Source organism: Hydrogenovibrio sp. SC-1, assembly GCF_002848135.1.
Taxonomy (GTDB): Bacteria; Pseudomonadota; Gammaproteobacteria; order Thiomicrospirales; family Thiomicrospiraceae; genus Hydrogenovibrio.
In genome coordinates, this window is sequence record NZ_PKGB01000010.1 from 1 (window position 1) to 57671 (window position 57671).

General features: G+C 44.3%; 51 protein-coding genes and 1 tRNA gene. 35 read left to right on the forward strand and 17 right to left on the reverse strand.

Annotated features, from left to right (window positions below):
- The 5 genes from CYQ88_RS06795 to fabB form a co-directional block, all read left to right on the forward strand.
- The coding region (locus tag CYQ88_RS06795) for a biotin--[acetyl-CoA-carboxylase] ligase (RefSeq protein ID WP_158236022.1) at nt 1-703 on the forward strand (703 nt) is incomplete at its 5' end.
- 20 nt (nt 704-723) lie between these two features.
- Nucleotides 724-1476: a type III pantothenate kinase gene (locus CYQ88_RS06800; RefSeq protein ID WP_101840607.1), complete on the forward strand. Its 753-nt coding sequence runs from the start codon at nt 724-726 to the stop codon at nt 1474-1476.
- A gap of 47 nt (nt 1477-1523) precedes the next feature.
- Nucleotides 1524-1599 (forward strand) — tRNA-Thr (locus tag CYQ88_RS06805).
- 116 nt (nt 1600-1715) lie between these two features.
- A complete protein-coding gene (fabA, locus tag CYQ88_RS06810) occupies nt 1716-2231 on the forward strand; it encodes a bifunctional 3-hydroxydecanoyl-ACP dehydratase/trans-2-decenoyl-ACP isomerase (RefSeq protein WP_101840608.1) in 516 nt (171 codons plus the stop codon).
- The gene (gene fabB, locus CYQ88_RS06815) at nt 2232-3452 is read left to right on the forward strand and encodes a beta-ketoacyl-ACP synthase I (protein ID WP_101840609.1); all 1221 of its coding nucleotides are present in this window, start codon (nt 2232-2234) and stop codon (nt 3450-3452) included.
- A 99-nt stretch (nt 3453-3551) separates the two neighbouring features.
- Here fabB and CYQ88_RS06820 read toward each other — a convergent pair whose 3' ends face one another.
- From CYQ88_RS06820 to ftsY, 3 genes are read right to left on the reverse strand one after another with little or no spacing between them, the layout of a single operon-like run.
- On the reverse strand, nt 3552-4205 hold the full coding sequence (locus tag CYQ88_RS06820) for a hypothetical protein (RefSeq protein WP_101840610.1): 654 nt from the start codon (nt 4203-4205) through the stop codon (nt 3552-3554).
- A 29-nt stretch (nt 4206-4234) separates the two neighbouring features.
- Nucleotides 4235-5164, reverse strand: coding sequence for a DUF2914 domain-containing protein (locus CYQ88_RS06825; protein ID WP_101840611.1), 930 nt, complete (start codon nt 5162-5164; stop codon nt 4235-4237).
- A gap of 9 nt (nt 5165-5173) precedes the next feature.
- Nucleotides 5174-6253 (reverse strand): signal recognition particle-docking protein FtsY, encoded by a 1080-nt coding sequence (gene ftsY, locus CYQ88_RS06830; RefSeq protein WP_101840612.1) that lies wholly within the window; start codon nt 6251-6253, stop codon nt 5174-5176.
- Nucleotides 6254-6412: 159 nt separating this feature from the next.
- Here ftsY and CYQ88_RS06835 point away from each other — a divergent pair, with 159 nt between their 5' ends.
- From CYQ88_RS06835 to coaD, 5 genes are all read left to right on the forward strand, one after another.
- On the forward strand, nt 6413-7783 hold the full coding sequence (locus CYQ88_RS06835) for a pitrilysin family protein (protein WP_101840613.1): 1371 nt from the start codon (nt 6413-6415) through the stop codon (nt 7781-7783).
- A complete protein-coding gene (locus CYQ88_RS06840) occupies nt 7780-9117 on the forward strand; it encodes a pitrilysin family protein (protein WP_101840614.1) in 1338 nt (445 codons plus the stop codon). The genes CYQ88_RS06835 and CYQ88_RS06840 overlap by 4 nt, the downstream gene beginning before the upstream one ends.
- A gap of 80 nt (nt 9118-9197) precedes the next feature.
- A complete protein-coding gene (locus tag CYQ88_RS06845; RefSeq protein WP_101840615.1) occupies nt 9198-11534 on the forward strand; it encodes a diguanylate cyclase in 2337 nt (778 codons plus the stop codon).
- On the forward strand, nt 11524-12114 hold the full coding sequence (rsmD, locus tag CYQ88_RS06850; protein ID WP_101840616.1) for a 16S rRNA (guanine(966)-N(2))-methyltransferase RsmD: 591 nt from the start codon (nt 11524-11526) through the stop codon (nt 12112-12114). The genes CYQ88_RS06845 and rsmD overlap by 11 nt, the downstream gene beginning before the upstream one ends.
- A 15-nt stretch (nt 12115-12129) precedes the next feature.
- Nucleotides 12130-12618, forward strand: coding sequence for a pantetheine-phosphate adenylyltransferase (gene coaD / locus CYQ88_RS06855; RefSeq protein ID WP_101840617.1), 489 nt, complete (start codon nt 12130-12132; stop codon nt 12616-12618).
- A gap of 8 nt (nt 12619-12626) precedes the next feature.
- Here the strand turns inward: coaD and CYQ88_RS06860 are convergent, their stop codons facing one another.
- Nucleotides 12627-13577: an HPP family protein gene (locus CYQ88_RS06860; protein WP_101840618.1), complete on the reverse strand. Its 951-nt coding sequence runs from the start codon at nt 13575-13577 to the stop codon at nt 12627-12629.
- A gap of 139 nt (nt 13578-13716) precedes the next feature.
- Here CYQ88_RS06860 and CYQ88_RS06865 point away from each other — a divergent pair, with 139 nt between their 5' ends.
- The 4 genes from CYQ88_RS06865 to modC are packed head-to-tail and all read left to right on the forward strand — an operon-like array spanning nt 13717 to nt 17119.
- Nucleotides 13717-14517: a TOBE domain-containing protein gene (locus CYQ88_RS06865; protein WP_101840619.1), complete on the forward strand. Its 801-nt coding sequence runs from the start codon at nt 13717-13719 to the stop codon at nt 14515-14517.
- A gap of 40 nt (nt 14518-14557) precedes the next feature.
- Complete coding sequence (gene modA, locus CYQ88_RS06870) at nt 14558-15340, forward strand: molybdate ABC transporter substrate-binding protein (protein WP_101840620.1); 783 nt, start codon at nt 14558-14560, stop codon at nt 15338-15340.
- Between the two features lie 6 nt (nt 15341-15346).
- Nucleotides 15347-16039, forward strand: a complete 693-nt coding sequence (gene modB, locus CYQ88_RS06875) for a molybdate ABC transporter permease subunit (RefSeq protein WP_101840621.1) — start codon at nt 15347-15349, stop codon at nt 16037-16039.
- Nucleotides 16040-16042: 3 nt separating this feature from the next.
- On the forward strand, nt 16043-17119 hold the full coding sequence (modC, locus tag CYQ88_RS06880) for a molybdenum ABC transporter ATP-binding protein (RefSeq protein ID WP_101840622.1): 1077 nt from the start codon (nt 16043-16045) through the stop codon (nt 17117-17119).
- A gap of 2 nt (nt 17120-17121) precedes the next feature.
- On the opposite strand, the gene CYQ88_RS06885 is transcribed toward modC, so the two are convergent.
- The 3 genes from CYQ88_RS06885 to mutM are packed head-to-tail and all read right to left on the reverse strand — an operon-like array spanning nt 17122 to nt 21276.
- The gene (locus CYQ88_RS06885) at nt 17122-19824 is read right to left on the reverse strand and encodes a cation-translocating P-type ATPase (RefSeq protein ID WP_101840623.1); all 2703 of its coding nucleotides are present in this window, start codon (nt 19822-19824) and stop codon (nt 17122-17124) included.
- A gap of 44 nt (nt 19825-19868) precedes the next feature.
- Nucleotides 19869-20387, reverse strand: a complete 519-nt coding sequence (locus CYQ88_RS06890; protein WP_143483771.1) for a hypothetical protein — start codon at nt 20385-20387, stop codon at nt 19869-19871.
- 58 nt (nt 20388-20445) lie between these two features.
- The gene (mutM, locus tag CYQ88_RS06895; RefSeq protein WP_101840625.1) at nt 20446-21276 is read right to left on the reverse strand and encodes a bifunctional DNA-formamidopyrimidine glycosylase/DNA-(apurinic or apyrimidinic site) lyase; all 831 of its coding nucleotides are present in this window, start codon (nt 21274-21276) and stop codon (nt 20446-20448) included.
- A gap of 154 nt (nt 21277-21430) precedes the next feature.
- On the opposite strand from mutM, the gene CYQ88_RS06900 reads away from it, so the two are divergent.
- Both CYQ88_RS06900 and CYQ88_RS06905 read left to right on the forward strand, forming a co-directional pair.
- Nucleotides 21431-21637 (forward strand): hypothetical protein, encoded by a 207-nt coding sequence (locus tag CYQ88_RS06900; protein ID WP_101840626.1) that lies wholly within the window; start codon nt 21431-21433, stop codon nt 21635-21637.
- A gap of 235 nt (nt 21638-21872) precedes the next feature.
- Nucleotides 21873-24497, forward strand: coding sequence for a transporter substrate-binding domain-containing protein (locus tag CYQ88_RS06905; RefSeq protein WP_158236023.1), 2625 nt, complete (start codon nt 21873-21875; stop codon nt 24495-24497).
- A gap of 108 nt (nt 24498-24605) precedes the next feature.
- On the opposite strand, the gene rpmG is transcribed toward CYQ88_RS06905, so the two are convergent.
- The 4 genes from rpmG to radC all read right to left on the reverse strand — a co-directional run bounded on the left by rpmG (nt 24606) and on the right by radC (nt 26579).
- On the reverse strand, nt 24606-24758 hold the full coding sequence (rpmG, locus tag CYQ88_RS06910) for a 50S ribosomal protein L33 (protein WP_011371336.1): 153 nt from the start codon (nt 24756-24758) through the stop codon (nt 24606-24608).
- 11 nt (nt 24759-24769) lie between these two features.
- Nucleotides 24770-25006, reverse strand: coding sequence for a 50S ribosomal protein L28 (gene rpmB / locus CYQ88_RS06915; RefSeq protein WP_101840628.1), 237 nt, complete (start codon nt 25004-25006; stop codon nt 24770-24772).
- Between the two features lie 182 nt (nt 25007-25188).
- The gene (locus CYQ88_RS06920; protein WP_101840629.1) at nt 25189-25899 is read right to left on the reverse strand and encodes a DUF1461 domain-containing protein; all 711 of its coding nucleotides are present in this window, start codon (nt 25897-25899) and stop codon (nt 25189-25191) included.
- Nucleotides 25899-26579 carry a DNA repair protein RadC gene (radC, locus tag CYQ88_RS06925; protein ID WP_101840630.1) on the reverse strand — a complete coding sequence of 227 codons (681 nt, stop codon included), beginning with the start codon at nt 26577-26579 and terminating at the stop codon, nt 25899-25901. Before radC ends, CYQ88_RS06920 begins: the two co-directional genes overlap by 1 nt.
- 59 nt (nt 26580-26638) lie before the next feature.
- On the opposite strand from radC, the gene CYQ88_RS06930 reads away from it, so the two are divergent.
- The 12 genes from CYQ88_RS06930 (at nt 26639) to CYQ88_RS06985 (ending at nt 39016) form a co-directional block, all read left to right on the forward strand.
- Entirely contained in the window at nt 26639-27025 is a 387-nt protein-coding gene (locus tag CYQ88_RS06930; RefSeq protein ID WP_101840631.1) for a thioesterase family protein, read from the forward strand.
- A complete protein-coding gene (gene coaBC, locus CYQ88_RS06935; protein WP_101840632.1) occupies nt 27022-28233 on the forward strand; it encodes a bifunctional phosphopantothenoylcysteine decarboxylase/phosphopantothenate--cysteine ligase CoaBC in 1212 nt (403 codons plus the stop codon). Before CYQ88_RS06930 ends, coaBC begins: the two co-directional genes overlap by 4 nt.
- Before the next feature lie 226 nt (nt 28234-28459).
- On the forward strand, nt 28460-29644 hold the full coding sequence (locus tag CYQ88_RS06940) for a glycine betaine/L-proline ABC transporter ATP-binding protein (protein ID WP_101840633.1): 1185 nt from the start codon (nt 28460-28462) through the stop codon (nt 29642-29644).
- An 87-nt stretch (nt 29645-29731) separates the two neighbouring features.
- Nucleotides 29732-30847 carry a glycine betaine/L-proline ABC transporter permease ProW gene (gene proW, locus CYQ88_RS06945; protein ID WP_101840634.1) on the forward strand — a complete coding sequence of 372 codons (1116 nt, stop codon included), beginning with the start codon at nt 29732-29734 and terminating at the stop codon, nt 30845-30847.
- 3 nt (nt 30848-30850) lie between these two features.
- Nucleotides 30851-31858, forward strand: coding sequence for a glycine betaine/L-proline ABC transporter substrate-binding protein ProX (gene proX, locus CYQ88_RS06950; RefSeq protein ID WP_101840635.1), 1008 nt, complete (start codon nt 30851-30853; stop codon nt 31856-31858).
- A gap of 40 nt (nt 31859-31898) precedes the next feature.
- Nucleotides 31899-33884, forward strand: coding sequence for a choline BCCT transporter BetT (locus tag CYQ88_RS06955; protein WP_101840636.1), 1986 nt, complete (start codon nt 31899-31901; stop codon nt 33882-33884).
- Between the two features lie 46 nt (nt 33885-33930).
- Nucleotides 33931-34392 carry a dUTP diphosphatase gene (gene dut / locus CYQ88_RS06960; RefSeq protein ID WP_101840637.1) on the forward strand — a complete coding sequence of 154 codons (462 nt, stop codon included), beginning with the start codon at nt 33931-33933 and terminating at the stop codon, nt 34390-34392.
- A gap of 63 nt (nt 34393-34455) precedes the next feature.
- The gene (locus CYQ88_RS06965) at nt 34456-35844 is read left to right on the forward strand and encodes a phosphomannomutase/phosphoglucomutase (protein ID WP_101840638.1); all 1389 of its coding nucleotides are present in this window, start codon (nt 34456-34458) and stop codon (nt 35842-35844) included.
- A 92-nt stretch (nt 35845-35936) separates the two neighbouring features.
- Complete coding sequence (locus CYQ88_RS06970; protein WP_101840639.1) at nt 35937-36755, forward strand: HDOD domain-containing protein; 819 nt, start codon at nt 35937-35939, stop codon at nt 36753-36755.
- A 62-nt stretch (nt 36756-36817) separates the two neighbouring features.
- Nucleotides 36818-37303, forward strand: a complete 486-nt coding sequence (locus CYQ88_RS06975) for a YajQ family cyclic di-GMP-binding protein (protein WP_101840640.1) — start codon at nt 36818-36820, stop codon at nt 37301-37303.
- 34 nt (nt 37304-37337) lie between these two features.
- Nucleotides 37338-38234, forward strand: coding sequence for an acetylglutamate kinase (gene argB, locus CYQ88_RS06980; RefSeq protein ID WP_304441603.1), 897 nt, complete (start codon nt 37338-37340; stop codon nt 38232-38234).
- Nucleotides 38235-38248: 14 nt separating this feature from the next.
- Entirely contained in the window at nt 38249-39016 is a 768-nt protein-coding gene (locus CYQ88_RS06985; RefSeq protein WP_101840641.1) for a sulfite exporter TauE/SafE family protein, read from the forward strand.
- An 81-nt stretch (nt 39017-39097) separates the two neighbouring features.
- Here CYQ88_RS06985 and CYQ88_RS06990 read toward each other — a convergent pair whose 3' ends face one another.
- The 3 genes from CYQ88_RS06990 to pyrE all read right to left on the reverse strand — a co-directional run bounded on the left by CYQ88_RS06990 (nt 39098) and on the right by pyrE (nt 43062).
- On the reverse strand, nt 39098-41737 hold the full coding sequence (locus CYQ88_RS06990; protein ID WP_101840642.1) for a methyl-accepting chemotaxis protein: 2640 nt from the start codon (nt 41735-41737) through the stop codon (nt 39098-39100).
- Nucleotides 41738-41862: 125 nt separating this feature from the next.
- Nucleotides 41863-42399, reverse strand: coding sequence for a histidine phosphatase family protein (locus CYQ88_RS06995; protein WP_101840643.1), 537 nt, complete (start codon nt 42397-42399; stop codon nt 41863-41865).
- A gap of 18 nt (nt 42400-42417) precedes the next feature.
- Nucleotides 42418-43062: an orotate phosphoribosyltransferase gene (gene pyrE, locus CYQ88_RS07000; RefSeq protein ID WP_101840644.1), complete on the reverse strand. Its 645-nt coding sequence runs from the start codon at nt 43060-43062 to the stop codon at nt 42418-42420.
- Between the two features lie 237 nt (nt 43063-43299).
- Between pyrE and CYQ88_RS07005 the strand changes: the two genes are divergently transcribed.
- Nucleotides 43300-43791 (forward strand): hypothetical protein, encoded by a 492-nt coding sequence (locus tag CYQ88_RS07005; RefSeq protein WP_101840645.1) that lies wholly within the window; start codon nt 43300-43302, stop codon nt 43789-43791.
- Between the two features lie 33 nt (nt 43792-43824).
- Nucleotides 43825-44913 carry an NADP oxidoreductase gene (locus tag CYQ88_RS07010; protein WP_101840646.1) on the forward strand — a complete coding sequence of 363 codons (1089 nt, stop codon included), beginning with the start codon at nt 43825-43827 and terminating at the stop codon, nt 44911-44913.
- Between the two features lie 6 nt (nt 44914-44919).
- Here CYQ88_RS07010 and ppx read toward each other — a convergent pair whose 3' ends face one another.
- The 3 genes from ppx to yidD all read right to left on the reverse strand — a co-directional run bounded on the left by ppx (nt 44920) and on the right by yidD (nt 49031).
- Entirely contained in the window at nt 44920-46440 is a 1521-nt protein-coding gene (gene ppx / locus CYQ88_RS07015) for an exopolyphosphatase (RefSeq protein WP_101840647.1), read from the reverse strand.
- A gap of 103 nt (nt 46441-46543) precedes the next feature.
- Nucleotides 46544-48667, reverse strand: coding sequence for a polyphosphate kinase 1 (gene ppk1 / locus CYQ88_RS07020; protein WP_101840648.1), 2124 nt, complete (start codon nt 48665-48667; stop codon nt 46544-46546).
- Nucleotides 48668-48761: 94 nt separating this feature from the next.
- Nucleotides 48762-49031 carry a membrane protein insertion efficiency factor YidD gene (gene yidD, locus CYQ88_RS07025; RefSeq protein WP_369827537.1) on the reverse strand — a complete coding sequence of 90 codons (270 nt, stop codon included), beginning with the start codon at nt 49029-49031 and terminating at the stop codon, nt 48762-48764.
- A gap of 182 nt (nt 49032-49213) precedes the next feature.
- On the opposite strand from yidD, the gene CYQ88_RS07030 reads away from it, so the two are divergent.
- The 5 genes from CYQ88_RS07030 to CYQ88_RS07050 all read left to right on the forward strand — a co-directional run bounded on the left by CYQ88_RS07030 (nt 49214) and on the right by CYQ88_RS07050 (nt 57553).
- Nucleotides 49214-50548 carry a dihydroorotase gene (locus CYQ88_RS07030; protein ID WP_101840649.1) on the forward strand — a complete coding sequence of 445 codons (1335 nt, stop codon included), beginning with the start codon at nt 49214-49216 and terminating at the stop codon, nt 50546-50548.
- 156 nt (nt 50549-50704) lie between these two features.
- A complete protein-coding gene (locus CYQ88_RS07035) occupies nt 50705-51907 on the forward strand; it encodes an EAL and HDOD domain-containing protein (RefSeq protein ID WP_101840650.1) in 1203 nt (400 codons plus the stop codon).
- Nucleotides 51908-51975: 68 nt separating this feature from the next.
- Nucleotides 51976-53346 carry an NAD-dependent succinate-semialdehyde dehydrogenase gene (locus CYQ88_RS07040; protein WP_101840651.1) on the forward strand — a complete coding sequence of 457 codons (1371 nt, stop codon included), beginning with the start codon at nt 51976-51978 and terminating at the stop codon, nt 53344-53346.
- The gene (locus CYQ88_RS07045) at nt 53346-54128 is read left to right on the forward strand and encodes an EI24 domain-containing protein (protein ID WP_233188836.1); all 783 of its coding nucleotides are present in this window, start codon (nt 53346-53348) and stop codon (nt 54126-54128) included. Before CYQ88_RS07040 ends, CYQ88_RS07045 begins: the two co-directional genes overlap by 1 nt.
- Nucleotides 54125-57553, forward strand: a complete 3429-nt coding sequence (locus CYQ88_RS07050; RefSeq protein ID WP_101840652.1) for an ATP-binding protein — start codon at nt 54125-54127, stop codon at nt 57551-57553. The genes CYQ88_RS07045 and CYQ88_RS07050 overlap by 4 nt, the downstream gene beginning before the upstream one ends.
- Nucleotides 57554-57671 lie beyond the last annotated feature (118 nt).

A 57671-nucleotide genomic window follows, 5' to 3' on the forward strand; every position in this document is an offset into this window, starting at 1 on the left:
TTTGCATTTATCACAAGTTGACTCTACAAGTGCTTATCTCAAAAGATTGATTCGTGCGGGTACTTTGACGAGTAATACTCTATGTATAACAGATCATCAAACCCATGGCTATGGTCAAAGAGAACGTTCCTGGCAACATGATCATGGCAATTTGGCAATATCTTATGCCGTTGTTTTAAATTCACCAGTCTCTGGCATGATGAGTGCACAGGTCGCATTACTATTACAAAAATCTCTAACAGCATTTTCTACCGATAAAATACGCTTGAAATGGCCAAATGATTTATTTAATAGATCAGGTAAGGTTGCAGGTATTTTATTAGAAGTGGCTAGAAATTCATCAACCAACCAGACCTTTTTGGTGATCGGCATTGGCATTAACTTGGTTACCGTTCCTAGCCTTGTTGATAAGAATTATCCTGTTGGGCAAGTTGAACAGTTGGATCGTGATTTATTTTTATCAGAATTCAGCCAAGCTTTATACGAACATTTTTCGGATGCTACTGCATTAGGCTCTTTTTCAGGTGAAGAATGGTCACTTTATGATTATTTTTATCCTAATCAACCAGTGATTGTGTATGATACCGATCACAGTATCGAGGCCCGGTATATTGGTGTGAATGACCAAGCAGAATTGGTTCTACAAGCAGGAAATGATTTACTAACTTACCAATCTAGCCGTGTTTCAATCAGAGCGAATTAGGGATAATGAATTAATTATTTATGAACATTTTTATAGAATTAGGTAATACCAGTCTGAAGTTAGCGACCTCACTAAAAGACCGTTATCAATATATCGGTACTCTTAAATACGGTTCTGATGTCGAAGACACGCTAAGTAACATTTTAGAACTCGACTTGGATGTTGTTGATAATGTTTATGTTTGCTCTGTAGCGAAGCCAGAGTTAAATGCTAGAGTAACTCAGTATATTCAGACAAGCTTTCAAGTTTATCCCACTTTTTTAACAACTCAACCAGAGAGTTGTGGGATTGTTTGTGGTTATGAACAGTTTGATACCTTAGGTGTTGATCGTTGGATGGCCATTATTGGTAGTTGTGCTCATTCTAATCAGCCGACCATTATCGTAGATGCTGGGACCGCTTTAACGGTTGATATGGTCATTGATAAAAAGCATTATGGTGGTTTTATCGTTCCAGGCTTAGGCTTGATGAAGGGATCTTTATTCAAAAATACAGCAATCCCTGAAATGAAGAATGAAAACCTCGAATCGGTAGCCCAAATGGGCTTATTAGCAAAGGACACTGAAAGTGCTATTTCAGGAGGGACTTTGTTTATGGTGAGTGCTTTTTTAAATAGTTTAATTGAAAACCTTGAATCAGAAACTGGACGTCGATTTAAGTGCATTGGTACAGGAGGCGATTTTGAGACTATATTGCCAATGTTAGACAAGCCATTTGAAGTAATAAATGACCTGACTTTGCTTGGTATGGTAGAAATGATAGAAAGTTGTTAAAAAAATATTGACATCATCTCTTAACGCCTTATAATACGCCGCATTCAGCCGAAATAGCACAACTGGTAGTGCAACTGATTTGTAATCAGTAGGTTGGGGGTTCAAGTCCCTCTTTCGGCACCATATTTAGAGCCCGCGTTCCTTGGAACAGTGGGCTTTTTTGTATTTACGAATAGAATTGTCATCCAAAACCCTCTACTGTTATAATACAGTCAAATTTTAATAAACCTGGAAAATACATGGAAAAGCAGTCTAGCTATACTAAAGAAGAATTACTCTCTTGTGGTCGAGGCGAACTTTTTGGACCTGGCAATGCCCAACTTCCGTTGCCGCCAATGTTAATGTTTGATCGTATCACGCACATATCAGAAGAAGGCGGCGCTTACGGTAAAGGCGAAATTCGAGCGGAACTAGACGTCCATAAAGATCTATGGTTTTTTGATTGTCATTTTAATGAAGATCCGGTTATGCCTGGTTGTTTAGGGTTAGATGCCATGTGGCAATTAATCGGTTTTTTCCTAGGCTGGACAGGCGGTCCTGGCCGTGGTCGTGCCTTAGGATCTAAAGATGTTAAATTTTATGGACAGGTTCTACCGACCGCAAAGAATGTCGAGTATGTCATTGATATGAAGCGCGTTATCAAGCGAAAACTTTATATGGGAATCGGTGATGCTAAGCTTTACGTTGACGGTAGAGAGATTTATTCAGCTGAAGACCTGAAAGTTGGTTTATTCACAAATACGGATAGTTTTTAAATGAAAAGAGTCGTGATTACAGGGGTAGGAATCGTTTCCAGTCTTGGAAATAATAAGGATGAAGTGACGGCTTCGTTACGCACTGGAAAGTCGGGGATTGTTTTTGCACCAGAGTATGCTGAAAATGGCCTTAGATCACAAGTCCATGGTGCAGTCAAAAATCTAGACTTTGCTGAATTAATTAACCGTAAAACATTACGTTTTATGGGTGATGCGGCTGCATATAGTTATATCGCGATGGATCAAGCCGTCAAGGATTCTGGATTAACTGAAGATCAAATCTCTAACCCAAGAACTGGCCTTGTCGCTGGTTCTGGTGGTGGATCAAACAGCAATTCTGTGGGAGCCGTTCTGACCGCGCAGGATCGTGGTGTGAAACGGGTTGGGCCTTATATGGTCACACGTACCATGGGATCAACGGTTTCGGCCTGTTTAGCGACCCCCTTTAAAATTAAAGGACTTAACTACTCTATCAGTTCAGCTTGTTCTACCTCTGCGCATTGTATTGGCACAGCAGTTGAACAAATTCAATTGGGTAAACAAGATGTTGTGTTTGCCGGTGGTGGTGAAGAGCTTCATTGGACCATGTCGGTGTTATTTGATGCGATGGGTGCGCTTTCTACAAAATATAATGATACCCCTGAAAAAGCTTCTCGTGCTTATGATGCAAATCGTGATGGATTTGTTATTGCTGGCGGTGGCGGGATGGTCGTCGTTGAAGAGCTAGAACATGCTTTGGCACGAGGTGCTAAAATTTATGCTGAAATTACGGGATATGGCGCTAACTCAGATGGCTATGATATGGTCGCTCCTTCAGGTGAAGGAGCTGTTCGTTGTATGAATATGGCGTTATCGACCGTTGAAGGGAAAGTCGATTATATTAACCCGCACGGCACTTCTACTCCAGTAGGGGATGTAAAAGAAGCCGCAGCCATCCGTGAAGTATTTGGTGAAAGCATCCCTAAAATCAGTTCGACAAAGTCTTTATCTGGACATTCACTGGGTGCAGCAGGGGTGCACGAGTTTATTTATAGTTTGATGATGCTCGAAAATGACTTTATTGCACCTTCGGTTAATATCGAAAACCTAGATGAAGAGTGTATCGGGATGCCGATTGTACGCGAGTTACAAGAAAATGCTGGCCTTAATCGGATGATGAGTAACAGCTTTGGATTTGGTGGAACCAATGCCTCCTTGGTGTTCGAGAAGTACCAAGGATAATTAACATCGCTTCAAGAAGAAAATGTTAAAACAAGATAGCCACCTCTGAGTGGCTATTTTTTTATTTAAATTTTATGAACAATCTAGACTTGCTGGACCCTAGCAAAACGGCCAAGGTGCATTGCAATTACCAGGTTGATTAGATTTCGACTTAGTGGGGGTATAGTGGCTGTTGCCACACTGACGAAGTTGTTTTTTATAACGAATTGACCGCTGAGTGACTTTGTAAGCCACTTTCTTTAGCCAGGGTTTATTGTTGTAAGTTTTTCTAGCAAAGCCACCCTGGCCTTCATGGTAGGCAAGATAAAGGTTAAAGGTATCATGGCGTGAGATGCCATTGCGTTTATAAGATTGATAGTTATACCACCCAATAAAGTCGACAGAATCATCAATGTTGCTTCGTCGCGCAGACCAGTTCCCAGTATCTTTTTGATAATCGTACCAAACCGGATCCTGAGCCTGACTATAACCGTAGGACGATGAGCGTCTGGGCAAAGGAATAATGCCTAAAAAATAGTCTCTCTCAGGTTTGGCATCATGGCTAAATCGAGACTCTTGGTGGATAAATGCCATACTAATATAGGCCGGTGTTCCCCATTTTTTTTCTGCATCATAGGCGGCATCCTCCCAATCTGAATCATGTTCAAATAAGTAGCAGATATTATCATGCGTATCTTTGGGAGGCGTGCTGGAGCAGCCACCTAAAAAACCAATAAAAATGAATATCCACTTTGAGTATCTTGGTAAAACCATATTAATTCCGTACATAAATTAAACTAGTATTATTGAATATAGCGAAAATGATGCCTAAAAATCACATTTTTATTTTCGTCTAATACATCGATATGCCAATTACCTTCCCAGGCACTGGTTAATTGTTTCGTTGACCAGGTGCGATACACAGGGCTTTCGATTTTAAGTGCAACGGTCGCCATGGTTTGGTTCTGATAAACCCACCGATGATAAATGGTTGTATTTTGAGCATTTTCAATTTCGGTAAAAAAGGCAAGCTTTCGAATATATTTCGGAACAACCGTTTCAACCGGCTCCACTAATTGACGGTTGCTTACGGATTGACCGAGTTGAGCCTGTCTGATTTTGATCGAACTTGACATAACAGGCGATAACTTGACCTGAGTCTCATTCAGCTGTTTTTGCTTTTGGGAACGTGTAAGTTGTAAATCCTGTCGCTGTTGATCACTTAGCAGCTCCAAGCTTTGCTGTGGTTTGACTGGCTGTTGTTGTCTGACGTCTGGTTGTGATTCTGTTGCTGGATTGACCAACGCCTTATCGGTGGCGACCTGAGTCTCATGGCTTTTTAAACTAAGGGATTCGGGGGTAATTCCCGGGGTAGAAGTGACCAGGCCTGGTTCTTTTTCAACCTGTGTCTGGGGTTGATCAATTTTTTGCTGTTGCTGTTGTTGCGCATCTTGTTTTTGAGTGATCATTAAAGAGGCCGTACCAATCCCGGCTAAAATCATCATTAAATACCACGCAAACCGTTGACGCCAAGGAGTGCGTTGTTGATCTTCTTCGCCATTCTTTAATTCTTCTTGGAGTTGTTCCCAGCCCATTTGAAAATAGGTGCGCATTTCACGGTCTTGGCGGATTTGGCTGGGCATATGTGATTGTGGTTTGCCTTCCAGTGCCAGTCGATAGCCTTTTTTAAACGCATAGTGATAGTGTGCATTGTCCGTTTCAGGCAATTTCATAACTTTGGATTATGAGGTTTCAGAGTCATCAAATAAAGCTTCAGTAAACTGTTCCGCATCAAACGGTCTTAAGTCTTCGATGGCTTCGCCAACACCGATAAAACGAACCGGGATGACCAATTTTTCGGCAAGGGCAAATAAAATCCCACCCTTAGCCGTTCCATCCAACTTGGTGAGTGTGAGTCCAGTCACGCCAACCGCTTTGTGAAATTGTTGCGCTTGGTTAATCGCATTTTGTCCGGTACTGGCATCTAATACCAACATCACCTCATGCGGCGCGTCTCCATCCACCTTTTGGATAACCCGTTTTACCTTCTTTAATTCTTCCATTAGGTTATCTTGTGTGTGTAGTCTACCGGCGGTGTCCGCAATCACTACATCGATGTTCTTAGCGGTGGCAGATTGTACCGCATCAAAAATGACAGCCGCTGAATCGGCTCCCGTTTTCTGAGCGATAACGGGAATTTGATTGCGTTCGCCCCAGGTTTGTAATTGCTCAACCGCGGCTGCTCGAAACGTATCTCCAGCCGCCAACATGACTGATTTACCTTCATTTTGCAACTGTTTGGCAAGCTTACCTATGGTGGTGGTTTTGCCCACGCCATTGACGCCCACCATTAAAATCACATAAGGATTTGACTGAGCGGGGATATCTAACGAAACCGATACAGGGGTTAACAGTTGGTTAAGTTGTTGTTTGAGCGCGTTCATCAACGCCTCTGGGTGCTTTAACTCTTTTCTGGAAACCTGCTCGGTCAATTGCTGAATGATTTTATCGGTTGCATCAATACCAATGTCAGCACTGAGTAATAACATTTCCAACTCTTCCAGCAGGTCATCATCAATTTCCTTACGACCTAACACCAAGCGGCTCAAACCATCCGTTAGCCCAGAACGGGTCTTGGTTAAACTGTTTTTGAGCTTGGAAAACCAACCAGGCCTGGAGGGTTTGGCCTGACTATCGGTAGACGAGTCAACCGCTTGAGGTGACGCAGCTTCAGTTGAAGAGGCCTCCAAAGAATCGATTTCTGAGCTTTTGTCTGCAGCTTCTGAAGGCTGATTTTTTGAACGTTTTAAAAAACTAAGCATAAAGATTGGTTGATATCCCTGTAGCATTCTTTCAAGTTTCGTTCATACTTGAACACTTGATTTGCGTTATATTATGGAGCCTGAACACGTTATTAGCCAACCATTATAAATCAAAACTAACAGATTTGAGAGGATTCCCACCGGATGAGGAATAGAAAGATGATAAAACAATTCAACCAAATCATACTGTTTGCCACGATGACGCTTGGAGCCTTGCCGGCCCAGGCGACGCTGTCGAAATTTGAGTTAGCCAATGGCATGCAAGTTTTGGTTAAAGAAGATCACCGTGCGCCAGTTGCAGTGCAACAAGTTTGGTATCGCGTTGGTTCAACCTATGAGCATGGCGGCATTACCGGTTTGTCTCACATGTTAGAACACATGATGTTTAAAGGCACAAAAAGCTATGCAGCGGGAGAGTTCTCAAAACAGGTCTCCAAGCTGGGGGGGCAAGAAAATGCGTTTACCTCTTACGATTATACGGCCTATTATCAAGTGGTTGGGCGTCAGCACCTAGAAAAGGTCATGGAGCTGGAAGCCGATAGAATGCGTCATCTGGTGTTAAAAGAAGCCGATTTTCAAACGGAACGGGATGTGATTGCCGAAGAACGTCGAATGCGTACCGAAGATAATCCGCGTTCGAAATTGTATGAATTGTTTCGAGCCACAGCCTTTATCAACAGTCCATCCCACCATCCGGTAATTGGGTGGATGTCGGATATTCAAAACTATGAATTGCAGGACTTACAGGCTTGGTATCGACAATGGTATGCGCCCAATAATGCCACCTTAGTGGTGGTGGGGGACGTTGATCCGCAACAGGTGTTTCAATGGGCCAAACGCTATTATGGTAAGCACTCACCAGAAATGATTGCGCCGCCTAAGCCACAAGCAGAAGTGCCACAAAGTGGTCAGCGTCGAGTCGAACTCAAGGCGGCGGTGCAATCCCCCAGCTTGATGATGGGGTTTCATGCGCCATCCTTGGTGACGGCGGCCGACCCGCAAGAGGTCTATGCATTATCCGTGTTGGCCAGTGTTCTTGCCGGAGATGACAGTGCTCGATTCAATAAACATCTGATTCGAGAGCAAAAAGTGTTGGCAGGGGCATCAGCACGCTATGATGAAACCAGTCGAGCCACCAGCTTATTTACCATCAGTGCTACGCCAGCTCAAGGCAAAACCTTAGCGCAAGCGGAAGCGGCTTTGTGGCATGAAATCGAAGCTTTGCAAGCCCAGCAAATTGAAAAGTCCGATTTGCAGAAAATTTTGGCGCAGGCGGAAGCGCAATATGTCTTTCATCAAGACTCAATCGAAGCCCAAGCGATGATACTCGGTTCTTTAACCAGTATTGGGTTGCCCATCGAAACCTATGACCAGTGGATTGAACGGTTAAGGCGTGTTACTCCAGAACAGGTTCAGGCAGTGGCACAAAAGTACTTCACAAAAGATAAGGTGACAGTGGCGAGCCTAAAACCCAATGGTGAGATAGCCCAACCGAAACCCCACAAATCATTTCATGGAGGTCAAAGATGAAGCAGTCAATCTATCGGTCATTATGGTTGAGCATTTTAATGGGGTTGTTCAGTCTTCAGGCGCAGGCGACTGTCGATATTCAAACTTGGCAAACGGCAAACGGAGCCAAAGTACTGTATGTGCATGCGCCAGAATTGCCGATGGTCGATATTGAATTGCGGTTTGATGCTGGCTCAGCACGTGATGGCAATCAACATGGACTTGCCTCGATGACTGCCAATATGATTGGTACTCAAACGCCAAATTGGGCGGAAAATGCACTGGCCGAAAAATTCAGTGCGTTGGGGGTTCAGTTTGGACAATCGGTTGGAAAGGATTCGGCCAGCTTGTCGTTTAGAAGCCTAACGCGTTCCGATATTTTAAATCCCGGGTTTGATTTATTTGTTGAGGTAGCGACGCAAGCGCAGTTTAATCCAATGATTGTTGAGCGTGAAAAGGCACGTTTAACAGTGGCATTAAAACAAAAGCAATCTCGACCTAGAGCCTTAATTCAGGATGCACTTTGGGCAGAGATCTACGGCGACCATCCTTATAGCCACCCTGTTTCAGGTCAGGTTGAAACGGTGGATAAGATCACTGCAAAGCAACTGAAAGACTTTTACCACCAATATTATGTGGCTGAGAATGCACAAGTTACCTTGGTTGGCGCGGTCAGTCGAGAAGAAGCTCAACAAATGGCTGAACAATTAACCCGCCCGCTGGCAAGCGGCAAGGCTCCCGAACCGTTACCACAACCCAGTGGTTTGACAGTAGCCACCCAAAAACATATCCCGTTTAAGGCAACGCAAACACAATATCGCCTAGCCCAATTAGGTGTTAAAAGAGGGGATCCAGATTACTATGCGCTATTTTTGGGTAATCATTTGCTGGGCGGCAGTGGTTTTGGCTCTTTATTGATGGAAGAGGTTCGTGAAAAGCGAGGTTTGGTATATGGTGTTTCCAGTGGATTTTATCCGATGAAGGTTCCAGGCCCATTTTTGATCGGGTTATCGACTAAAAATGCCTCACTTGCTAAAGCGGATCAAGTGGTTAAAGCCACCTTGGGTGACTTTATCAAAGGCTTCTCAGACGAGAAATTGGCTGCCATTAAAAGCAATTTAGTCGGAGGGTTTCCATTACGGATTGATAGTAATGCGAAAATTCTAGGCTATGTGTCGATGATTGGCTTCTATGATTTACCTTTGGACTATTTAGAACAATTTCCAGCTAAAATGGCGTCTTTAGATAAAGGCACGGTGTTAGCTGCTTGGCAAAAAAGAATCCATCCTGACGCCATGCTAACGTTAACACTCGGCATGTCACAAGCGCTTGACGCTAGCGGTGATACAAACTAATGCTTTGATCTGTCTAAACTCTTTCCCTAAATGAAAATGGATGGTTTAAAATAAAGGCCTTTTTTGGGGATAGAGGCTCTATGCTAAAACGTTACTTGCACGTCTGTGTGCTCGCGTCGTTATGGTTGACGATGGCTAGCGTTTCGATGGGCGCTTATGCTGCCCATCCAGCCCCGTCAGTTCAGTCCCTCGAAAAGGTTACCCTCAAACTCAAGTGGTTTCACCAGTTTCAGTTTGCAGGCTACTATGCGGCCAAAAAACAAGGCTATTTTCTGGAAGAAGGTTTGGATGTTGATATCCGAGAACGCGACTTTCATGAAAATACCATTCAAGAAGTGATCAGCGGACAGGTTGACTATAGTATTGCCGATTCGGTTTTATTGTTATACCAAGCGAAAGGGCATCCGGTTGTTATTGTCGCGCCGATTTTTCAGCATTCCCCTCAAGTGTTATACACCTTAGCCAGCTCTGGCATTAGTAGTCCTTATGCTTTAAAAAACAAGAAAATGGGCTTTTATAAAAAAGATACCGATGGTTTTTCAGTCTTGGCCATGTTAGAGCAGGCTGGCATTAATCCGACGGTTCAACGTACCTTGAAAACGGATAAACGTATGTTGATTCGAGGCGAGGTGGATGCGATTGCGGGTTATTCAACTAATGAAGCCTATTTTTTCCGTCAGCAAGGCATCGATATTAATATTATCAATCCGATGCACTATGGTATTGATACCTATGGCGATATGTTATTTACTAGCCAATCTGAGCAGGAAAATCACCCTGAAAGAGTGGCAAAAATGCGCCGAGCAACTATTCGAGGCTGGCAGTATGCCATGGAGCATAAGGCTGAAATAGCACGTCATATTATCGAATACTATTCGGCAACGAAAAGTTTTGAGCATCTCATGTTTGAAGCCAATGCGATTGAAGAAGTAATGTCGTTGAAGACCACACCCATTGGTACTTTGGATGAAGGGCGACTCCAATTTATTTCTGACTTATTTCGAACCCAAGGACTCATCGAAAACCCGATTGATTTATCAAAGGGTATTTATCGTCCAATTCGGAGTGCAATCGCATTTACCCCACAAGAAAAAGCCTGGTTGAAAGCACATCCAGTTATTCGAGTTGGGGTTGATCGAGCCTATGCCCCTTTAGAGTTTGTCGATGAGCAAGGCCAATATCAAGGTATGGCAAATGATTTGTTTAAATTTATTGAGCAACAAACTGGGAGTGAGTTCCAACCTGCACTTAATCTTAACTGGTCGGAGACTATGGAAGCCATTCAAGCAAAACAGTTGGATGTCTTATCCGCAGTCATTTCTTCTGAGGCTAGACAGGGCTACTTAGAATTTACTTTGCCTTACTTTAAAGCACCGATGGTGATTGCCGCGCGGGAAGGCTCACCTTATATTGCCGATATGTCACAAATTGATGGCAAACGCATTGCTGTGGTCAAAGATTATGCGGCGCATGATAAAATGCGAAACCTCTTCCCAAATCAACCTCTGTTATTGGTTTCTTCTGTCCACACTGGGCTAGATGCAGTTGCTTCTGGGGAGGCCTATGGCTATGTTGATAATGTTGCGGTGATTGGTCACAGTATCAAGTCATTGGGCTTGACTAATTTGCAAATAGTGAGCGAACTACCTTTTAGCGCCGATATTGCCATTGCTATCCGTAAGGATTGGCCGATTTTACATTCCATTTTACAAAAAACCTTGCAGCAGATGCCCGCAAGGCAAAAAGCAGAAATGACTAATCAATGGTTACAGGTGACATATCAAAAGCGCTATAACTGGGAACAGCTCTTTGCCATTTTTACGCCGATTTTACTGATTTTGGTCGTGGTGATATTTTATAACCGTAAGCTGAGGCAATCGCAGCAAGATTTGCAAAAAGCCAATATGGCGCTGTCCCGCTTATCGGTAACTGATTATTTGACCGGGGTCTATAATCGCCAATACTTGGACCAACGCTTGGAAGAGGAATTATCTCGTATCCAACGTCACCCGGCACCTTTAAGTTTGGTGATGATGGATTTGGATCACTTTAAGCACGTTAATGACGACTATGGTCATTTAATCGGCGACAAAATTTTAATCCAAGCGACCCAAGTGATTCAGAATCGCGTGCGTAAGACCGATGTATTTGGCCGCTGGGGCGGCGAGGAATTTATTTTAATATGCCCTGATACCAACCTATTACAGGCGCAGCAATTATCGGAAAAGATTCGGAAGGCAATCGAAGCAGAAACCTATCCTGAGCAAATTCAACAGACCATTAGTTTAGGGGTCGCTGAATATCAATCTAAGGAATTAATGAGCCAATTGGTGAATCGGGCAGATGAAAATATGTATCATGCCAAGCAACAAGGTCGAAATCAAGTTTATGCTGGAGTCGTGACGGATGGCGGTTAGGCGTAACCCTTCGCAAGGCCAAATTCGTATCATTGGCGGCGACTTTCGTGGTCGGAAATTACCGGTGCGCTCAGCAGAAGGGCTGAGACCTACCAGTGACCGCATGCGGGAGACCCTATTTAATTGGTTGCAGTTTGACATTGCCGGCATGACCTGTTTGGATGTGTTTGCGGGTACGGGTGCTTTGGGGTTGGAAGCGTTGTCGCGAGGTGCATCACGGGTTGATTTTTTAGAGCTGGATGCGGACAATGTCAAACAGCTTCAGCAAAATATCCAAACCTTAAATATCAACCATGCTACGCTCACTCAAACCGATAGCTTGCAGTGGCTACAACAAGCCTGCACACAGCCTTATGATTTGATTTTTTTAGACCCACCTTTTGGGAAAGGTTTGATGCAACCGGTTTTAGATACCATTTTCCAGCAAAAATGGATTCAAAATAACCAGGCCTGGCTTTATTTAGAGCAAGAAAAATCGCTGAATTGGCCGTTATTGCCAAGCAATTGGCAGCTTTATCGAGAGAAAACGACGTCACAAGTTAAAATGTCGCTTTGGCATTCATCCGGCAACCCTGTTTAAGCGAAGAGAGAGTTTATGCACATTACCGCTGTTTATCCTGGAACCTTTGATCCGATTACCTGTGGTCATTACGACCTCATTGAACGGGCGGCTCGTTTCTATGATCGCCTCATTATTGCGGTCGCCGATAATCGCAATAAAACCTCTTTGTTCAGTTTGCAACAGCGGGTCGAACTTGCGCAACAAGTTACCCAACATTTACCGCATGTTGACGTCATCAGTTTTAGTGGGTTGTTGGTGGATTTTGTCCGTGAAGTGGAAGGCCAAGTGCTCTTAAGAGGATTGCGCGCGGTGTCTGACTTTGAATATGAATTTCAGCTCGCGTCCATGAATCGTAAATTGGCGCCGGATGTTGAAACCATGTTTATGACACCCGCTGAACAATACGCATTTATTTCATCCAGTCTGGTTCGGGAAATTTCGGCGCTAGGTGGCGACGTTTCAGAGTTTGTCCACCCTGTCGTAGCGCAAGCCTTGTCTCAAAAACAGGCATTAAATCAGTAACTGTCTCTTTAGGAAGGCGTTAGTGGGTCTTGGCGGTGCCATAAACCGTTTTCCATCACCATCGCATGTTTGGCCCAATGAGCAAATTCGGTACGGGTGACACAGTCGGTGGTTTTGCGTTCATTGCCTGCAATTTGTTTAAAAATCACAAAATCCTGATTTGGATCATCACTTCTGGATTCATCCACAATGCGACGCATTGACCATTCTCTTCCTAATTTACCGTTGCTGTAAACTCCCCCTAACTGAATTTGATCCGGTGTAAGAGTGTCGGATTGACGGTGCGCCAAGGCCAATCCTAAAATGCGCTTGAGGTCAGCTTCATGAATATCGACAAATGAATCAACCGATTTTAATGCCGCCAGAAAATCTTCATGGGAAAAACTGTCGGTCATATCGATTGTCGGTGTTTTCGGTTTTTGCAGAAATGTCGGGTAATGCCGCCAATAAAATAAACGATTAAAACTAACGGCAACCGCCAGAATCAATACTAAATTTAATAGGACTGGTGTGACTAAGAATTGGTAGCCAAGTTGATGGATGGGCTCACTGCCGAGTACGGTTAATAAAGCGGTTGCCCCAGCCGGTGGATGAAGACAATTTAAATAATACATACTGATAATGGCTAAGCCGACCGCCAGACTGGCCGCCAACCATGTCGGCTCGATATATAAGGCACAGGTAATACCGATAGTTCCCGATATCAAGTTGCCGCCTATCACTGGCCAGGGTTGAGACAGTGGACTATGGGGAACGGCAAACAGCAGTACTGCTGTGGCTCCCATTGAGGCCATCACCGCAAGGCTGCTGTCCAAGTCGAGAAATTGATGTGTGACCCACACCATGAGTGCGATGGCTAGAAAGCCCCCGAATGCGGACACCCATTTTTCAGTATGACTGACAGGTGATGTTAAAACCCCCAACCAGTTTGATAGTTTTTTGATATAAAGTTGAATCATGCCAAAAGTGTACCTGAAATTATCTCATCTGCCTATCGTCAGTTTGATTTTGAATAATCATATAATTATTTTCTAATGATTGACAATCGAAATAAACTTAAGTATATTTTGAATTCGATATTTACTTAGGTATAACTTGATGTCTCAGTCAGATTCGATGCCCGCTTTCTATGCGCCTTGGCATCTTCACTTTGATGGTGGCGATATTAGTCCCCGTCGTTTGCACCTATTACAAGCAATCGAATCCACTGGCAGTGTTTCGCAAGCGGCTAAGCAGGTTGGCATGAGCTATAAGGCGGCTTGGGATGCGGTGGAAATTATCAATAATCTGGCGGATGTGCCTTTAGTTCATCGGCAGCATGGGGGTAAAGGCGGTGGTGGTGCGACCTTAACCCAGAAAGGGCTTCAAATTGTATCGCTTTATGAGCGATTGTCCGCCATGCAAGCGCAGTGGATGGCGTCATTGGAAGCCGCTGATGCAGATGTCTTGCCTTTAATGCGGAGAATGAAAATGCAAACCAGCGCACGTAATACCTTTTATGGGTCGGTAGAAGCCATCAAAACAGGTGCGGTTAATGCGGAGGTAACCTTAAAGTTACAGGGTGATGACCGAATTGTAGCGACGGTAACGACCGACAGTATTGAGCGTATGAATTTAACAAAGGGGAAGGTCGCTTGGGCACTCGTTAAAGCCAGTTGGGTGATTTTGGCAAGCCCTATGGCGTCAGGCCAAACCAGTGCCCGCAATACCCTATGCGGTGAAGTCTCTCGGATAACCGAAGGGCCGGTGAATGTCGAAGTGATTGTGGCATTGAAGGGGGGGAATACGCTGGCGGCAATTATTACTCGGAGTGCGCTTGAAGAAATGCAGCTGTCGGTTGGAAAGCCGGTCTGTGCATTGATTAAGGCGTCGCATGTGCTAATGGGCGTAGACGCCTAATGATAGACGTAACAGAATTGAAATGATTTGAAGGGAACCGATGAAAATAAAGTCAATATTACCAGGCCTGGTCATTTTTTTGACCTCAATGAGCGGTTATGCTGCTGAAACGACCATTGCCGTGGCATCCAACTTTACCAAGACAATAGAAATCATTGGGCAGGCCTTTGAAAAAGAGACGGGGCATCAAGTGAAATTTGCTTTTGGACCGACCGGAAAACTGTATGCACAAATCAAAAATGGTGCACCGTTTGATGCCTTTTTTGGTGCCGATGAGCGTCGCCCGCAATTAACCATTAAGGACGGTATTGGGTTGCAGCAAAGTTATTTTGTGTATGCGCAAGGTCAATTGGCGCTATACAGCCGTGATCATCGAGTGGATCAAAATCCCATTGCGATTTTAAAAGCGGCGGCCTTCAATAAATTGGCAATCGCCAACCCGAGAACGGCGCCTTATGGCGAAAGGGCACAGACATTTTTGAAACAGCAAGGACTGTATGAAGGCGTTCAATCAAACATTGTTAATGGCGAAAGTATTGCGCATGCCTTCCAGTATGTAGCGACAGGCAATGCGGAATTAGGGTTTGTCGCCCTCTCACAAGTGGTGGACCCGCAAAGTCCCATTTACCAAAAAGGCTATTATTGGGTGCTGCCACAAAGTGATTACAAGCCAATTAATCAAGGAGCGGTGATAACGCAGCGTGGTGCAAAGAATCCAGTAACACAAGCGTTTATGGCCTTTATGAAGCGTCCTCAAGCCAGCGAGATCATTCGTCGTTTCGGCTATCACCTGCCGCAATCAGCTCAGTCAAATGAGCAGTGATTTGTCATGATGCTATTTGGCTCAGAGATTAATTTGCAACCCGTGTGGTTAACGCTTGAGGTTGCCACCTATACCATGGTTATTTTGATGCTTATCGGTACGCCTTTGGCATGGAAAATGGCAAAGATGGATTCTTCGACAAAGGTGCTGCTAGAAGCCTTAGTGGCATTGCCCTTGGTTTTGCCGCCGACAGTGCTGGGGTTTTACTTGTTAATTGTGATGAATCCCAATGGCCCCATCACGGAGTTTTTACGACTATTCGGGTTTGAAGGTCAGCTGACCTTTAGCAAAACCGGCTTGGTGATTGGCTCGGTGTTTTATTCCTTACCCTTTGCCGTGCAACCGCTGATGCATGCTTTTGAATCTATTCCTTCCCGATTGTTGGATGCGGCCGCGACCTTAAGAGCCAATGCGCTGGATCGATTTTTCACCATCGTGGTACCGTTATCGCAACGCGGTTTTCTAGTGGCGGCAACTCTGACCTTTGCGCATACCGTCGGCGAATTTGGCGTCGTATTAATGGTTGGGGGCAATATTCCGGGGGAAACTCGAATGGTATCGATTGATATTTTTGATCATGTCGAGTCTTTGGAATATACCCAAGCGCATATCCTATCAGCCTTGATGTTGATGTTTTCATTTCTCGTGCTATTGTTGGTCTATAGTCTCAATCGCCGTTTTGGCGTAAAGGTAGGCTAGCCAATGACCGCGTTACATTTAAGAGGCAATTTGCAACTTAAGCGAGGGCAATTTGAACTCAATACGGGGGCGTTTGATATTCCTTTAGTGGGCATTACCGTCTTGTTTGGGCGGTCGGGCAGTGGCAAAAGTAGCTTGTTACGAGCCATGTCTGGGTTAGATCAGCATACGCGTGGCCAATTGCAAATGAATCAACAAATTTGGCAAAAAGGGGCTAAGTCACTCGCAACCTCAAAGCGCGATATTGGCTTTGTATTTCAAGATGCGGCACTCTTCCCACATATGACCGTTCGACAAAATTTACGGTACGGTGTTAAGCGCCTTCCTAATCAATTGGTCAAAGGCCATTTTAACGAGACGGTTGATCAGGTGGGTGTTGCCAATCTATTAGATCGGAGTGTCGAGACCCTATCAGGGGGTGAAAAGCAACGAGTCGCGATTGCGCGTGCACTGCTGATGCAACCGAAGTTGTTAATGATGGATGAACCTTTGTCGGCATTAGATTGGCGTGCAAAAGCGGAAATTTTAACGCTTATCGAATCCGTGGTGAAGGTGACCCAAATTCCTGTTTTGTATATTACCCATGCCCCTGCTGAGGTGGAACGGTTAGCCGACCGAATTATATTTATGGATCAAGGTCGCATTGATCGAATTGAAACTTTGAAGCAGGCTTTATCCAACCCAGATTCTCCGTTATTTGACGATCAGGGTGTCGTTTCAGTGCTGGAAGGGCAGTTGGGATCATCCGAAAATGGACTTCAGAGGTTACAACTGGGAACTCAGACATTATGGATCTCACCTTTGCAAACGCTGCCTAAACAAACCGTACGGATTCGAGTACTCGCGCGTGATGTCAGTTTGGCTTTATCGGATCCAACCGATTTAAGTATCGTGAATCACCTTGAAGTGACGATTGCTGAGCTGATTCCACAGCCGGATTTTCGTGTATTGGTACGGTTAAACTTGCCTTGTGGTCAATTTTTATTTGCCGAAGTCACCGAGCATTCAGCTAAACGACTGAAATTATGCCCAGGCCTGCGGGTTTTTGCTCTGATCAAGTCGGTTGTGTTAGCGGAATAAGCTTATAGCCAAGACCAATTAAAGAGTTCTTTCAATGCCGACAGAATAAACGTTGGCAAGGCAGAAATAAAACACACCATTATGAGATGTTCCAATGATAAGGGCGTTGTCCCTAAGATGAGATTGCCGAAAGGGGTATAGATCATCAATAATGACAAGAGCGCAGATCCTAAAACCGCAGCCACCAGCAATTGGTTTGAAAAAGGGTTTCGATGGTAGAGGCTACTAAAGGTTCTGGCATCAAAAACATGAAACAGTTGACCAAAAATTAAGGTGGCAAAAGCAATGGTTTGCGCGTAGTCAATGGGCGATCCCAAATTAATCGCGACTTGAAATAGGCTATAGCTGACGCCGCCCATCACCAAACCTCTAATTAAAATTCGGCTGCCAAGATGGTGGGCGAAAAAACTTTCTTGGCTGGGTCTGGGTTGGCGTGCCATGACATCACTCTCTGCTGTATCAACGCCTAAAGCCAGAGAAGGGATACCATCGCTGACCAGATTTACCCATAAAATCATCATGGGTGCTAAGGTGAGTAGTGGCTCGCCGGCTATCAATAGAAAGGCAAATAAAATTGCCGACACTTCACTGACATTGGCGGTTAAACCTTGGCGGATGAATTTACGAATATTGTCATAGATGCGTCGTCCTTCGCGAACCGCGTGTACAATGGTGGCAAAATTATCGTCCAGTAAAATCAAGTCGGCCGATTCCTTTGCCACGCCAGTTCCTGTAATGCCCATCACAATACCAATATCGGCTTTACGGACGGCGGGGGCGTCATTGACCCCGTCTCCGGTCATCGCGACCACTTCCCCATTTTGTTGAAGGGCTTGTACGATTCGCAATTTATGTTCAGGGGTGACTCTGGCAAAGACAGCGACATGAGGAACATGTTTTTCTAATTCGCTATCCGATAACCGGTTGAGTTCATCACCACTAATGACCTCAGCTTCGTCTGATTCAATAATCCCCATTTTTTTGGCAATCGCCTTGGCGGTAATGGCATGGTCGCCGGTAATCATCACCACTCGGATACCGGCTGAATGACAATCATTCACCGCCTGAATAGCTTCTGAGCGTGGCGGGTCGATAATGCCATGCACGCCTAAAAAAGTGAGTTGTTTTTCCAGTTCGGTTAAAGGTAGGTTGATTTGGCCTTCAGAGAGCTCTCGGAAGCCGACGGCCAAAGTCCGTAAGGCTTGACTGCCAAATTGATGGATTACATCATTAATTAACTGAGAATTACTCATCCGGTCTAGGTGCTTATTTTGGAAAGCGATGACCTCTGAATGGTTTAGTAGGATATCGGGTGCCCCTTTCACGATAAGGAGATAGCGGCCATTGGGTTGTTGCACAATCACACTCATCATTTTACGTTTGGCATCAAATGGATGTGTTTGAACAGGTTGATAGTGCTGGCTTAAGGCCTCTTTATTGAGTCCCGCTTTTGCCGCCGCAACCACAATAGCCCCTTCAGTGGGTAGCCCTTGTATTTCATGGCGGTCTGCATTTTCGACTAACAAAGCCTCACTACACAGAGCAGAATAGCTCAATAATTGGGTTAAATGGAAGTGCTGGCTAGATTCGATTTGATCGCCTTTATCGTCTAAGAAATGCCCCTGTGGTTGGTAGCCACTACCGGTAATTTGATAGTGTTCTCCGGCAACCCAACATTGTACGACTTGCATTTTATTTTGCGTCAGCGTGCCGGTCTTATCAGAGCAAATGACGGAGGTTGAGCCTAGCGTTTCGACGGATGCCAATTGTTTGGCAAGCGCATTGTTACGCATCATTTGTCCTGCACCTAAGGTTAAAACAATGGTGACTAAAGTTGGCAGGCCTTCTGGAATGGCAGCAACTGCCAGAGAAATACTGGTGTTGACTAAGGCGGGTAGGGTCAGCCCCTTTAACAGGCCGATGCCGACGATAATAGCCACAATAATAAGCGCCGCCCATATCAACGTGTGGGATAAAGTCCGAATTCGAAGTTGTAATGGGGTTAAGCGGTTCTCGGTGGACTGCATTAACTCGGCAATTTTACCGACTTCGGTATCCATCCCCGTCGCAACGACAATCGCAACGCCATGACCATGATGAACAGACGTGCTCATAAATCCCATATTGAATTGATCGCCCAATGAGGCTTCAAGGTCTTCAATGGGCTGGGTATTTTTGTTTATGAGATCGGATTCGCCTGTCAGCGCCGACTCATCGACTTGTAGGTGTGCGGTTTCAATAAAGCGGCAGTCTGCCGGAATAATATCACCAGTCGATAATTTGATAATATCGCCAGGAACCAATTGGCTGGCTGGAATTTTTTGCCATTGCCCTGCTTGTTTGACAAAACAATAGGGTGCGGCCATGTCCCGTAAGGCATCAATTGATTTTTGTGCTTTATACTCTTGGACAAAGCTAATCAGAGCATTGATTAAAATAATCACACTAATGGCAATGGCATCAACGAAATGACTGGTATAAAAAGATAACAAAGCGCCGATGGCCAGAATGACCAATAGCGGGTTGGATAGTTGGCGCACAAACAGTTTAATAGGCGAAAGTTTGGCAGCGGAAATCAACTCATTGTCACCAAATTCCGCTTGTTTGGATTGACGTTCGGCAGAGGCTAGCCCTGTTGTTGCGTTAGTGCCGAGAAAATCCAGAGTGGTTTGGACTGTTTGTTGAAACCATTTTTGCGCTGCCATCGTCAAAGAATCCTATTAGGCGGTAGAGTAGCAAGCTCACTGAATTAACGCTGTTGTGGGGTGTTCAGTGCAAAAGGAACGGCTAATACCTGGCCATTTGGCTGGGTCATTAACACTGAAATATGCCATTTCATGTCATCTAGTGTACAGAATGCCAGCATAGATTGTCCACGGTAATGACCAGGTTGATTGGGGTCTGCCGATAATTGCACTCGATTGTAGCCCATATACATGTTTTCACCCGCAATATCCAGTTCAACCTTTTGTGCCTGAATGCCCTGTAATTGAACGGACACGTCCAACATACGAGCGACTTTGATAGGTCTAGGAAGAATTTCCAGCCGGACACTTTGTTGTGCCTGTTGTGATTCACAGGCCTGGTGGTGTAAAGAGCAATCCTGGACTAATGGCCAGTTGGTTAATGGGTGTGAGCCACTTGGCTGAAGGTCACAACTGGATAAGCTGATAAATCCGATCAGGCTTGCTGCCACGAATAGACTCGTCCCCTTTAAAGGGTGTTGGCTAAAAAGGGTTTTTAGCTTGTTAAAGATGGTTGTGTGCATGGTGTTCTCGTCTATGGCAACGGCTTGATCTGTATCTTAAAGGGTTTGGCAGTTTCACTCAAGTCAAATCCGATAGGCTTTGGCAACTGCTACAAAAATAACTGGCACGCTGATTTTGGATGATTTTTTGAATGGGTTGCTGACAACAGAAACAAGGTTCTTTGGCTCTGCCATAAACTTGTAATTGTTGTTCAAAGTAGCCAGGTTTACCCGTTGGCGTTAAAAAGTCTTTTAAGGTGGTGCCTCCTTGGTTGATTGCTTCAGTTAACACCTGCTTAATGCTGGTGATCAAAGTGGCAATTTCCGCCGCATTCAAACTATTTGCTGGACGAAGGGGGTGGATCTTGCTCATAAATAAGGCTTCATTGGCATAGATATTCCCAACGCCAACGACAATGGCATTTTGCATAATGGCATTTTTAATCGCCATGCTGCGGCGAGCCAGTTGTTTGGCTAGGCTTTCAGTATTAAACGCATCTGTCAGAGGCTCTGGCCCCAGGTTTTTCAATAAGGGGTGTTGTGCAAGCGGTTCTTCAGTCCATAACCAGCAGCCAAATCGTCTTGGGTCGTGATAGCGCAATAACCAGCCATTGTCCAAGTTCAAATCGATATGATCGTGCTTTTTCGCAGGGGTGGATTGTGGTAGCACTCGTAAATTACCCGACATCCCTAAATGAATAATAATATGCCCTAACCGGGTTTCTAGTAGTAAATATTTAGCGCGTCGCCTGATCGATAAAATGACCAGGCCTGGTAGGATTTTGCTTAATTTTGAGTCAACTGGCCAGCGTAAACGTCCATTGCGAATTTGGATTGATTGAATGACTTGGCCTTGCGTCTTGGATTCAATGCCCTTTTTGGTCGTTTCAACTTCGGGTAGTTCTGGCATGGTTCTTTCTTCTATTCTCGGTAGGGTTCTGTAGGGTGTCGTGATTTGCAATATTGTTGCCATTTTAAATTAAATTGCGATTTTTAGACAGATGGCCGATATAAAAATTAACAGAGACACAAAAAATAGAACCACAAACACAAGGAGAAGCGTCATGAATACCAGTCCTTATTTTTTAGACAGTGATGAATCCGGTTATTGTGTTAAAAATGCGCAAGGTACCGTTGCCAGTTTCAAAATGATTGACGATGCATTTGAAGCCATGCGCGATTTTCAAACCAAAACCTTCCCTGAAAACTGGGCAAAAATTCCACCTGCGATGCAAGCCGTTAAGCAGCGCTGCTACGGCCAATTACATTAGAGGGCGTTTGCCATCTTAACTACACTGGCCTGTTTTGAATGCGGGTCAGTGAATGGTTAAAAATGGAATAGACAGATGTTTTTGATACAGATTTGGAAGTAAAAAATAAATTGAGTTGTAGCGAATAAGAATTTGGTTATAATCGTTCTATGGTCAATCTGCAAACACGATATTTAGCAATTTTATGATTTCTCGCCTGTTCAAGTCTTGGTGCTTGCTCTGTATTTTGTTGTTCATGGCCGCCTCACCGGCTCAGGCAAAACATATCTCTGAACCCCATAAACCCATTCCCATTAATGTACAGTTTAATTGGCATCATCAATTTCAATATGCTGGTTTTTATGCGGCGCTCCAGCAAGGATATTACGCTGATTCTGGATTCGATGTCACTTTAAAAACCTGGAAACCTGGCGTTAGGGTCTTGGATGAGGTGGTGTCAGGTCGGACAGACTTTGCGGTAGGGTATAGTTCTTTAGCGGTTGATTATGCTAAAGGTGCCCCGATTCGACTGGTGATGAGTTCCTTTCAATACTCGCCAATGGTACTATTGTCTCACCAGCCCTTAGAGAATCTAGCTGACTTTTCTGGAAAAAAGGTGATGCATTTTGGCAATTTGCAAATCCAAACCTTATTGAATAAAGCAAAATTGAAAGTGTCAACGCCATTTATTGAGGTGCCATCTTCAGGGGATTTGAATGATTTCATAGATCATAAAGTGGACTTTTATGCCGCCTATATGACCAATGAACCCTATCGTCTCCAACAGCAAGGCGTTCCTTACTCAATTGTTGACCCCAAAGCCTTTGGTGTTCAGAGTTATGGAGATCTTGTCGTGACCTCTCGAAGCCTGGCGACCCAATCGCCAAAGGTTGTCGAAGCCTTTAGAAAAGCGACCATTCTAGGTTGGCAATATGCACTAGACCATCCTGAAGAAGTGGTGGATTTTTTAATTGAAAATTATCCGGTGGTGAAAACCCGTGAGGCCTTGATAGATGAAGCACAAAAAACCGAAGTGTATGTCAAATCAGGACAAGTGCCTATCGGTGAAGTCTCGCCTGAAAAATTAGTGGCAACCGTTGTTGATGCGAAGGATGCGGGTTTTATCAGCCAAGAGCAGTATGAGAATCTAGACATTAATCGCTTTATTATTCGTCATCAGCCATTGTTGTTATCGGAAGATGAATTGGCTTATATCCAAACCTATCCTGCAGTCACCATGGCAAATGATACCAATTGGGCTCCATTTGAGTTTATTGATGAGGAGGGGGTTTATCGAGGAATTGCCGCTGATTATATCAAGCTAATTTCAGAAAAAACCGGGCTGGAGTTTAAGCCTGCAACCAATGTGAGCTGGGATGAGCTGGTGCAGGCTACCGAGCAAGGACACTATGATATTTATTCTGCGGCGGTGGCTACACCTGAACGATTGGGCTATATGCGTTTCACTAAGCCTTACTTGTCTTTTCCAATGGTGTTATTGGGGGCGGAGAATCTGTCGGCCGTTTCAGGGTATGATCAGTTGTTGGGCGAAACGATTGCCGTCGTTGAAGGTTATTGGTCAGAAGAGTTTTTAAGGCAAAATTATCCAGACATTCAACTGTTACCAGTCGATTCGGTGAAACAGGGTATTGAGGCGGTGATAGAGGGCCGTGCTAAAGCCTATTCCGGTAATTTAGGCGCGATTAATTATACGATTAATCAGTATGGACTAACGGGCGTTCATATTATTGGCCATTCGTCTTATCGTTTTGAGTTAGCCATCGGGGTTCAACAAAATAATCCGGTATTATTCAGTATCTTACAAAAAGCACTAGATTCCATTTCAGAGTCGGAGCGTAGAGCCATCTTTAATCGCTGGATTCAACTCAATATGGTGCGCCATTTAGATAAAAAAGAGCTGTTTCAAATAGGTGTGGGTGTGTTAACGGCGTTATTGTTGATGCTAGCCATTATTTTTATTTTTCGCTATCAAAAGAATCAGCGTCAAACCTATATTAATCAAATTCACGAACTCACCTATGCCACCTTGATTGATGCCAAGACCTTTGCATTAATCTGGGTCAGTGATGCCTATTGTGGCTTGACTGGTTATTCCAAAAAAGAGTTATTGGGACGAGATTATACGTCATTAGCGACACAGAAATTAACCGCAGATGCGCTGGAACACATAAAAAAACAAGTCTTTTCTGGTCAGGCTTGGGAAGGGGAAATGGAAGGCCGTGCCAAGGATCATTCGACCTATGCCGTCAAACTGACGCTGTCACCGGTTAAGGATATTTGGGGCAATATTCATAAAATCTGGGCGACCAGGGTGAATATTACCGATCGTAAGCGCATTGAACAATTGGTCATTACTGATGAATTGACGAACCTTTATAACCGACGGTATTTTAATCAAATTTTTGCGCAAGAAATTAATCGGGCCAAACGCAATGGAGACCCCTTGTCGATTGCGATGATTGATATCGATTACTTTAAAAAGATTAATGATACCTATGGCCATCAAAAAGGGGACGAGGTGCTTCAACAGGTCGCGGCTGTTTTAGAGAGTCACTTTAATCGAGCCTCAGATTTTGTGTTTAGAATGGGAGGAGAAGAGTTTTGGATTTTGAGCGAGTTTAAAACAGAGCAAGCTTTCCAAGCCTATTTAGAAGAGCTTCGAGTGCGCATTATGGCATTAGATATTAAGAATAAGGCATCCGACTTTGAGGTCATGACTTTATCAATTGGCGCAGCATTTGTTTCTGCATCCGCGCTAACCGATTCCGAAAAGCTATACTTTGAAGTGGATAATGCCTTGTATCAAGCAAAACAAAAGGGGCGGAATCAAGTTGTCTTTAATCACGAAGTGAATCAGTGAAGCTACCCGAATACTGATAGGAGAAGCTAAGTTTTTGCAGGCATAAAAAAACCCAGCCTTGTGAGCTGGGTTAGATTAAATGGGTTTGGGTAAAACCGATTTAATGACTTACTTGATTTTTGCTTCTTTAAAGAGAACATGTTTACGCAAAACGGGATCATATTTTTTGATCTCAAATTTGCCAGCCATGTTACGCTTATTTTTATCCGTAGTATAAAAATAAGCGCTTTCTGTCGATTGAAGTTTAATTTTATCGCGCATGTCGGGCTCCCTTAAACTTTCTCACCACGTGCGCGCATTTCTGCTAACACGGACTCAATTCCGTTCTTATCAATAATACGCATACCTGAAGTAGAAAGACGTAGTTTGACAAAACGGTTCTCATTTTCAACCCAAAAACGATGTGTTTGTAGATTAGGCTCAAAACGACGACGAGTCTTACGATGAGAGTGGGAAACATTGTTACCGACAACAGGTTTTTTTCCTGTTACTTGGCAAATTTTAGACATTTCTCAATTCCTCTCAAAAAAGTGAGTTTTAACACTCACGCACATTAAAAATATTCGAATATTTCTATGTTAAAACGACCCCCAATAACCAGCGTGAAACCGTTATTGGCAATCCGTAAAAAACAAGAAGCGAGATTATGCCTAAAACTGACTTAAAAAGCAAGTTTATTGTCAAGACAGTTTTAGGGGGCTTGTCTTTGGTAAACGCGTTGTAATAACTGGTGAATGAGGATAAAAAAGCCTGTGGTCACAGTCATCAGACTGATAAAAATATAGCCAAACAGGTCAGGAGCTTTCATCATGGTACTCATCAGTGATTCCTGATAATAAAAAAACCACTGATGTTGTTCAGGAAAAATCCATATATGTAGTTGATAAAATACGGTTTCGGGTCCCCAAATTAATAGCGGAATCATCAGTGCCAGTGCGCCCAAAGCCCCAGAAGTGAGTAGTTGCCTGCTAGCAGGATAGCGCCGTCGATAAATCAGAAAGCCAGTCCAGAACAGCCAAATAATCAAACCATAGAGTGCGGCTTTCTGCAAAATGGAAATAAGATGAGAGACATCTTTTAAGTGAATAATTTCAGCCGGACGTAATAAGGCAACACGGTACTGTGACGTTTCGTAGGTGAGATTTTCTAGCCCTTTTCCTTGGTGATGAATGGCTTTAACGATGTCTGCAAACAACTGATAGCGTGTTTCCGATGAGGTTTCTTCAAACCCTTTTCGATACAGGTTCAGAGGAGCATAACGATCAATGTGGTCGCCAATCCCGGCATAGTCATGCCAAACTGGGTAGCCAAAATTAACTTGTGCCAGTGTTAGCCAACTGCCCCAAAAGCATAGCAATAAAGTCAGCCAAGTCCATAGCATGCGTTGAATGATTGAAAGCATTAGGACATAACTCCCAATTGTGCCAGCGAGACCCAGCGACCATGATCGCCCAAAATAATATGATCCAAACAGCGCACTTCGACTAATGATAAGGCTTGTTGTAATTGTTGGGTTAAGCGTTTATCGGCTTCACTCGGGGTTGGATCGCCGGAAGGGTGGTTATGTGCCAGAATCACGGCAGCGGCTTGATGTTCCAACGCACAAATAACTACTTCTCGAGCATGAACGGATGCCTGATTGAGGGTGCCAGTAAAAAGTGGTTTAAACTGTATAAAGTGATGCTGCTGATCTAATAAGATCATGCCAAAGATTTCGCGATTTTGGTTGCCCAGGTGGTGCTGTAACAGTCGTGCCACAGCTTCCGGCTGAGTCATGGCATCCCCTTTGGTGAGGCCGGATTCAAAATGACGACGTGACATTTCCAGCACTGCGCGCAGTTGTACATATTTGGCCTGCCCTAAGCCCTTGGCGCTGCAAAATTCGGCTTCATCACTGGTTAATAACTGATGCAAACTGCCAAAATGATCTAATAAGTCTTGGGACAGTTCTACTGCGCTTTTGCCTTTAACGCCCACCCGTAAAAAGATGGCGAGTAATTCAGCATCAGAAAGCTGTTCAGCACCATAACGAAGCAGTTTTTCACGGGGGCGGTCATTTTCATGCCAGTCGGTAATTGCCATGTTTTTGCGCTTTTTTGATAAGATAAGCGCTATCTTAAGTCAAAGAGGAAAGTCAGGCAATGTTTGAGCTTGAAATGCGGGTTCGAGACTATGAATGCGATATGCAAGGGGTGGTGAATAATGCGGTTTACCAAAACTATTTGGAGCATGCCCGGCACGAGTTTTTATTAGCGAATGGCATTCACTTTGCCGAAGTGACCGCGCGTGGCATTCACTTAATGGTGGCTCGTGCAGAATTAGACTACAAGGCTGCATTAAAAGCTAATGATGCGTTTTTAGTCCGTGTCAAGTTAGTTGCTGAAGGGCGAAGTAAGGTGGCTTTTTTTCAGGATATTATTCGCGAAGATGACACTCATGTTCTGGGTGCAAAAATTATTGGGGTAACGGTGAAAAATGGTCGCCCCGTTCGATTGTTAGAGGAACTCGTTAGGTTGGCTTCGTCATGAATATTGTACTGGGTGTTACGGGCGGTATTGCAGCCTATAAGTCTTTAGAGTTGGTTCGTTTATGCCGTAAGGCTGGGCACGAAGTCCAGGTGGTTATGACCTCAGGGGCTAAGCAGTTTATTCAACCTTTATCTTTTCAAGCGCTTTCTGGGCGCCCAGTTCGGGATCAGCTATTTGATGCTAACCAAGAAGCTGGAATGGGGCATATTGAGTTAGCGAGATGGGCCGATAGGGTGGTGATTGCGCCCTGTTCTGCAGAAACCTTAGCCAAACTGAGAATGGGGCGAGCGGATGATTTATTGACCACACTTTGTCTGGCGACGGATCGGCCGATTTTCCTTGCACCGGCCATGAACCAACAAATGTGGGCCAATCCAGCAACGCAAGAAAATGTGTCGGTTCTACAATTGCGCGGGATGGAGGTCATGGCACCAGCCGTCGGAACTCAAGCATGTGGAGAAGAGGGGGCAGGGCGAATGCCTGAACCGGTTGGCATCTTAAACCGACTTACTGAATTGGCCGATCAAACTGAAAAAAATAACCAGGCCTGGTCAAATTTAACCGAATTTTGGCAAGGAAAACGGCTGTTAATTACCGCTGGTCCGACTTATGAAGATATTGATCCTGTACGGTTTATTGGTAACCGCAGTTCCGGCAAAATGGGCTTTGCATTGGCTGAAGTGGCGAATCAACTGGGGGCGAACGTTACTTTAATAGCCGGTCCCGTTGCGTTAGTTGCTTCTGAAGGCATTCACCGGATCAATGTGCGAAGCGCTCAACAGATGTTTGACGCGGTTCAGTCTCACTATGCGGTGCAAGACGTGTTTATCAGTGCGGCGGCCGTCGCCGACTTTCGTCCCCAGCAACAGGCTAATCATAAACTTAAAAAATCACCTGAAGTGTCCGATATGACACTGACACTAGTGAAAAACCCTGATATTGTCGCTTGGGTTGCGCAACAGTCGAATAAGCCATTTGTGGTTGGTTTTGCTGCCGAGACGCAACAATTAATCGAAGCGGCTCAACATAAACGTCAGGCTAAAAACCTAGATTTGATTTGTGCGAACCTCGTTGGAGACGGCGTTGGTTTTGACCAATCCGAGAATGCCTTGACTTTGATTTCAGCCCATCACCAAAAGCCTCTTGCGGCTTCCAGTAAATCCCATCAAGCGCGTCAGGTTTTGGAGAGGATCCAAGAGCTGGCTTAATGGTCGTTGAACCAATCGCGCTCGAGTCGCCTTGAAATGGTCTTTTTAAAATGTTACGGTTAAATAATGCATTTAAGGTCTGTGGTGCGTAACCCTGCTTTCTATTGCAATCAATTCAATAATGACAGCACGCAGGTGCTGGTGTCTTTAATCACGAATTAACCTCTGGAGCTCAACTTAAACTAGGCATATTCAGTCTGTTAGGTTGCGATACGATTTTAAAACCATGTCCAAAAAAATAAAATTAGAAGCAAAAGGACTTTATAAAGTCTTTGGGCCTCATCCACAAAAAGTGTTGCCACTCATTGAACGAGGGGATTCTAAATCACAAATTTTCGCTCAAACGGAACATACGCTCGGCGTAAATCGGGTTAGTTTAGAAGTGTATGAGGGTGAGATTTTTGTCATTATGGGGTTGTCCGGGTCAGGAAAATCCACCCTCGTCAGACTGTTTAATCGTCTAATCGAACCGACCTTAGGGGAGGTTTATATTGATGGCGAAAGTATTACCCAAATGACGCCCAAAGCATTAAGAGCGGTTCGTCGAAAGAAAATTTCGATGGTTTTTCAGTCTTTTGCATTAATGCCGCATCTGACCGTTTTGGAAAATACCGCTTTTGGTCTGCTATTGGATGGCGTTGATAAAGATACAGCGGCGCGCAAAGCCCAAGCCGCTTTGGATCAGGTTGGCCTTTCCACGCAAGGAGATTTATTTCCGTCAGCCTTATCGGGCGGTATGCAACAACGCGTTGGGATTGCGCGTGCCTTGGCAACCGGCTCAGAACTCATGTTAATGGATGAGGCCTTCTCGGCACTGGATCCGATTATTCGTAGTGAAATGCAAGATGAATTGCTGAAGTTGCAGCAAAAAAGTCGTCATACCATTATTTTTATTTCTCACGATTTGGATGAGGCTATGCGCATTGGCGATCGAATTGCCATTATGCAAGATGGTGATGTGATTCAGGTCGATACGCCAGAAGCCATTTTGAAACACCCTGCTAATGAGTATGTTGCCTCTTTTTTTAAAGGGGTTTCGGTTGGTAAAGTTTTAAAAGTGGGGTATTTAGCGCAAACGCCTGACTGTTTATTAACGGGGGTCGATAAACGAACGCCAGAAACGGTCATAGAAGACTTTGTCGCATCGAAACAACCGTATGGTGTTTGCTTGGACTCTGCCGATGGTTATCAGGGCGTCATCAGTCAACAGGCATTATCAACAGAGATGCCCTCTCATTTATCAGACAGTTACCTTAAACACATTGAACCATTATCGGCAGGTGACTTGGTCAATGATATTTTGGAGAAGGTAGCCAAGGCCGAATGTCCTCTTCCTGTGATCGACAACAATCAACAATTTTGTGGTGTGATTAGCCAATCTAATTTGCTTTTGGCCTTGGATAACGCATAACGACAACCGATAAAGCGCCCCCATTTTTGTCTTTTAGTTACTAGCTTGATGCTAAAAGGCATATAGGACTGACAAAGGAAATAATATATGGCAGAACCAACCCCGTGGGATACAGGTGAACAAACCGAACCAACTCATAACCCATGGCAGACACCATCGTCGGAAACCGATGCCACAACCACGGAACAATCCTCCGCTTGGAGTACGGCGAATTCTGATGAAGGCCAACCAGCCGATACAAGTTGGTTGAATAGTCCTGATGCGGTAGTGCCGACAGCGGAATTTTCTTGGCAGCAGCCGTTTGCAGAAGCGCAGATTCCATTTGACATTTGGGTTGAAAATGGACTGGATTGGCTGGTTGACAATTTTCGAGATGTGTTTCAACTGGTGCGTGTTCCAGTTGATATGACGTTAACATCGATGGATCTCTTTTTACAAAGCCTGTCACCCTGGCTGGTGATTGCTTTTTTTACCCTTTTGGCCTGGCAATTTGGTGGACGGCGTTTGGCGGGCGGTACTCTGGTTTCGTTCTTGATTATCGGCTTTATTGGCGCTTGGTCTGAAACGATGTTGACCTTGTCTCTGGTTCTCACCTCGGTGTTATTCAGTATTTTGATCGGGGTACCGCTCGGTATTTTAATGGGCAAGTCTGATCGCGCGGAATGGTTTATAAAACCGTTACTCGATGCGATGCAAACCACACCGGCATTTGTCTATCTCGTGCCCATTGTTATGTTGTTTGGTATAGGGAATGTGCCGGGAGTGGTGGTGACGATCATTTTTGCACTGCCGCCTTTAGTTCGTTTAACCAGTTTGGGCATTCGCCAAGTGCCGCAAGATTTGGTGGAAGCGTCTCATGCCTTTGGTGCCAGTATGTGGCAAATGCTGTTTAAGGTGGAACTGCCGGTCGCCTTGCCAACGATTATGGCGGGTATTAATCAAAACCTGATGTTATCTCTGTCCATGGTGGTGATTGCCTCCATGATTGCAGTTGGTGGGTTGGGACAAATGGTGTTAAGAGGCATTGGCCGATTGGACATGGGGTTAGCAGCCGTTGGTGGTTTAGCCATTGTTTTATTGGCCATTATCCTTGACCGTATTACGCAGTCATTGGCACAGCAATCCTCGCAAAATAGAGGTCAAAAATGGTATCAATCCGGACCGTTGGGATGGATATTAAAAGGATTAAATCGAAAGGGGTAAGGAATGACTTTAACCAAAAGAATGATCAGTTTCGGGGTTTTATTCAGCATGACACTGATGGCAGTCAATGGCTATGCAGCCAAGGTGATGCCATTTCAAAGTCCGATTGCGGAGGAATCCTTTCAAACGATATTGGTGAACCGAGCGCTGGCTGAATTGGGCCATGAGGTGCAACCGATTAATGAAGTCGATTATGCCATTGGCTATAAAACCATTGCCCAGAAAACGGATGACGATACCATTCGTTTTATGGCGGTCAATTGGGCACCTTTGCATGAAAATATGTATCAAAGAGCCGGAGGGGATGCGGTTTTTTATCGAAAAGGTTACTTTGTTGAAGGCTGTGCTCAAGGGTATCTGATTGATAAGAAAACGGCCAATCAATATGGCATTCGATACTTAAATGATTTAAAAGACCCCAAAATTGCCAAGCTGTTTGACAATGATGGCGATGGCAAAGCTAATCTGGCAGGCTGTAATCCAGGCTGGGGGTGTGAAAAGGTGATTGAACATCAACTAGATGCGTTTGACTTGAGAAAAACCATTGAGCATGACCAGGGACAGTATTCGGCCATTATTTCGCAAACAATCGGTCAGTTTGAACGGGGTGAGCCCGTGCTGTATTACACTTGGACGCCTTATTGGGTGTCGGGCATTATGAAGCCTGGACGTGATGTGGTTTGGCTTGAAGTCACCCAATCAGCGCATCCGGTGACCCAGAATACCGCACTGTCGAATGGCAAAAACTATGGCTTTAATGTTAATTCCATGCGCATTGTCGCTAATGGATCTGTGGCAGAGCAGCATCCAGAGGTGGCAAGGTTGTTTGAAGTCATGTCACTTTCCGTTAATGACGTATCCGCTCAAAATTCTTTGGTCAGAGAGGGGCAAAATAGTTTAAAAGACATTAATCGTCATGTTGATATGTGGATTCATGCGCACCAAGATCAGTTTAATGATTGGGTTAAACAGGCTAAAGCCATACAACCCAATAATATGAAAAAAATCTAAAACCAAGGGGTTGATTGTTGATATGTAAGGAGGCGGTGCTATGAATACCCATCAATCGGAAGAAGCAGATGTAGCAAAACTCAATCCACCCGTGTTTTATGTTGCCTCAGGCCTGGTTATTTTGTTGCTGATTTTTGCCAGCTTGTTTCCTGCTCAAGCGGATCAACTCTTTTCGGGTATGCAAGTCGCGATTATTGATAATGGCAGTTGGTTTTATGTATTAACGGTCGCGATTATTCTGATCACCGTGGTCTTTTTAGGCTTTTCTCGCTACGGCGATATCAAGCTGGGGCCAGATCACGCAACACCCGATTACACTAATATCACTTGGTTTTCGATGTTGTTTTCAGCCGGGATGGGGATCGGGTTAATGTTTTTTGGGGTAGCCGAACCTGTGATGCATTTTCTTGCGCCACCAGCAACCGATCCAGCTACTGTCGAGGCGGCTCGTCAAGCGATGAATATTACCTTTTTCCATTGGGGACTCCATGCCTGGTCTATTTATGCCATAGTGGCATTGATTTTGGCATTTTTTAGTTATCGACATGGCTTACCGTTGACTTTGCGTTCTGCACTCTATCCTCTGATTGGTGAAAAAATATACGGCCCAATTGGTCATGCAGTCGATATTTTTGCTGTCATCGGTACCATTTTCGGTATTGCAACTTCATTGGGGTATGGCGTTTTGCAAATGAATACGGGCCTAAATGTGTTGTTTGGTGTGCCAGTGAGTGAAGTGATGCAAGTGGTTTTAATTACATTGGTAACGGCTTTGGCGGGTGTTTCAGTGGCAACCGGTTTAGATAAAGGCATTCGACGCTTGTCTGAACTCAATATGAGTTTGGCAGTGATTTTAATGATCTTAGTATTGTCATTGGGATCAACCGTATTTTTATTACAGGCACTTATTCAAAATGTGGGTGCCTATCTCTCTGATATTGTGCGAGTGACTTTTAATTTATTTGCCTATAAAAAAACCGATTGGATTGGTGGTTGGACTATTTTTTATTGGGCTTGGTGGTTGGCTTGGGCGCCATTTGTGGGATTATTTATTGCCCGAGTATCAAGAGGACGTAGCATTCGAGAATTTGTCAGTGGCGTATTATTAGTGCCAGTGGGGTTCAGTATGATGTGGTTTACCTTTTTCGGGAACTCCGCGATGGATATGATTTTAAACGGCGGATTAAATGCCTTAGGCGATGCCGTTTCTAATGATGTGGCAGTGGCGTTATTCGTGTTTTTACAGCAGTTTCCATTTGGTTCGGTCTTGTCGTTTATTGCCATTTTAATGGTGGTGATCTTTTTTGTGACGTCTGCCGATTCCGGCGCCTTGGTGGTGAATATGTTGTGCTCTAATGGGCGAGATGATACCCCCCTTTGGCAAAGGCTTTATTGGGTGATTGGCGTTGGTTTAATTGCTGCCATTTTACTGTTAGCGGGCGGTTTGGGGGCGTTACAAACTATGACCATTGCCAGTGCACTGCCTTTTTCAGTGGTGTTACTAGTTGCGAGCTACGGCTTGATTAAGGCGCTAAGGGTTGATATCGCCAAGCGGGAGAGCTTGCAATTTAATGGCACGATTATGCCGACCTCAACAGATGATAATTGGAAAGAGCGCTTGCATAATATTGTAGATTATCCATCAAAATCGGTGGTGAGCCGCTTTTTGCAGAAGGTCGCTAAACCCGCCTGTGAGGAAGTCATGAACGAATTGAAATCACAAGGACTTGCCGCTGAGGTTAATTTTCAACCGGATCAAGACAGTGTTAGCCTTTGGGTTAAGCAGGGGGAAGAAGCCGATTTTATTTATGAAGTGCGGAGTCGGGGTCATTTGAAACCGGAATTTGTACAAGAAGAGGTTGCTGAATCGGAGTTAGACGAGTCCGCCCATTATTTCCGAGCTGAAATTCATTTGAGTGAAGGTGGGCAAGATTATGATGTGATGGGGTGGTCAAAGCAAGCATTGATTCATGATATGATAGATCACTATCATAAGCACCTACACTTCCTGCACATCTTGCGCTAAGTCGGTGTTTTCAGATTTGATTGGATAAGTTGGATAAGGAAAAAACATGACACTTCAGGTGGAATATAAAATATTAGATGAGCGTCTAGGCAAAGAGATTGAAATGCCACACTATGGCACGGCCGGTTCAGCTGGGTTGGATTTGCGTGCTTGTTTAGACACAGATTTAACCTTAGCACCCGGCGAAACAACTTTGATTCCTACGGGGTTGGCGATTCATTTGGATGATCCTGGGTTGGCAGCCATGCTGTTGCCACGCTCGGGTTTGGGCCATAAGCACGGAATTGTATTAGGGAACTTAGTTGGGTTGATCGACTCCGATTACCAAGGACCTTTGATGGTTTCTTGTTGGAATCGTAGTGACAAAGCTTATACGATTCAGGTTGGAGAGCGTATTGCGCAAATGGTTATCGTGCCAGTATTACAGCCGGTGTTTACCCAAGTCTCTGAATTTGGTGAAGAGACTGAGCGCGGAGAGGGTGGCTTTGGGCATACGGGACAGCATTAGCGTTGTCACTTCCCCGTCATCTGTACGCTATAAAATAGCGTGTTTTATGTTAGGAAATCGGCTGTGGAAAAACCAATAGACGCCAGTATTTTTAGAACCTACGATATTCGTGGGGTGGTGGATGAAACCTTAACAGAATCTGGCGTCGAAAAGATTGGTCAAGCGATTGCCAGTGAACTGATTGTCTCCGGTGAAACCCAAGTGGTTTTGGGCAGAGATGGACGACTATCGGCACCCCGATTTGCCGATGCCATGGCTCGCGGTCTGACGCAAATGGGCATTTCGGTCATTGATTTGGGGCAGGTGATGACCCCTATGTGTTATTTCGCTGCAGAAACGCTGGATGATGTTCATTCCTGTGTGATGTTGACCGGTTCTCATAATCCGTCTAATTACAACGGTATTAAAATTGTTATAAAAGGGGTGACCTTGTATGGTGATGCCATTCAAGCATTAAAACACCGCATTGACCAACAATGCTTTGAAAAATTACCCAGGCCTGGGCAAATTCTGCCAACTTCGATCACCGCTGCTTACCAAGCCCGCATTCTAGAAGATATTCAATTAGTGAAACCCTTAAAAGTGGTGGTGGACGCGGGCAATGGCGTCGCAGGGGCTTTCGCGCCAGCGCTATTACGACAGCTGGGCTGTGAAGTGATTGAGCTGTTCTGTGACGTGGATGGCCATTTTCCTAACCATCATCCCGATCCGGCCAAACTCAAAAACCTAGAAACCTTATCGCAAACCGTTTTGTTAACCCATGCCGATTGTGGCATCGCTTTTGATGGGGATGGTGATCGTTGCGGAGTGGTGGATAATGAAGGTCAGCCTTTGTATCCCGATCGACAATTGATGTTGTATGCTCAGGATGTTTTAACCCGCGTGCCGGGTGCTTTGATACTGTACGACATTAAGTGTAGTGCTTTATTGGCAAAGGTGGTGGAAGCGGCTGGTGGTCAAGCGATGATGTGGAAAACAGGTCATTCCTATATGAAAGCAAAAATGCGTGAAACCGGTGCGGCCTTGGGTGGTGAAGTCTCTGGGCATATGTTTTTTAAAGAACGCTGGTATGGCTTTGACGATGGCCTCTATACTGCAGCAAGATTGTTAGAAATTTTGGCCAAAGCGCCGTCCAATGCGGCTAAATTATTTGCCCAACTTCCCAATGGCTACAATACGCCTGAAATTGAAATTGAAATGGCAGAAGGTGAGCCTTATGTTTTTATGGATAAAATTCGTCAAACGGCGCATTTTGAAAATGCCACTGTGTTTGATTTAGATGGTTTAAGAGTCGATTTTGAAGATGGTTGGGGATTAATTCGTGCTTCCAATACCACACCCGTGATTGTATTGCGCTTTGAAGGAGAGACACCTGAGGCACTGCAATGTATTCAACAGCAGTTTAAAACGTTAATTCAGCGAGTGGATCCAAAATTGGTTATTCCTTTCTAGGAACTTGATATAGAATAATAATTTGGCTCAAAGTCGATGGTTAATTGTACTGACCCAAAGATAATAATAATTCAATAGAGAATGAGGCACTGATGGAACAAAGATTAAGAGCTGCTATGGCGGCAATAAAAGGTATAAAAATTCCTGACCTACCTAAAGAAGTATTTGAACTTCAGCAAGCTCTTGAGTGTAAATTCCCCAATAATCAAGATGTTGCCGATATTATTTCTTCTAACACCAAGCTATCGGGTGAAGTCTTACGAATTGTTAATTCACCGATTATGAAAATGAAACGGAAAATTAATACAATTCGAGAAGCCGTTGACAGTTTGGGGTATACCAATTTAAAAAATTTGGTGCTTGCTGCCGCACTTAAGAATATTTTTAATACCACTGAAGTGTTTGAAATCATCGAACACTCTAAAGATGTCGCTTTTTGTTGTGCAGAATTATCTGAATATGTAGACGGCATTACTCGAGATGAAGCGTATTTGATTGGATTATTTCATAATGGTGGCGCCTTAATGCTCGCCACCAAGGATCCTGAAGTCTATCCCAAATTTTTCTCACTAACCAATTCTAGTCCTGTCAATGGCGTACGAAAAGAAATCGAAAAATATGGTACGTCACATATGGATGTCGGCATTCTGCTTGGCCAACGGTGGAAACTGCCTGTCGAAATGTTGAATGTGATAATGCATCATCACACAGAGGACAATAATATGGGGCAAGAAAAAATTCGTGGCATGATGGCGATGGTGAAAATTTCCAATATGATTGTGAATGAAATTTCACTCGGCTCATATATTACTGAGGAAGCAAAAAGTTATCTTGCCAATGCACAAGAAGAGCTGATGTTGGATACCGAAACCATTAATCAGATTAGACGTGTTTTGATTTCCTCACTATAATAAGCGCTCTTTTTGTTAAATCATACAAAAACGACCAGGCCTGGCCGTTTTAGGAGTCTGTTATGCCCTCATTTGATATTGTTTCTGAACTGGATAAACACGAGTTAACGAACGCTATAGATCAAGCCAATAAAGAAGTCACCACGCGTTATGATTTTAAAGGCACGGATTCGAGCTTTACGTTAAAAGACAGTGTGGTCACCCTGAAAACGGAGTCTGAATTTCAACTTCAGCAAATGGTGAATATGTTGATTGAAAAGGCCAATCGCCGAGGTATCGATGTGAAATGCATGGAAGTCAAGGATCCAGACATTCAGTTGAAGACCGCAAAACAAGTGGTGGAAATGAAAGAAGGGCTGGATGCGGCTTTGGCAAAGAAAATCATCAAAGCGATTAAGGATTCAAAGATTAAAGTCCAAGCAGCGAGACAGGAAGAAACCATTCGGGTTACCGGTAAAAAACGAGATGACCTTCAAGCCGTGATGCAACTCCTAAAAGGCATGGAAGATTTAGAGATGCCGTTACAATTCAATAATTTTAGAGACTAATATTCCGAGCCCAATGATGAGAGTGCAATCCACCATGAATTTAAACAAAGCCCAAGCGCAAAATATTGCTTCGGTTCTTGCCGAAGCTTTGCCCTATATTCAACGTTTTTCTGGTAAAACCATTGTCGTGAAATATGGTGGGAATGCCATGACCGAAGAGGCTTTAAAAAACGGTTTCGCACGCGATATTGTGCTAATGAAACTGGTGGGCATGAATCCGGTAGTGGTGCATGGCGGAGGGCCACAAATCGGTAATCTACTTGAAAGAGTTGGTAAACAATCAGAATTTATTCAAGGTATGCGCGTTACCGATTCTGAAACCATGGATATTGTCGAGATGGTGTTGGGCGGCATGGTCAATAAAGAAATTGTCAATCTCATCCATCAACATAGTGGTAATGCTGTGGGACTGACGGGGAAGGATGCTAATTTAATTGAAGCCAGAAAAATGGAAATGACCGCTTTTAATGAGGATTTGAATGCGCCAGAACTCATTGATTTAGGTCATGTCGGTGAAGTGGCCAAAATCAATACCAAAGTGTTGGATATGTTGATTCAGGATGATTTTATTCCTGTCATCGCACCTGTTGGTGTGGATGAAAAGGGCGCATCTTATAATATTAACGCCGACTTGGTTGCAGGTAAGGTGGCAGAAGCGTTAAATGCCGAAAAGCTGATGTTACTGACCAATACCCCAGGCTTATTGGATAAGGCGGGCGAGTTGTTGACGGGGTTGAATTCTGATTCGGTTGCAAGGCTGATTGCCGATGGAACGATTTATGGTGGTATGCTCCCCAAAATTCAATGTGCACTTGAAGCCGTTGAAAATGGTGTTCAATCAGCGCATATTATTGATGGTCGTGTCGAGCATGCGGTGATGTTAGAAGTCTTTACCGATGAAGGGGTGGGCACCTTAATCACCGCCAAATGAGATTGCTCTCTTAAATGGAAAGCTTCTTTGACCATTTCCTATTATTTATAGTCTCCCTCATTGCAAATCTGCTTTCTGCCTTAGCGGGTGGAGGGGCAGGGTTGTTACAGTTACCCGCATTATTGTTTTTAGGCTTACCCTTTAGTCTTGCATTGGCCACCCATAAAGTCGCTAGTGTTTTTCTAGGGTTGGGGGCCAGCTCTCGTCACTTCCGTTCTGCACAATTTAATCTCCGTTTTGTACTGGTTATTTTAGCATTTGGCTTACCCGGTGTGATTATCGGAGCCAACCTAATTTTGAGCATTCCTGACCATATTGCTGAAATAGCTTTGGGGGTCTTGACCTTGGCTCTAGGTGTCTACTCAGCAGTGCAGCCGGATTTAGGACAAATCCATCAATTAAAAAGGCAAACTCGTTCGGGTTGGTTCGTTGGTGGGTTGGTGTTGTTCATGATCGGTCTGTTGAATGGCTCTTTAACGTCTGGTACCGGCTTATTTGTCACGCTATGGCTTATTGCGTGGTTTGGTTTAGATTATAAGACAGCGGTGGCTTATACGCTGGTGTTGGTTGGCATTTTTTGGAATGGTATTGGCGCTTTTACGCTCGGTATTCAAGGACAAATTCAGTGGGATTGGTTACCGGCCTTGATTTTAGGTTCTTTTGTTGGGGGCTATCTGGGCGCACACTTATCTATTGTGAAAGGTAATCGGTTAGTGAAGCGAGGGTTTGAAATCATAACGCTGCTGGTTGGTAGTAGTCTCATTGTTAAGCATCTAATCTAACTGCACGCTTGCATGAGTTAGCACGAACAAAAAAGGAGGCTTCTGCGCCTCCCTTATCTATCGTTTGACCATCAGGCCTGGTTAAAATTCTCCCCATTCATCCTCTTGATGGGAGGAAGGTTTATTGGGCGTTGCTGCTTGAGTCTTTTTCGTAGGAGCGGTTAGGTGAGCTGAACTTGGCTTGGCAGTTTTTTGTGCCAAGGGTTTGGGCGCGGCAGGGGCTTGTTGATGTGCCGCCTGTTGCGCAAGGGTTTGCTCAAGTCGAGTTAGGCTATCGACCACTTTATCACTGGCATCATCCAGATTTCGGAACTCAGCCCGGACCGTATCAAGATCACTCATTTCGTGCGCATCTAAAATGCGTTTAATGGTGGCATGGACTTCGGCATGCCATTTATCCAAGGTCTGCATTTCAGCTAAGTCAGCATATTGTTGACCTTCAGGCCCATAGAACCATTTGCCTAAAGCACACTTGGTATGATCTGTGGCGACTTCACGGCTAAATTCAACATTCAAGCCTTCTACATATCCCAGTACCGTTCCTTTCCATTGAAGGTGGGCACGTCTGGCATTGGCAAAAATAAAGTTACCCGTTTGCATGGCGGTTTCAAAGCCGAGGTCATGAATATCCATTTTAAAGTTGCTGATGACAGTATTGACTTCTTCTGCCAATCGACTCATTTCCTCCGTTCTTTGTGCCGTTTCGTCAACTAAGGCGGAATTTTGCTGCGTAACCTGGTCAATGCTACTAATGGCGATATTGACTTGTTCAACGCCCTTAGCTTGTTCAGAACTCGTTTGAGAAATTTCACTGACATAAGAACCAATTTTAGCGATGGAGTCATTGATTAATTCCAATGCTCGTCCAGATTCATCCGCAAGCCTCGCACCTTCGTGAACTTTTTCAACCGTGTTATCAATTAATTGGCGAATGTCTTTGGCCGCATCGGCTGACTTCGCTGCCAAGGATCGAACTTCACCTGCTACTACCGCAAAGCCACGACCATGATCACCGGCTCTTGCAGCCTCTACAGCAGCGTTTAAAGCAAGTAAATTGGTTTGGAAGGCAATACTGTCAATTAATGCTGTAATTTCTGAAATTTTTGCACTGGCTTCATTGATTTCATTGATAGATTCAATGGTTTTATGAACCACTAAATTCGCCTCTTGTGCTTCTTTTAACGATTCATTGGCCGCTTCGTTGGCATCTTTAGCATTATTGGCTGTTTGTTGAATGGTCGACGTGATTTGTTCCATACTGGCGGCGGTTTCCTCTAAAGAGGCGGCTTGCTGCTGGGTTCTTCCAGAGAGATCAGAAACATCTTGAGCGATGGTAATGGTGCCATCAGATAGTTTACGAATTGAATAATTGGATTGTGACAATAGGCTGGAAATATTGTTAACGGAATTATTGATGCCTTCTTTTAATACGGCTAGGGTCCCACTGGTGTCGGCATGAATACGGGGTTTTAAGTCTCCCGCACCTTGCGCAATCATGACTTGAGTTGTTTCTTCTATGACCGATTCGAGTTTATTTAACGAGTTGTTGATGTTACGTTTTAACTGGTCAAACTCACCTTCTAAATCAGCAGATATTCTTTGTGAGAAAAAGCCTTCTGCAACTTGATTCATTAAGGTATTGATTTCTGTGAAGACGCCCTGCAAAGTGTCTGTTGTTGATTCAACATTATTTATTGCAACTTTGAATTCCCCATGGGGTGTAATCATTGGTTTTTCATGGAATTGCCCATGAGAGATTGATGATAGTAATCGATTGATGTCGTTCAATGTAGACGTTAAAGTGGATGCAGCCTCTTGGAGATTTACTTCCATAACCCTAAAGTCACCTTTAAAGGGGATCACTGAACTAGAATCTAATTTACCACGAGATAGCTCTTTGAGCATTCTCCCTGATTCTCCCAGCGCGACTTGGGCATTCTGTAATAATGCATTGTAGGCTTCAGCCAGTTCTCCAGGCTCTCCTGTAAGAGTGTTGTCAATTCTGTAACTCAGGTCGCCAGTTTGCTCTGTCTGAGTAATTGTTTTGGTGATTGTTTTTATTGGATTAATAACATTTAGACGAACTGAAATGAGGTTTAATACCGTTAATATTGCCATTGCTAAGGTAATATGAAGCGCTTCGTTGATATTTTGCTGAAGAAAAATCGCTGAAATTGCTGTCAGAAGCACTAATGCAAAAATATTGTAGGTTATCATTTTAGGCATTAGATTGAGGTTGTAAAAAGGGTTGAGTTGATGCAACTTGCCTGCGCCTGATTTGCTGATCTGGCCATGAACAATCTTTAGCTTTCCAGTATTGATGTCTTTATATGCTTGGCTGGCTAATTGAATTTCTGCAGAAGAAGCGGGTTTGCGTACTGAAATATACCCAGTTATTTTGCCATTTTCAGTAATAGGTGCAGCATTCGCTTTTACCCAATAATGACGACCATCTTTGGTGCGGTTCTTTACGATTTGTGTCCAGGATTTCCCCGCTTGCAATGTTTGCCATAAATCTTTGAATACCGCTTTAGGCACATCAGGGTGGCGAAGGATATTATGAGGTTGTCCTATGATTTCATCCCTTGCATAACCACTGATTTCAATAAATTCGCTATTGGCTTCAATTATGGTTCCGTTTAAATCGGTACGAGAAATGATGCGGTAATGATCAGGAATGGGAACGGTTTCATTGACTACCGGTCTATCGATTCGGCTCATTGAGTATATCCTTATTAATTGTGCGATTTATTTTAGTATTTTTGTATTGTATCGATTTTATAGTGCTTTTGTACTATTTTTTTGTAGCGAAAGGGCCTTTTAAAAAGGTGTACCCTATGGTGAAATTAGGGGCAGTCGGTTTCGGCATTCGTGGGCAAGTGAATGTCTTTTGGGCGAGTAAATTGGGTTAAGCGAGCGCAGCCCTGTGCTAGGTCTTGCCAGTGGAAAGGCATTACAAAGTGCGCCAAGCTAGCGGTCGGAAACAGTTTTGATGAATGGGCGTGTTGTTTTTGAGAGAGAAATTGCATCAAACTCTCTAATCCGGGGTTGTGGCCGATGATTAAAACCCGTTCGTATTGGTTCGGTACTTGAGCCAATAGCTTTTTAAAAGTTTCAAGGTCAGCCATATAGAGCTCGGTATGGACTTCAGTTGGAATGCCTCTGGGCAGTTTGAGGCGTTTTAACGTTTGATGCGTTCGTTTTGCAGGGGAGACTAAAATAAGATCCGGAATAAGGTCTTGGTCATTGAGCCAATAAGCAACCTTACAAAGTGATTTCTTGCCCTTATCAGCGAGCGGTCTATCTAAGTCCGTTAATGTATCGTCCTTCCAATCAGACTTAGCATGTCGCAATAATAACAGTTCTCTTAAGGGCTGGTTCACTGGTTTTTAGGCTCCCGATTAGATCCCATTTTGCGCTTGATAGTCACGCATGGCTTGCAGAATGGCCGGATCAATATCGTCACGGCTGTCAAGGGTTTGAATAATATCATTCAAGTTGATAATGCTGTAAACGGGGATATTGTACTGCTGTTCAACTTCTTGAATGGCAGACAGTGCACCTTGGCCTTTTTCCATCCGATCCAGAGCAATTACGACCCCCGCAGGCTCGGCGCCTTCCGCTTGAATAATCTCAATGGCTTCACGAATGGCAGTGCCAGCGGTAATGACGTCATCAATAATAAGAACTTTGCCTTTAAGTGGATGCCCTACAATGTTACCGCCTTCACCATGGGTCTTAGCTTCTTTGCGATTAAATGCATAAGGCGTGTCGATTTGGTGCTGAGTGGCCAGCGCCACACTGGTGGTCGCAGCTAATGGAATACCCTTATAGGCCGGGCCGAATAACACATCAAATTCAATGGAATTGGCCGCAATCGTCGCGGCATAAGCTTCAGCAAGTTTCGCTAATTGTGCGCCACGATTAAAGCCGCCAGCATTGAAGAAATAAGGGCTTTGTCGGCCGGATTTCAGAGTGAAGTTGCCCAGCTTTAGTACGCCGGCTTGTAAGATAAAGTCGATAAAATCGGATTGATTTGGTTTCATAAATGTTTTGTGTGTTTGTCCAGATAATTAAAAGGCGCTTAGACCCCTGTGCTGTAATCGAAAATATTAACATAGCTTGGCGGTGGCCTATAAAAAATGTAATAAAGATTTTTAATGAAGCGCAAACCTTGGCATGCATTCTGCATAGTATGAGCATAACCCGCGCTTAAGGCAATAGTCTGTCAAAAAAATGACATTCACTGTCTGGTGTACAGAAACTAACACAAGGAATGTTTTATGGCCATTAATTTACGAAATGTTGAACCTTTAAGTTCAAAAAGTTTGCTCATGGAACAAGCAATGCGGCGTCGAGCTCAAAATAAGGATGAACCAGAGCATATGATGGATATGGTTTCACCTGATTATGAGTGGTTAAAAGAGGATAAAACTGTCCTCAATAATCTAGTCAGCCAAATGGATGGTTCTGTCGGCCAACTATCAAAACAGATGAAACGGCTGGAGGAGTTGTCGGATCAGTCACGTCAAAAGCTTGAAAAAGAGCAGGCCTTACTGTTTAATCAAATTCGTACCTTGAATAACTTATTAAAAAATCAAGTGGATGTGTTCGGTTCCTTAGAGCGTCAGCTTTCTGACATCGAATACAAACAAAATAATGTGTTGCCGCAAATTGGCATTGGCCTGGTTGCCGGATTGATGTCAGCCATTACCATTCTTGCGACCGCTCCCTGGCTCACAGTGCTGATTGAAAAAATGCGGGTGGTGGTATAATCGGCTCCTAACGAAAGTTAACATGAGGCGGTTATGCAAGCAGAGGTACGATTTAATCAATTATTAACGTCTAACCATCCAGATAAATCTATTTATCATTTGGGCTTAAAGACGACACAGCCATTGAATTATCAACCGGGTGATTGGTTAATGGTGTTTGTAGAAAATCCGCCGTCATTAGTGGATGCGGTATTAGCCGCACTGCACTTAACCGGGCAGGAAACTCTAACCGTTAAAAGAGTGGGTGAGGTGACAGTGGCAGAGGCGCTGCAAAGTCATCTCGAAATTCGACTACTGGCGCCGGCAACTCTTAATAAACTCAAACGCAGCTTTCAACTCAGTGATTGGCCAGACCGTCAGGCGATGATGGATTATGCTGATGGCAAAGATTTACTGGACCTATTATCCGATTATCCTTTACTGACCGGCACAGCTGTTTGTGACTGTTTAACCCCCTTGGCTCCTCGCTATTATTCCATTGCTTCTTGTAAAGAGGTGGTTGGCGAGCATCGGGTTGATTTGGTTTATCGTCAGGTGGGCTATCAGCAGCGCGGACGCTGGCGTCAAGGCTTAGTGACCACCACATTATCCCAAAAAAACGAAGGGGATTGGTTGGAAGTGGCTTTAAGCCCGAACCGAAGTTTTAAATTACCTGATAGTGAGGCTTCCAAATCGTCGGATATTATTATGGTGGCAGCGGGCACGGGCATCGCGCCCTTTATCGGTTTTTGCCAACACTGGTTTGCAGCTTCAAATCCCGTGAAAAAAGGCCAGGCCTGGTTGTTTTTTGGAGAAACGCATCAGTCAAAAAGTTTCTTATTTGAGTCGCAACTTCAGCAATGGGTACAACAAGGCTTACAGTTACGAACTGCCTTTTCTCAGGATCAAGCTGAAAAAGTGTATGTGCAAGATCGATTATGGCAAGAACGTGCCGCTCTTTGGCCTATGTTGATGAAGGGCGCGCACTTGTATGTGTGCGGTAGTCAGAAAAAATTATGGCAGGGTGTGGAAAAAACGCTATTGGCAATGATAGTGGAGCAGCAAGGTGCTTCGTTTGAAGAAGCCGAAGCCACTTTACGATTTTGGAAGAAGGCGGGTCAAGTCCAATTGGATGTTTATTGAGGGTTTTTAACTATAACTTAATTGAAAACCGGCAGCAGAGAGGTGGTGAGCTTCAACTTCCAAATCCATTTGGGTTAATGGGTGGGTTTTTAACCAATCATTTTCAAATTCCAAGCGAATGGTACGTTCTGATTCAATGATAAGCAATATGGTCGGTATATCGATTTCGCGTCCGCGGTGGATGCGCACGGCAAGCCGCAGCAGCACGGTTAATCCCAATAACTTTTCACGATGAACTGAGTCAAATCGGTCATAGGCGCCGGCAATAAACTTACCACGGTGGTTGACTAGTAGCGCCGATAGCATTTGTTTTTCTTGCTGGGTAAACCCGGCTAATTCGGCATTTTCAATTAAATAAGCACTGTGATGTCGGTAGCGTTTATAGCTGAGTGCCATGCCAGCTTCATGGAGGCGGGCGGCCCAATTAAGTAATTTTTTAAAGTCGTGATCGATATCGTGCAGTTGCCAGCTGTTATGGGCTTGTTTATAGAGGCGGTCACTGGTATCTGCTACCGCATCCGCTTGGCTGCTATCAATTTTTAACCAGGCCTGGACGCTTTTGACACTGGTTTCGCGAACATCTTCGGCATGAAGGCGACCAAGGGTGTCAAACACCAATCCTTCTCGTAGTGCATTGTTTGAAATATTAAGCTGTTCAATATTGAGTACCTCAAAGCTGGCGATTAAAATGGCCAATCCGCCCGTTAATACGGGTAATCGCTCCTCCTTTAAACCGGCAATGCTGACATTATCCAGTGTCCCAGCTTCAATTAACGCTTGTTTTAGTTGATTGAGGCCATCTAAGGTAATCGCGCCTTGGCTCCAGCTATTTTCTTCCAGAATACTACCAACTGACTTGATGGTTCCGGAGGCACCTATGGCAATATCCCAGTCATAGTGACGCAGTTTCATCTTATGCGGACGTAGGATTTGTTGGCAGGTGGAGATGGCTTTATTAAAGCGTTTTTCAGTGATTTCTGGCTTGCTAAAGAAACGCTGAGTAATGCTGACACAGCCCATTTCCGTGCTGGTAAGGTGTTGATAGCTAAACTGCTTGCCAATAATGTACTCGGTACTGCCGCCACCAATATCCATCACCAAACGGGTTTCTTCATTATGGGGTAGATCATGGGCGACGCCCAAATAAATCAGCCGAGCTTCTTCCTGACCGGCAATAATCTGAATTTCATGGCCTAGTGCTAAGCTGGCTTGACGTAGAAATTTGGGACTATTTTTCGCATTACGTAAGGTGTTCGTACCAACGGCACGAATTTGACTGCCAGGTATATTTTTGATGAGTTGGCCAAAGCGTTGTAAACATTCTATGCCCGTTTCAAATGCAGATTCCGTAAGGTAACCTTTCTTATCTAGACCAGAGCGTAGGCGCACCATTTCTTTATGTTTATCGATGACTTGAATTTGTCCATGTACTTCACGAGCAATGATCATGTGAAAACTATTCGAACCCAAATCAATGGCGGCATAGATGTGTTGGTTGGTTTCTTCTTCTGGCAAAATATCGGTCATAACGGTTTTGGTCAGTTTGCTATTGAAGCGCTGATTGTATCCTAAGTCACGGTAAGGGTCAGCGCTTTTTAAGTTGAAAGGGCGGTTTGCTTTCAGGAAGTGGTTAGGAAGAATATTTCTCGATTAACCAGTTTTGCGCGCTAAAGGGGGCTTCGCCGGGTTGTGGTTGCTTGGGTAAATAGCTGCCATCCGCCTGAAGGACCCAGGCGCCACGATTATCATCGAGATAAATTGCCAAGCCTTCGGTGTAGATTTGTTGGAAGTGTTTCTTATTCAGAATTGGGAAACAGGTTTCTACGCGCGAAAAGAGATTGCGGCGCATCCAATCGGCACTGGAGCAAAATAATTCAGGTTCTCCCGCACTGTTTTCAAAGTAATAAATACGGTGATGCTCCAAGAAACGGCCAATCACACTGATGACTTGAATGTTTTCAGACAAGCCAGGTACCCCTGGGCGTAGACTACAGATGCCGCGGATAATTAAGTCAATTTTGACGCCTGCTTGAGAGGCTTCATAGAGGGCGTCAATAATGCCTTGTTCCTGCAAACCATTCATTTTGGCAATGATCCGTGCCGGTTTACCTTGGCGCGCATTTTCCGCTTCACGGTGGATGCGATCAATCATGCCCGATTGCAAGGTAAAGGGTGATTGTAATAATACCAATAGATTATTGGTATCTCCCAAGCTGGTGAGTTGTTGGAAGATTTTGGAGACATCGTGGCCTAATGCGGGATTGGCTGAAAACAAACCGAAGTCGGTATAGAAACGAGTGGTGATATGGTGGTAGTTTCCTGTGCCAAGATGGACATATTGACGGAGATGCTCACCTTCACGACGAACCACTAAAATCATTTTAGCGTGGGTTTTATAACCCACCACGCCATAAACGACATTGACCCCCGCATCCTGCAGGCGGTTAGCTTGTTGAATATTATTGTCTTCATCAAATCGAGCGCGCAATTCCACGACGGCGGTCACTTCTTTGCCGTTTTTCGCCGCTTTTTCCAATGCATCAATAATGGCGGATTTTTCGCCAGTTCGATAAAGAGTCATGCGAATGGCCAGCACATTGGGGTCGGAAGCGGCCTGCTGTAAAAATTCAATGACCGGACTAAAAGAGTCATAGGGGTGGTGTAATAAAATGTCCTGACGATAAATTTGATCAAATAGGGTTTGCGGTTGTTTATTGCGGCTAAAGAGTTTTAAGCCTGTTTGTTTGACTTTTGACGTCGGTGATTTCATCGACTTCGCTTTGAAAGGGGAGAACAGTAAGTCAGAGCGTCTCGCTAAATCCGGTACTGCATTGAGTCGGTGTAAATTGACTGGTCCATTGACCTTGTAGAGTTGATGTTCATCCATATCAAATTGATCGAGCAAATACTCATACATATTTTTGGGACAACGATCCGATACCTCAAGGCGAATGGCGCCGCCATATTGTCGACTGGATAGCTCCCCTTGTAACGCACTCATAATATCATCCACCTCTTCTTCATCAATAAAGAGGTTGGTGTTACGGGTTAAACGGAACTGGTGACAGCCGGTGACGGTCATGCCAGGGAAAAGATTTGAAACATTGGAATGTAAGATGGAAGATAAAAACACAAAGTCATTGACCCCATCGGTGGCTTCCGGTGGTAGTTTAATAATGCGCGGTAATGACCGCGGCACTTGCACGATGGCCAAACCATTGGTACGTCCAAACGCATCCTTGCCTTCCAATGATACGATAAAGTTCAAACTTTTATTGAGTAAACGCGGAAAAGGGTGAGACGGGTCGAGCCCCATTGGGCTCATTACCGGCTGTAGCGATTGTATAAAGTAATTGCGTATCCATTCTTTCTGTTGGTCGGTCCAATGATTGCGTCTGAGGAAGCGGATTTCTTCTTTTTCCAGTGCAGGGATCAAAATGTTATTTAAAGTATGATATTGCTCATTAACCAAGTCGTGCGCGACTTCGGACAGCATTTCAATCGCTTCTTGAGGAACCAGTCCATCCGGTTGGGTTCGTGCGGAGGGGTCATTGCGGAGTTCATATAAACTGGCCAACCGAACTTCAAAAAATTCATCCATATTGGTGCTGGAAATACACAAGAACTTAAGACGCTCCAGTAATGGAATCTCTGGATTATTGGCTTGTGCCAACACTCGGCGGTTAAATTCCAATAAGCTTTTTTCTCGGTTGATATAGGGAGGCAAGTTTTCTAAAGACGTTTCAGGTTGCATAAGGTTCCGTAACTAGGGTAATAATGGTTAATTTCAATAAGTATAGCGATTTTACATGTCGAAAAAATGAAAAATGTGTGAATTCGTTTTCGATTTATTCAGGGGTCTTTGACGGGGGATGTTGGCAATCGGGCACTGGGTCAATTCCGCCGGGATTACCAGGGTGACATCGGGCTATGCGCTTAATGGATAGCCAGCCGCCTTTCAGTACACCACACTTTTGAATGGCTTCTTGGCTGTAATGTGAACAGCTCGGATAGAATCGACAACGAGGCCCGATAAGAGGACTGATAAACAGTTGATAAAAGCGAATCAATCCAAGAAGTAGCCATTTAAAGGGATTCATTTGTTTTGAGGTATCCATGAATCTAAAATCATAACTTTAACATGAATTCAACGGTGGCGTAAGGGCGAAATGGACGTTCATGTCAGGTTTGTCTTTGTGTGATTTACCTCCGTAAAGTTAGATGCAATCGCAGTGTAAAGGGGTTAAAATAAAATTTTGAAACGGCGCGTAACCCTCTTATTAAAACCAAGGTTGAAATCATGAGTAGTACTCTAATTACCCAAGCAAAAATTGTAAATGAAGGCAAAATTGTCGAAGCAGATCTGTTAATAAATAACGGCCTTATTGAAAAAATTTCGCCGAAATTGGATGTGCAAGCTGATCGAGTGATTGATGCGAATGGAATGCATCTGCTCCCTGGTTTTATTGATGATCAGGTGCATTTCCGCGATCCGGGGTTTGCTGAGAAGGGGTCAATCGCCACCGAATCGAAAGCCGCTGTTGCGGGTGGGACGACCAGTTTTATGGATATGCCGAATGTGAAGCCCGCGACCACCACTCTCGCGAATTTGGAAGCCAAACATCAGTTAGCCGCAGAAACCTCTTGGGCCAACTATTCGTTTTACTTAGGCGCGACCAATGATAACCTTGAGGAAATTAAAGCCTTGGATGCGAATCAGGCTTGTGGGGTAAAAATCTTTATGGGCGCTTCGACGGGGAATATGCTGGTAGATCGCGAACAGGCGCTGACCGATGTGTTTCAACACAGCCCGACTTTAATCACCACACATTGTGAAGATACGCCGATGATCCAAGCGCAAGAAGCGCTTTTTCGACAAAAATATGGTGAAGCTGTGCCCATGTCGGCACACCCTGAGATTCGCTGCCGAGAGGCCTGTTATAAATCCTCTTCCTTTGCCGTTGAGCTGGCCAAAAAAACCGGCGCTAATTTGCATGTATTGCACTTAACGACAGCTGAAGAAATGGCCTTATTTGCACCTGGACCAGTGGAAGGCAAACAAATTACTGCGGAGGCCTGTGTTCATCATTTATGGTTTAGTGCGGATGACTACGAGCAAAAGGGCACCTTAATTAAATGCAATCCGGCCATTAAATCGGTTGCAGATCGTGACGCTATTCGTCAAGCTGTGCGCACGGGTCAAATTGATATTATTGCCACCGATCATGCCCCGCACACTTGGGCGGAAAAACAAGGGTCTTATTTTCAAGCACCGGCAGGGCTGCCGCAAGTACAGCAGTCGTTGACAGCCTTATTGGACTTAGTCAAACAGGGCGTGTTTGATTTGGAAACTATTGTGCAAAAAACAGCCCATAACGTTGCATTGCGCTATCAAATCGCCAATCGCGGCTTTATTCGTGAAGGCTATGCTGCCGATTTGGTGTTGGTGGATTTGAATCAGTCGCACACGGATCGCAAGCAAGATAACTTGTATCAATGTGGTTGGTCTCCTTGGGAAGGACATCAATTTTCATCGAGCGTGATCAGTACTTTTGTTAATGGCGATTTAAAATATCACCAAGGAAAATTGGGACACTTTACCCCAGGCCAGCGCTTACAATTTACGCGAGGGTAACCTGTGTTTTGAGAGCACAAAAATGACCAGGCCTGGTTATAATGAAATCTATTCTAAGCTTTTTGGCTGCGGTTTGGGTTGCATCCGCCTTGAAGAGATTGCAAAGATTTACCAACACTTGTAAAGTGATCATATAACACACAAAAGAGGTTGCAAATGTCAGCAGTGTATATTGGGCGCCAGCCCATCCTGGATCGTAATATGAAACTGTTTGCTTATGAGTTGCAGTTTCACCAAGGATTAAACCCCAATCAAAAAACCGTTGAAGCCTCTGCACAGCTATTAGCAAAAACCGAGTCGGAAATCGGTCTACAATCCATTGTCGGCGGGCATGTCGCATTAATTAACCTGCCTCATGATTTAATGATCCAATCCAATGACTTTGCCAGTTTCGAAGATAAACGTAATTTGGTTTTGGAGATTCCCTCTAATGTTGATAAGGACGTGGACGTTCTTAAAAAACTGAAAGAACTCAAAAGTCAGGGGGCTTCTATCGCATTAGATAATTTTATTGATGATGACTCCAGTTTGAAGCTGGCCAATATTAGTGATTTTGTCAAGATTGATAACGAAACCATGTCTGAAGTCAAAATGAAGTCGATGATTGAAGAGCTTCATGCCAAGGGCAAAAAAGTCATTGCGGAAAAAGTTGAAACGGAAGAAATCTATCAATACCTAAAGAAACTGGGGTTTGATTATTTTCAGGGCTATTTTTTCACCAATCCCGTTATTATCAATGGCAAAAAGTTAACGGGCAATAAGCTGACGCTGTTGCAAGTGTTAGCCAAGATTAATGACCCTAAAACCAGCTTTAAAGAACTCTCCAATATTTTAAGTAAAGATGTGGCGTTGACTCACAAATTATTAGTGGCGGTGAATAATCCGGCAGCCATGATTCCAATTGAAGTGGAAACCGTTTCCGATGCTCTCAATTACATGGGTCTAAAGCGATTGAAGTTTTGGGTCAATATGATGATGTTGTCCGACTTGAATGATGTACCGAAAGAGCTTTTGACCACGTCCTTAATGCGCGCAAAATTCTGTGAGGCTTTGGCGATTAAAGCTGGGTTTCAGCGAGAGAAAGACAGTTATTTCTTGGTCGGTCTTTTTTCCAATTTAGGTGCCTTCTTTCGTTCACCGGTTGCCGAAATCGTTGCTGAAATGCCCTTGTCGGAAGAGATTAAGTTGGCATTGGTTGAACATGAAGGGCCGATGGGAGACGCACTCAAATGCTTAAGCGAATTGGAGTCCACCTCACAGGATTTTGCCAAATTAACCTTTGATAAGTTGGATATCAGCGATATCGCCAGTTTATTTATGGAAGCCTCTGCTTGGGCACACCAAGCCAGTACTGACTGACCAATATCCCCGATTTATGTGATCTGGGATTTGCACCCTCTGTTCAATCTATTCAAAAGGAAATGACAATGACTATGCAATCCATCAATCCAGCCACAGGCGAGTTGAATGCCGAGTTTGAAACTTGGGATCAAGACACCTTAGATGAGGTGGTCACGCAAGCCGGTTATGGTTTTGCCGATTGGTCACAATTAACCCCTTTAGAAGATCGAATAGCATTGTTACGACGCTTAGGCGATGTATTGCTGGATGATCAGGAACCCTTAGCGGAACTGATGACACTGGAGATGGGGAAACTCTATTCAGAAGCGGTGGCAGAAGTGCAAAAGTGTGCCTCCTTATGCGATTACTATGCGGATCATGCCGCTGAGTTTTTGGCGGATGAACTGATTGAATCGGATGCGTCCAAGAGTTATTTAGCCTATTTACCGTTGGGCGTGGTGTTAGGGGTAATGCCTTGGAATTATCCGTTTTGGCAGGTGATTCGATTCGCAGTGCCAACTGTGACTGCTGGTAATATTGCATTATTGAAACATGCGTCTAATGTCCCTCAATGTGCATTGGCCTTGGAAGAAGTGTTTCGCAAGGCCGGTTATCCTGATGGCGTGTTTTCAGCATTGATGATTGGCTCCGATCAGGTCGCTTCCGTGATTCGACACCCTGCCGTTAAGGCCGTTTCACTCACAGGTAGTGAGGCGGCGGGTCGCAAAGTGGCGAGCGTTGCTGGAGAACAATTGAAAAAAACCGTTTTGGAACTGGGCGGATCAGATGCGTTTATTGTCTTGGACAGTGCAGATATGAAAGCTGCGGTCGCGGGGGCGGTTAAAGGACGGTTTTTGAACGCTGGGCAAAGTTGTATCGCGGCTAAACGCTTTATTGTGGATGCGGCTTTAGTAGAGACGTTTACTGAACAGTTTAAACAGGCCATTGAAAGCGATTTGGTGGTGGGCGACCCAATGGATGCCAATACAACCCTGGCACCGATGGCGCGACAAGATTTATTGGATGAATTGCATCAACAGGTCATGAAATCGGTGGAAATGGGTGCAAAAATCGTCACCGGCGGTTATCAACTGGATCGGCCTGGCGCTTATTATGCACCGACGATACTGACCAATGTCAGTAGCGGTATGCCGGCTTACGACGAAGAATTTTTCGGTCCAGTCGCGATTATTTTAAAAGCGTCTGAACCCGCGCATGCACTCGGTTTGGCCAATGGCATTGATTATGGGTTGGGAGGGTCTATTTGGACCAATGATTTAGCAACCGCCGAAACGATGGCGCGAGGCATGGAGTCAGGAGCTACCTTTATTAACAGTCCGACTTTTTCTGACCCACGCCTGCCATTTGGTGGGGTCAAAAATTCGGGTTATGGCCGAGAGCTATCGGCGCAAGGCATTCGCGAGTTTACCAATATCAAAACGGTTTGGATTAAATAGTGACCGCACTGGACTTGATTTGGAAAACTCTGGGTGACTTAAAATCGCCAAAGATTTTAATTCGATTATTTATTCCTTTTGCCATAGGGCTTGTACTGGTTTCCTTATTGGGTTACGGCCTTTTCGGTTGGCTGTTAGCCAGTGGCTTCGTTACCGACAGTGCCATTGTGCAGGACATGAATCAATGGCAACTAGAAGCGGAATCAACCATTGGTGCCATCCCCTTAATTGGTGGCTTATTACTCTGGTTTTTGGGAATGGTCTTTACGGTCATTGCCGGCTTGATTGGCATTATTTTGGGTAGTTATTTGGTATTGTTGTTTGCGATGATTATCACCGGTTTTATGACCGATTCATTGGTTAAAGCAGTGCATGATTTGCATTATCCCCATACCGACTACCAAGGGCATGGTTCCTTAAGCGGAATGTTATGGAAAATGACCCTGTTTGGTTTGGGTATGGTGTTGTTGTTATTGCTAACCTTACCCTTATTATTTATCCCCTTAGTCAATCTCCTTTGGTTTTGGGCGATCGGGTTTATCTTTTTTCGCTATGCGTTGGTATTGGATGTTGGCCAGGTTATTTTACCGGAGCCGCTATTTAAACAATTATCGCCTTTTAATCGTTGGACGCCGACGGTTACATTAGCCGCATTGTTTTCATTGAGCTTATTGCCGATGATTAGCTTTTTTGTGCCCGTGTTTGGGGTGATTGCCTTAGCACACTATTATTTTGATCAATTATCTTTGTTACCGGTTTCCAATGAAGAGGACTCGCCTTGATTTTTCCCAGTTTAGTGCAGTTAGCGACCCGTGACGTGGTCACACTGGATGCCTCTCAATCTTTAAAAGAAGCGGTGCATTTAATGAACGTGCACCATATTCGAGATATCATTGTTACTCAGGGACAAAGTTATTCCATTTTGACGGCGCGCGAGTTGATTGATTTTCAAATTCGTCAGGTTTCTCTTGATACGCCCTTGGCCGATTTGCATCTGAATATTGTGCCGCAAATGTTCGAGAATGACAGTGTGATGAAAGCCTTAATGGTGATTCAAAACCATCCTGATAACCATGTGTGTTTAATTAATGAAGACAAAGACATTATTGGCATTGTCAGTTATTCCGATTTAGCAGCCAGTTTGCAACCAGATCAGTTGGTGCAATCTCAATCGGTCGGTGACGTGGTGCGTGATAAACCATTTTTGCAGGTTGAGGCATCAGATGATTTGCAAACTGTTTTTCAAAAAATGCATCAACTGAATGAAACGGCCGCGATAGTGATGCAGCAGCAAGCGGTGGGCATCATTACCCAAACCAATGTGATTGAATTATTAGACAGTGAACACAATTGGCAAAAACCCGTGGCCGACTATATGACCGCCCCGCTAATGACTGTGTGTGGCACTGCCAGTGTGCAGTATGCATTAGCGGTGAGCCGAGAGCATCATATAAAACATATCGTAGTTGAAGAGCAGCAACAGGTGGTTGGTGTGCTCCATCAAAAAGACCTAGTCTCGCTGGTCTATGAAAGCCTACACCAACGCTATGAAAATGAAAATAAGCAGCTGAAACAAGAAATGGACTTGTTAAAAGCAGGTCCGTTGGTCAGTGTGATTTGGAGAGTTGCGCCTGGTTGGCCAGTGAAATATGTCACGCCAAATTTATCTAAGGTATTGGGTTATCAGGTTTCGGAATGGGTCTCGTCCGGTTTTCGGTTCGGTGACCTCATTCATCCAGATGATGTCTCGCGAATCAGCCAGGAAGTTGAAACGCATATTGCCGAAAAAGCGCCCTACTGGGAGCAACGTTATCGGATCTTGTCAAAACAAGGGCAATGGCAGTGGTTTTATGATTACAGTCAACCAATTTATGGTGACAATAATCAGGTAAATGAAGTGTTTGGCTATTTATTAGACCAAACGCATTTGATAGAGACTGAACGCGCTTTACAACAAAGCGAGCAACAGTATCGAAGTCTATTTGAACTCTATCCCTTGGCGACCGTATTGATTGACCCTGATACCCAATTGCCGGTGCGATTTAACAAACAAGCCTATCAGCAATTAGGCTATCCGCCTGAAATTTTTGCGCATTTGCGAATTGCTGATTATGAGGTGTTCGAGTCTGAACAGAAAATTAAAGCGCACATGAATCAAGCTCAAGAGCATGAGGGAGTCTCATTTGAAACTCAACATCGTCATCGTTCGGGTGCGATCTTAGACGTTAAGGTTACGGCCAAAAGTGTTCAGTTTGACGATAAGTCGTTCTTCTTGAGCGTCTTTGAAGATATTAGTGCGCTGAAACAATCACAACAGGCGTTAGAAGCATCGCATCAAAAGGAACGACAACTCAATGTAGAGAAATCTCAGTTTTTAGCCTATTTAACACATGAGATTCGCACCCCTTTATCGGGCATGATTGGCTTGTGTGATATGGCGAATAATTATTCTGATATTGAGTCGTTAAAAGACGCTTCCCGACACGTTTCGAAGGCCGCACAACAACTGATGTCCCTAATGAATGACCTGCTGGATATGTCAAAAATTGAGGCGAATAAGTTAACCTTGTCGTTACAACCGATTCGATTAGAAACGTTGACTCGCGAAGCCATGACCTTAGTGGAAGGTATCAAGCGTGTGGGGCAGCCTGTTGAACTCCATTTGCATTATGATCAAACACTCCCCCGTTTACTGAATATCGATCCTCAGCGTTTGCGTCAGGTGTTGATGAATTTAATGAGTAATGCCATTAAGTTTACCGAACAAGGGCTGGTACAACTCGATATTTGTTTAACTAAGCTGAAAAATGACCAGGCCTGGGTCAAATTTTCCGTGACGGATACCGGTGTGGGGATATCCAAAGCCGATTTAGTCAATTTGTTTAAACCCTATCATCGAGTCAAGGCTAGCGAACAGTCTGTTGTCGGTACAGGATTAGGCCTGGCAATTAGTCAGCAGTTGGTACAGTTAATGGGAGGGGAAGGGGTCTCGGTAAGCAGTGAACAAGGTAAAGGCAGTTGTTTTAGCTTTGAAGTCCCTTTTTCATTGGCCGCTGATGGTCTTGAGGTGTCGACATCTGATACGGCAGCGATGGCGGATGCTAAGCAGTTGACTGGACAAGTATTGGTGGCAGAAGATGATGCTATTAATCAACAGGTGATTCAGCAGCAGTTAATGGCGTTGGGCTTGACGAACGCGGTGTTGGTGAAGAATGGTGCTCAAGCCCTTGAAAAGGCGCAACAGCAATCATTCGATTTAGTCTTAATGGATGTGCACATGCCGGTAATGGGCGGCCTTGAAGCCAGTCGCCATTTGTTGAAGTTGTCTCCTGAATTGCCCATTATTGCTTTAAGCGCGGCCAATACTGAACAAGATCGGCAATTGGCAGAAGACATTGGAATTCAGCATTACTTAGCGAAGCCAGTGGATATTAAAACCCTCTATTCCATGCTATCGGTCTATTTAAAAACAACCGATCATCCGATTGAAATGGCTACCTTTGTGGCAGAGAGTGAACAAACAGGGGCAACCAGTCAATCAATAGCAGACGGTGCAAGCCAATCTGTGTTGATTAATCGTCAAAAAGGACTACAGCAATTAAATGGCAATCAAATCCTTTATACCAAACTACTCAATCAATTCTTAGAACAACTCAATGGTGACTACATTCAACTGGCAAAAGCTCTAAGTGAAGCAACGAAACATTCAGCCAGTGACGCAGTACTGACCAAATTGCAAGCACAAAATCATGGGATGAAAGGGGTCGCTGCCAATTTAGCATTAACCGCACTTTATGAAGTGAGCCAACAGGTTGATCGTCAATTGAAGCAGCAATTAGTGCCTAATCCTGAGTTAGTTGAAGTTTTTCAACAAGTGATAAATGATACCCAGCAAGCGATTCAAGATCAACTCGCCCATTTTTCGGAGCAAGCCGCTATGGATGACTTGCAAGCCGAGTCCTTAAAGGGCGTTGAACCTATGTCAAATATGGATTTGCAAGCGGCCTTACGACACTTGCTCAGTGACCTACAAAGTCAGCGCTTTTTAGAGGTTCAGCAGTTAAAGCCGATATGGGGAGGCTTGCCCAATCGTTTGCAAGAGGCCTATGGTAAGCCGTTAATGACGGCGATTGATAATTTTGAATTTGATGACGCCATTCATTATGTGAGTCTTATATTGAATGCTTTGCAGGAGTCAGAACAATGAAAGTTGGGGATTCGCTATTGAGTGTTCAGAAATTATATTGTGATTCTTTGAACTCTATAGGAGCATTGAGCCTGAGAATCATCCGGAACATGCTATTGGCCTTGCTGTTTTTTGGATC

Coding starts and splice junctions, on each gene's coding strand:
- CYQ88_RS07010 (WP_101840646.1), top strand. CDS start 43,825: ATGCAAGCAGAGGTACGATTTAATCAATTATTAACGTCTAACCATCCA.
- ppk1 (WP_101840648.1), bottom strand. CDS start 48,667: ATGCAACCTGAAACGTCTTTAGAAAACTTGCCTCCCTATATCAACCGA.
- yidD (WP_369827537.1), bottom strand. CDS start 49,031: ATGGATACCTCAAAACAAATGAATCCCTTTAAATGGCTACTTCTTGGA.
- modC (WP_101840622.1), top strand. CDS start 16,043: ATGACCGCGTTACATTTAAGAGGCAATTTGCAACTTAAGCGAGGGCAA.
- CYQ88_RS06885 (WP_101840623.1), bottom strand. CDS start 19,824: ATGGCAGCGCAAAAATGGTTTCAACAAACAGTCCAAACCACTCTGGAT.
- rsmD (WP_101840616.1), top strand. CDS start 11,524: ATGGCGGTTAGGCGTAACCCTTCGCAAGGCCAAATTCGTATCATTGGC.
- ftsY (WP_101840612.1), bottom strand. CDS start 6,253: ATGCTTAGTTTTTTAAAACGTTCAAAAAATCAGCCTTCAGAAGCTGCA.
- CYQ88_RS06985 (WP_101840641.1), top strand. CDS start 38,249: ATGGAAAGCTTCTTTGACCATTTCCTATTATTTATAGTCTCCCTCATT.
- CYQ88_RS06940 (WP_101840633.1), top strand. CDS start 28,460: ATGTCCAAAAAAATAAAATTAGAAGCAAAAGGACTTTATAAAGTCTTT.
- CYQ88_RS06890 (WP_143483771.1), bottom strand. CDS start 20,387: ATGCACACAACCATCTTTAACAAGCTAAAAACCCTTTTTAGCCAACAC.
- CYQ88_RS06865 (WP_101840619.1), top strand. CDS start 13,717: ATGTCTCAGTCAGATTCGATGCCCGCTTTCTATGCGCCTTGGCATCTT.
- rpmG (WP_011371336.1), bottom strand. CDS start 24,758: ATGCGCGATAAAATTAAACTTCAATCGACAGAAAGCGCTTATTTTTAT.
- CYQ88_RS07005 (WP_101840645.1), top strand. CDS start 43,300: ATGGCCATTAATTTACGAAATGTTGAACCTTTAAGTTCAAAAAGTTTG.
- CYQ88_RS06900 (WP_101840626.1), top strand. CDS start 21,431: ATGAATACCAGTCCTTATTTTTTAGACAGTGATGAATCCGGTTATTGT.
- coaD (WP_101840617.1), top strand. CDS start 12,130: ATGCACATTACCGCTGTTTATCCTGGAACCTTTGATCCGATTACCTGT.
- CYQ88_RS06990 (WP_101840642.1), bottom strand. CDS start 41,737: ATGAGCCGAATCGATAGACCGGTAGTCAATGAAACCGTTCCCATTCCT.
- CYQ88_RS06845 (WP_101840615.1), top strand. CDS start 9,198: ATGCTAAAACGTTACTTGCACGTCTGTGTGCTCGCGTCGTTATGGTTG.
- CYQ88_RS06835 (WP_101840613.1), top strand. CDS start 6,413: ATGATAAAACAATTCAACCAAATCATACTGTTTGCCACGATGACGCTT.
- CYQ88_RS07035 (WP_101840650.1), top strand. CDS start 50,705: ATGTCAGCAGTGTATATTGGGCGCCAGCCCATCCTGGATCGTAATATG.
- CYQ88_RS06975 (WP_101840640.1), top strand. CDS start 36,818: ATGCCCTCATTTGATATTGTTTCTGAACTGGATAAACACGAGTTAACG.
- CYQ88_RS06920 (WP_101840629.1), bottom strand. CDS start 25,899: ATGCTTTCAATCATTCAACGCATGCTATGGACTTGGCTGACTTTATTG.
- CYQ88_RS06955 (WP_101840636.1), top strand. CDS start 31,899: ATGAATACCCATCAATCGGAAGAAGCAGATGTAGCAAAACTCAATCCA.
- radC (WP_101840630.1), bottom strand. CDS start 26,579: ATGGCAATTACCGACTGGCATGAAAATGACCGCCCCCGTGAAAAACTG.
- CYQ88_RS06930 (WP_101840631.1), top strand. CDS start 26,639: ATGTTTGAGCTTGAAATGCGGGTTCGAGACTATGAATGCGATATGCAA.
- pyrE (WP_101840644.1), bottom strand. CDS start 43,062: ATGAAACCAAATCAATCCGATTTTATCGACTTTATCTTACAAGCCGGC.
- CYQ88_RS06800 (WP_101840607.1), top strand. CDS start 724: ATGAACATTTTTATAGAATTAGGTAATACCAGTCTGAAGTTAGCGACC.
- CYQ88_RS07030 (WP_101840649.1), top strand. CDS start 49,214: ATGAGTAGTACTCTAATTACCCAAGCAAAAATTGTAAATGAAGGCAAA.
- proW (WP_101840634.1), top strand. CDS start 29,732: ATGGCAGAACCAACCCCGTGGGATACAGGTGAACAAACCGAACCAACT.
- dut (WP_101840637.1), top strand. CDS start 33,931: ATGACACTTCAGGTGGAATATAAAATATTAGATGAGCGTCTAGGCAAA.
- proX (WP_101840635.1), top strand. CDS start 30,851: ATGACTTTAACCAAAAGAATGATCAGTTTCGGGGTTTTATTCAGCATG.
- fabB (WP_101840609.1), top strand. CDS start 2,232: ATGAAAAGAGTCGTGATTACAGGGGTAGGAATCGTTTCCAGTCTTGGA.
- modA (WP_101840620.1), top strand. CDS start 14,558: ATGAAAATAAAGTCAATATTACCAGGCCTGGTCATTTTTTTGACCTCA.
- CYQ88_RS06820 (WP_101840610.1), bottom strand. CDS start 4,205: ATGGTTTTACCAAGATACTCAAAGTGGATATTCATTTTTATTGGTTTT.
- CYQ88_RS06860 (WP_101840618.1), bottom strand. CDS start 13,577: ATGATTCAACTTTATATCAAAAAACTATCAAACTGGTTGGGGGTTTTA.
- CYQ88_RS07040 (WP_101840651.1), top strand. CDS start 51,976: ATGACTATGCAATCCATCAATCCAGCCACAGGCGAGTTGAATGCCGAG.
- modB (WP_101840621.1), top strand. CDS start 15,347: ATGATGCTATTTGGCTCAGAGATTAATTTGCAACCCGTGTGGTTAACG.
- CYQ88_RS06905 (WP_158236023.1), top strand. CDS start 21,873: ATGGCCGCCTCACCGGCTCAGGCAAAACATATCTCTGAACCCCATAAA.
- CYQ88_RS06970 (WP_101840639.1), top strand. CDS start 35,937: ATGGAACAAAGATTAAGAGCTGCTATGGCGGCAATAAAAGGTATAAAA.
- coaBC (WP_101840632.1), top strand. CDS start 27,022: ATGAATATTGTACTGGGTGTTACGGGCGGTATTGCAGCCTATAAGTCT.
- fabA (WP_101840608.1), top strand. CDS start 1,716: ATGGAAAAGCAGTCTAGCTATACTAAAGAAGAATTACTCTCTTGTGGT.
- argB (WP_304441603.1), top strand. CDS start 37,338: ATGAATTTAAACAAAGCCCAAGCGCAAAATATTGCTTCGGTTCTTGCC.
- CYQ88_RS06840 (WP_101840614.1), top strand. CDS start 7,780: ATGAAGCAGTCAATCTATCGGTCATTATGGTTGAGCATTTTAATGGGG.
- mutM (WP_101840625.1), bottom strand. CDS start 21,276: ATGCCAGAACTACCCGAAGTTGAAACGACCAAAAAGGGCATTGAATCC.
- ppx (WP_101840647.1), bottom strand. CDS start 46,440: ATGACCGATATTTTGCCAGAAGAAGAAACCAACCAACACATCTATGCC.
- rpmB (WP_101840628.1), bottom strand. CDS start 25,006: ATGTCTAAAATTTGCCAAGTAACAGGAAAAAAACCTGTTGTCGGTAAC.
- CYQ88_RS06825 (WP_101840611.1), bottom strand. CDS start 5,164: ATGAAATTGCCTGAAACGGACAATGCACACTATCACTATGCGTTTAAA.